This window comes from Pseudomonas cichorii, from assembly GCF_003700275.1.
GTDB lineage: Bacteria > Pseudomonadota > Gammaproteobacteria > Pseudomonadales > Pseudomonadaceae > Aquipseudomonas > Aquipseudomonas cichorii_B.
In genome coordinates, this window is record NZ_RBRE01000060.1 from 57,672 (window position 1) to 112,394 (window position 54,723).

General features: G+C 58.8%; 50 protein-coding genes, 1 pseudogene and 1 riboswitch (1 of these 52 cut by a window edge). Of the genes and pseudogenes, 34 read left to right on the top strand and 17 right to left on the bottom strand.

Features of this window, described 5'->3' with window-relative positions:
* Positions 1 to 1,140, top strand: partial view of an MFS transporter gene (locus tag ALQ04_RS16690; protein WP_122316860.1) — the 3' portion only. It extends 135 nt beyond the left edge of the window; only the last 1,140 of its 1,275 coding nucleotides appear in the window; the start codon falls outside the window, past its left edge; its stop codon occupies positions 1,138 to 1,140.
* Positions 1,141 to 1,149: 9 nt separating this feature from the next.
* On the opposite strand, the gene mrdA is transcribed toward ALQ04_RS16690, so the two are convergent.
* Together mrdA and ALQ04_RS16700 are read right to left on the bottom strand one after the other, a co-directional pair.
* Positions 1,150 to 3,039, bottom strand: coding sequence for a penicillin-binding protein 2 (gene mrdA, locus ALQ04_RS16695; protein WP_122316861.1), 1,890 nt, complete (start codon positions 3,037 to 3,039; stop codon positions 1,150 to 1,152).
* 135 nt (positions 3,040 to 3,174) lie between these two features.
* Positions 3,175 to 3,588: a helix-turn-helix domain-containing protein gene (locus ALQ04_RS16700; RefSeq protein WP_183142202.1), complete on the bottom strand. Its 414-nt coding sequence runs from the start codon at positions 3,586 to 3,588 to the stop codon at positions 3,175 to 3,177.
* 90 nt (positions 3,589 to 3,678) lie between these two features.
* Between ALQ04_RS16700 and ALQ04_RS16705 the strand changes: the two genes are divergently transcribed.
* The 3 genes from ALQ04_RS16705 to ALQ04_RS16715 all read left to right on the top strand — a co-directional run bounded on the left by ALQ04_RS16705 (position 3,679) and on the right by ALQ04_RS16715 (position 5,312).
* On the top strand, positions 3,679 to 4,536 hold the full coding sequence (locus ALQ04_RS16705; RefSeq protein ID WP_122316863.1) for an SDR family oxidoreductase: 858 nt from the start codon (positions 3,679 to 3,681) through the stop codon (positions 4,534 to 4,536).
* Positions 4,537 to 4,635: 99 nt separating this feature from the next.
* Complete coding sequence (locus tag ALQ04_RS16710) at positions 4,636 to 4,938, top strand: RcnB family protein (protein ID WP_122316864.1); 303 nt, start codon at positions 4,636 to 4,638, stop codon at positions 4,936 to 4,938.
* Positions 4,939 to 5,009: 71 nt separating this feature from the next.
* A complete protein-coding gene (locus ALQ04_RS16715; RefSeq protein WP_122316865.1) occupies positions 5,010 to 5,312 on the top strand; it encodes an RcnB family protein in 303 nt (100 codons plus the stop codon).
* 17 nt (positions 5,313 to 5,329) lie between these two features.
* Here ALQ04_RS16715 and ALQ04_RS16720 read toward each other — a convergent pair whose 3' ends face one another.
* The gene (locus ALQ04_RS16720) at positions 5,330 to 5,812 is read right to left on the bottom strand and encodes an Lrp/AsnC family transcriptional regulator (RefSeq protein WP_122316866.1); all 483 of its coding nucleotides are present in this window, start codon (positions 5,810 to 5,812) and stop codon (positions 5,330 to 5,332) included.
* A 127-nt stretch (positions 5,813 to 5,939) separates the two neighbouring features.
* Between ALQ04_RS16720 and ALQ04_RS16725 the strand changes: the two genes are divergently transcribed.
* Positions 5,940 to 6,560: a LysE family translocator gene (locus ALQ04_RS16725; protein ID WP_122316867.1), complete on the top strand. Its 621-nt coding sequence runs from the start codon at positions 5,940 to 5,942 to the stop codon at positions 6,558 to 6,560.
* A 6-nt stretch (positions 6,561 to 6,566) separates the two neighbouring features.
* Here the strand turns inward: ALQ04_RS16725 and ALQ04_RS16730 are convergent, their stop codons facing one another.
* A complete protein-coding gene (locus tag ALQ04_RS16730; RefSeq protein ID WP_122316868.1) occupies positions 6,567 to 7,427 on the bottom strand; it encodes an AraC family transcriptional regulator in 861 nt (286 codons plus the stop codon).
* Positions 7,428 to 7,527: 100 nt separating this feature from the next.
* Between ALQ04_RS16730 and ALQ04_RS16735 the strand changes: the two genes are divergently transcribed.
* The 9 genes from ALQ04_RS16735 (at position 7,528) to ALQ04_RS16775 (ending at position 13,433) form a co-directional block, all read left to right on the top strand.
* The gene (locus ALQ04_RS16735; protein WP_122316869.1) at positions 7,528 to 8,247 is read left to right on the top strand and encodes a serine O-acetyltransferase; all 720 of its coding nucleotides are present in this window, start codon (positions 7,528 to 7,530) and stop codon (positions 8,245 to 8,247) included.
* A gap of 103 nt (positions 8,248 to 8,350) precedes the next feature.
* Positions 8,351 to 9,196, top strand: a complete 846-nt coding sequence (locus ALQ04_RS16740; protein ID WP_122316870.1) for a class I SAM-dependent methyltransferase — start codon at positions 8,351 to 8,353, stop codon at positions 9,194 to 9,196.
* Positions 9,197 to 9,206: 10 nt separating this feature from the next.
* Positions 9,207 to 9,941 (top strand): AzlC family ABC transporter permease, encoded by a 735-nt coding sequence (locus ALQ04_RS16745; protein ID WP_122316871.1) that lies wholly within the window; start codon positions 9,207 to 9,209, stop codon positions 9,939 to 9,941.
* Complete coding sequence (locus ALQ04_RS16750) at positions 9,941 to 10,255, top strand: AzlD domain-containing protein (protein WP_183142203.1); 315 nt, start codon at positions 9,941 to 9,943, stop codon at positions 10,253 to 10,255. Before ALQ04_RS16745 ends, ALQ04_RS16750 begins: the two co-directional genes overlap by 1 nt.
* Positions 10,256 to 10,293: 38 nt before the next feature.
* Complete coding sequence (locus ALQ04_RS16755; protein ID WP_122316873.1) at positions 10,294 to 11,079, top strand: alanyl-tRNA editing protein; 786 nt, start codon at positions 10,294 to 10,296, stop codon at positions 11,077 to 11,079.
* A 200-nt stretch (positions 11,080 to 11,279) separates the two neighbouring features.
* Complete coding sequence (locus ALQ04_RS16760; RefSeq protein WP_122316874.1) at positions 11,280 to 12,182, top strand: PLP-dependent cysteine synthase family protein; 903 nt, start codon at positions 11,280 to 11,282, stop codon at positions 12,180 to 12,182.
* Positions 12,183 to 12,334: 152 nt separating this feature from the next.
* Positions 12,335 to 12,808 carry a DUF3828 domain-containing protein gene (locus ALQ04_RS16765; RefSeq protein WP_122316910.1) on the top strand — a complete coding sequence of 158 codons (474 nt, stop codon included), beginning with the start codon at positions 12,335 to 12,337 and terminating at the stop codon, positions 12,806 to 12,808.
* A 69-nt stretch (positions 12,809 to 12,877) separates the two neighbouring features.
* Positions 12,878 to 13,072 carry a hypothetical protein gene (locus ALQ04_RS16770; RefSeq protein WP_122316875.1) on the top strand — a complete coding sequence of 65 codons (195 nt, stop codon included), beginning with the start codon at positions 12,878 to 12,880 and terminating at the stop codon, positions 13,070 to 13,072.
* 130 nt (positions 13,073 to 13,202) lie between these two features.
* Entirely contained in the window at positions 13,203 to 13,433 is a 231-nt protein-coding gene (locus tag ALQ04_RS16775; protein ID WP_122316876.1) for a hypothetical protein, read from the top strand.
* Here the strand turns inward: ALQ04_RS16775 and ALQ04_RS16780 are convergent.
* From ALQ04_RS16780 to norR, 3 genes are all read right to left on the bottom strand, one after another.
* Positions 13,416 to 14,870, bottom strand: coding sequence for an MFS transporter (locus tag ALQ04_RS16780; RefSeq protein ID WP_122316877.1), 1,455 nt, complete (start codon positions 14,868 to 14,870; stop codon positions 13,416 to 13,418). The two genes, ALQ04_RS16775 and ALQ04_RS16780, sit on opposite strands and share 18 nt — an antisense overlap.
* Positions 14,871 to 14,963: 93 nt before the next feature.
* On the bottom strand, positions 14,964 to 15,188 hold the full coding sequence (locus ALQ04_RS16785; RefSeq protein WP_122316878.1) for a DUF6555 family protein: 225 nt from the start codon (positions 15,186 to 15,188) through the stop codon (positions 14,964 to 14,966).
* A gap of 124 nt (positions 15,189 to 15,312) precedes the next feature.
* On the bottom strand, positions 15,313 to 16,863 hold the full coding sequence (norR, locus tag ALQ04_RS16790; RefSeq protein ID WP_122316879.1) for a nitric oxide reductase transcriptional regulator NorR: 1,551 nt from the start codon (positions 16,861 to 16,863) through the stop codon (positions 15,313 to 15,315).
* Positions 16,864 to 17,184: 321 nt separating this feature from the next.
* Between norR and ALQ04_RS16795 the strand changes: the two genes are divergently transcribed.
* The 5 genes from ALQ04_RS16795 to ALQ04_RS16815 all read left to right on the top strand — a co-directional run bounded on the left by ALQ04_RS16795 (position 17,185) and on the right by ALQ04_RS16815 (position 23,371).
* The gene (locus tag ALQ04_RS16795; protein ID WP_122316880.1) at positions 17,185 to 18,633 is read left to right on the top strand and encodes a UbiA family prenyltransferase; all 1,449 of its coding nucleotides are present in this window, start codon (positions 17,185 to 17,187) and stop codon (positions 18,631 to 18,633) included.
* A complete protein-coding gene (locus tag ALQ04_RS16800) occupies positions 18,630 to 19,946 on the top strand; it encodes an FAD-binding oxidoreductase (RefSeq protein ID WP_122316881.1) in 1,317 nt (438 codons plus the stop codon). Before ALQ04_RS16795 ends, ALQ04_RS16800 begins: the two co-directional genes overlap by 4 nt.
* On the top strand, positions 19,943 to 20,683 hold the full coding sequence (locus ALQ04_RS16805; RefSeq protein WP_122316882.1) for an SDR family oxidoreductase: 741 nt from the start codon (positions 19,943 to 19,945) through the stop codon (positions 20,681 to 20,683). The genes ALQ04_RS16800 and ALQ04_RS16805 overlap by 4 nt, the downstream gene beginning before the upstream one ends.
* Positions 20,684 to 20,765: 82 nt before the next feature.
* Complete coding sequence (locus tag ALQ04_RS16810; protein WP_122316883.1) at positions 20,766 to 22,208, top strand: glycosyltransferase family 39 protein; 1,443 nt, start codon at positions 20,766 to 20,768, stop codon at positions 22,206 to 22,208.
* Between the two features lie 125 nt (positions 22,209 to 22,333).
* Positions 22,334 to 23,371 carry an LLM class flavin-dependent oxidoreductase gene (locus tag ALQ04_RS16815; RefSeq protein WP_122316884.1) on the top strand — a complete coding sequence of 346 codons (1,038 nt, stop codon included), beginning with the start codon at positions 22,334 to 22,336 and terminating at the stop codon, positions 23,369 to 23,371.
* A gap of 152 nt (positions 23,372 to 23,523) precedes the next feature.
* Here the strand turns inward: ALQ04_RS16815 and ALQ04_RS16820 are convergent, their stop codons facing one another.
* The 5 genes from ALQ04_RS16820 to glnT all read right to left on the bottom strand — a co-directional run bounded on the left by ALQ04_RS16820 (position 23,524) and on the right by glnT (position 29,423).
* On the bottom strand, positions 23,524 to 24,849 hold the full coding sequence (locus ALQ04_RS16820; RefSeq protein ID WP_122316885.1) for an ammonium transporter: 1,326 nt from the start codon (positions 24,847 to 24,849) through the stop codon (positions 23,524 to 23,526).
* A 165-nt stretch (positions 24,850 to 25,014) separates the two neighbouring features.
* Positions 25,015 to 26,337, bottom strand: a complete 1,323-nt coding sequence (locus ALQ04_RS16825; RefSeq protein WP_115294359.1) for an FMN-binding glutamate synthase family protein — start codon at positions 26,335 to 26,337, stop codon at positions 25,015 to 25,017.
* 15 nt (positions 26,338 to 26,352) lie between these two features.
* Positions 26,353 to 27,036 (bottom strand): protein glxC, encoded by a 684-nt coding sequence (locus ALQ04_RS16830; protein ID WP_122316886.1) that lies wholly within the window; start codon positions 27,034 to 27,036, stop codon positions 26,353 to 26,355.
* Complete coding sequence (locus ALQ04_RS16835) at positions 27,033 to 27,953, bottom strand: glutamine amidotransferase family protein (RefSeq protein ID WP_122316887.1); 921 nt, start codon at positions 27,951 to 27,953, stop codon at positions 27,033 to 27,035. Before ALQ04_RS16835 ends, ALQ04_RS16830 begins: the two co-directional genes overlap by 4 nt.
* A gap of 135 nt (positions 27,954 to 28,088) precedes the next feature.
* Complete coding sequence (gene glnT / locus ALQ04_RS16840) at positions 28,089 to 29,423, bottom strand: type III glutamate--ammonia ligase (RefSeq protein ID WP_122316888.1); 1,335 nt, start codon at positions 29,421 to 29,423, stop codon at positions 28,089 to 28,091.
* Positions 29,424 to 29,712: 289 nt separating this feature from the next.
* Between glnT and ALQ04_RS16845 the strand changes: the two genes are divergently transcribed.
* The 10 genes and pseudogenes from ALQ04_RS16845 to ALQ04_RS27705 all read left to right on the top strand — a co-directional run bounded on the left by ALQ04_RS16845 (position 29,713) and on the right by ALQ04_RS27705 (position 40,449).
* A complete protein-coding gene (locus ALQ04_RS16845) occupies positions 29,713 to 30,318 on the top strand; it encodes a helix-turn-helix domain-containing protein (protein WP_122316889.1) in 606 nt (201 codons plus the stop codon).
* 322 nt (positions 30,319 to 30,640) lie between these two features.
* On the top strand, positions 30,641 to 31,507 hold the full coding sequence (gene purU, locus ALQ04_RS16850) for a formyltetrahydrofolate deformylase (RefSeq protein ID WP_122316890.1): 867 nt from the start codon (positions 30,641 to 30,643) through the stop codon (positions 31,505 to 31,507).
* Entirely contained in the window at positions 31,504 to 32,409 is a 906-nt protein-coding gene (gene folD / locus ALQ04_RS16855; protein WP_122316891.1) for a bifunctional methylenetetrahydrofolate dehydrogenase/methenyltetrahydrofolate cyclohydrolase FolD, read from the top strand. Before purU ends, folD begins: the two co-directional genes overlap by 4 nt.
* Positions 32,391 to 33,632: an FAD-dependent oxidoreductase gene (locus tag ALQ04_RS16860; protein ID WP_122316892.1), complete on the top strand. Its 1,242-nt coding sequence runs from the start codon at positions 32,391 to 32,393 to the stop codon at positions 33,630 to 33,632. Before folD ends, ALQ04_RS16860 begins: the two co-directional genes overlap by 19 nt.
* Before the next feature lie 13 nt (positions 33,633 to 33,645).
* Entirely contained in the window at positions 33,646 to 33,951 is a 306-nt protein-coding gene (locus tag ALQ04_RS16865; RefSeq protein WP_122316893.1) for a sarcosine oxidase subunit delta, read from the top strand.
* Positions 33,948 to 36,854 carry a 2Fe-2S iron-sulfur cluster-binding protein gene (locus ALQ04_RS16870; protein ID WP_122316894.1) on the top strand — a complete coding sequence of 969 codons (2,907 nt, stop codon included), beginning with the start codon at positions 33,948 to 33,950 and terminating at the stop codon, positions 36,852 to 36,854. Before ALQ04_RS16865 ends, ALQ04_RS16870 begins: the two co-directional genes overlap by 4 nt.
* Positions 36,855 to 36,857: 3 nt before the next feature.
* Positions 36,858 to 37,424 carry a sarcosine oxidase subunit gamma gene (locus tag ALQ04_RS16875; RefSeq protein ID WP_122316895.1) on the top strand — a complete coding sequence of 189 codons (567 nt, stop codon included), beginning with the start codon at positions 36,858 to 36,860 and terminating at the stop codon, positions 37,422 to 37,424.
* Between the two features lie 139 nt (positions 37,425 to 37,563).
* The gene (locus ALQ04_RS16880; RefSeq protein ID WP_122316896.1) at positions 37,564 to 38,349 is read left to right on the top strand and encodes an IclR family transcriptional regulator; all 786 of its coding nucleotides are present in this window, start codon (positions 37,564 to 37,566) and stop codon (positions 38,347 to 38,349) included.
* Positions 38,350 to 38,664: 315 nt separating this feature from the next.
* Positions 38,665 to 39,591 (top strand): annotated as a pseudogene (locus ALQ04_RS27700) (cache domain-containing protein); the annotation flags it as partial.
* Between the two features lie 129 nt (positions 39,592 to 39,720).
* Positions 39,721 to 40,449 (top strand): methyl-accepting chemotaxis protein, encoded by a 729-nt coding sequence (locus ALQ04_RS27705; protein WP_409077268.1) that lies wholly within the window; start codon positions 39,721 to 39,723, stop codon positions 40,447 to 40,449.
* 52 nt (positions 40,450 to 40,501) lie between these two features.
* Here the strand turns inward: ALQ04_RS27705 and ALQ04_RS16890 are convergent, their stop codons facing one another.
* The 5 genes from ALQ04_RS16890 to ALQ04_RS16910 are packed head-to-tail and all read right to left on the bottom strand — an operon-like array spanning position 40,502 to position 48,965.
* Positions 40,502 to 41,020, bottom strand: coding sequence for a hypothetical protein (locus ALQ04_RS16890; RefSeq protein ID WP_122316898.1), 519 nt, complete (start codon positions 41,018 to 41,020; stop codon positions 40,502 to 40,504).
* Between the two features lie 11 nt (positions 41,021 to 41,031).
* Positions 41,032 to 42,186, bottom strand: coding sequence for a hypothetical protein (locus ALQ04_RS16895; RefSeq protein WP_122316899.1), 1,155 nt, complete (start codon positions 42,184 to 42,186; stop codon positions 41,032 to 41,034).
* The gene (locus ALQ04_RS16900) at positions 42,183 to 42,977 is read right to left on the bottom strand and encodes a hypothetical protein (protein ID WP_122316900.1); all 795 of its coding nucleotides are present in this window, start codon (positions 42,975 to 42,977) and stop codon (positions 42,183 to 42,185) included. Before ALQ04_RS16900 ends, ALQ04_RS16895 begins: the two co-directional genes overlap by 4 nt.
* Positions 42,977 to 47,002: an AAA domain-containing protein gene (locus ALQ04_RS16905; protein ID WP_122316901.1), complete on the bottom strand. Its 4,026-nt coding sequence runs from the start codon at positions 47,000 to 47,002 to the stop codon at positions 42,977 to 42,979. The genes ALQ04_RS16900 and ALQ04_RS16905 overlap by 1 nt, the downstream gene beginning before the upstream one ends.
* Entirely contained in the window at positions 46,995 to 48,965 is a 1,971-nt protein-coding gene (locus tag ALQ04_RS16910) for a hypothetical protein (RefSeq protein ID WP_122316902.1), read from the bottom strand. Before ALQ04_RS16910 ends, ALQ04_RS16905 begins: the two co-directional genes overlap by 8 nt.
* A gap of 192 nt (positions 48,966 to 49,157) precedes the next feature.
* Between ALQ04_RS16910 and ALQ04_RS16915 the strand changes: the two genes are divergently transcribed.
* The 5 genes from ALQ04_RS16915 to ALQ04_RS16935 all read left to right on the top strand — a co-directional run.
* Positions 49,158 to 49,556, top strand: a complete 399-nt coding sequence (locus tag ALQ04_RS16915; protein ID WP_122316911.1) for a hypothetical protein — start codon at positions 49,158 to 49,160, stop codon at positions 49,554 to 49,556.
* A gap of 73 nt (positions 49,557 to 49,629) precedes the next feature.
* Complete coding sequence (locus ALQ04_RS16920; RefSeq protein ID WP_122316903.1) at positions 49,630 to 50,160, top strand: sigma-70 family RNA polymerase sigma factor; 531 nt, start codon at positions 49,630 to 49,632, stop codon at positions 50,158 to 50,160.
* Positions 50,157 to 51,095 (top strand): FecR domain-containing protein, encoded by a 939-nt coding sequence (locus tag ALQ04_RS16925; RefSeq protein WP_122316904.1) that lies wholly within the window; start codon positions 50,157 to 50,159, stop codon positions 51,093 to 51,095. The genes ALQ04_RS16920 and ALQ04_RS16925 overlap by 4 nt, the downstream gene beginning before the upstream one ends.
* Before the next feature lie 81 nt (positions 51,096 to 51,176).
* Entirely contained in the window at positions 51,177 to 53,582 is a 2,406-nt protein-coding gene (locus ALQ04_RS16930; RefSeq protein WP_122316905.1) for a TonB-dependent siderophore receptor, read from the top strand.
* 103 nt (positions 53,583 to 53,685) lie between these two features.
* Positions 53,686 to 53,892: riboswitch (cobalamin riboswitch) on the top strand.
* A gap of 107 nt (positions 53,893 to 53,999) precedes the next feature.
* The coding region (locus ALQ04_RS16935; protein WP_183142204.1) for a TonB-dependent siderophore receptor at positions 54,000 to 54,723 on the top strand (724 nt) is incomplete at its 3' end.

Genomic DNA, 54,723 nt, shown 5'->3' on the forward strand with positions numbered 1-54,723 from the left:
CCGGAGCTGACCCAGGCATTCGGCAAGGATGTCGTGGCGATCGGCGCCCTGATCGGGCTCTATTACTACACCTACTCCATCTTTTCGATTGTCGCGGGCGCGGCACTGGATCGGCTGGGTGCCAAGTATGTGATTCCGCTCGGCATCCTGATGGTCGCAATGGGTGCGGCCTTGTTCGGCCTGGGTGAGTTGCAGGCAGCTCAACTCGGGCGCTTGCTGCAAGGGGCCGGTTCGGCGTGTTCCTTTACCGGCGCGGTATACCTGGCCACCCATGGGTTTCCATCGCGCTATCTGGCAACCGCAGTCGGTTTCACCCAGTGCTTCGGCATGCTGGGCGGCTTTGCCGGGCAGTTCGGCGTCGGGCCACTGATCCATGGCACGATTCTCTGGGAACAGTTCTGGTTTATGGCCGCCGCCTGCCTGTTCGTCGTCGCGATTCTGGTACTGATCGCCACCCCGAAAGGCCATGATCCTCTGCCAGTTGGCAGCAGCAACTCGGTGGGTTCGATATTCGCCCCGTACAAACAGGTGCTGAGCAACCCGCAGTCCTACATCTGTGGCTTCAGCGCAGGCCTGCTGTTTCTGCCCACCACCATCGGCGACATGATCTGGGGCGTTCCTTTCCTGCGCGAAGGTTTGTCTATCGACTATGCCGAAGCGGTGAATCGCAGCAGCATGGTGCCGTTGGGCTGGGTCATCGGCTGTCCGCTGCTGGGCTACATTTCCGACCGGATCGGACGCCGCAAGCCGGTGCTGATTGGCGGCGCCTTGCTGATCCTGGTGTCCTGCGCGGCGATTCTCTACCTGCCGGCCGGTATCGCCCCGCCTTACCTGTTCGGCCTGTTAATGGGCATTGGTTCGGGCGCCGCCATGATCCCCTACTCCATCATCAAAGAGGTCAATCCGGACAACGTGAAGGGCAGCGCCACAGGCGCCATCAACTTTCTGGTCTTTACCTTCAGCGCCTTGCTGACTCCGGTATTCGGCCATTTGCTGACCCGGATCGCCGCAGATGGCAACCTCAACCTGTCGGTATTCCAGCAGGCCGGAGATTACCTGCTGGCGGGAATCGTGGTCGCTATCGTCCTGGCGGTTTTCTTGCGCGAAACCGGCCCGCGCGCCAAAGGCAACTCGATTTAATAAACGCCATCACGCATGCGGAGCGCCATCCGCCTTGGCCGGCGCTGCGTATTGCGGCTTGAGTTTGCCCTCGCTATCGAGCAACCAGGCATCGAGGACTTCCCTGACCACCGGCCCGGCAACCCGACCGCCCGCCTCGCCGTTTTCAATCATCACCGAAACGACGATTTTCGGATGCTCGGCCGGTGCAAAACCGACGAACAAGGCGTTATCGCGGTTGCGCTCCTGGGTCTTGAGCCGGTCGTAACGTTCGCCCTGCTTGATCGCGACCACTTGCGCGGTGCCGCTCTTGCCAGCGATGTGATACTGCACGCCCTTGGCCGAGTCCCGGGCGATCCCGCGCGGGTCGTGCATGACCATCTGCATGCCCTGGTTGACCTGATTCCACTCATTCGGGTCGCGTAGCACAATGTTGGGCATCGGATGCTCATCCACCGGCGCCACATTACCCACCTCAACCGCCAGATGCGGACGATGCCAGACACCCTTGCTGGCAATCAGCGAGGTCGCCTGGGCCAATTGCAACGGCGTGACCTGCATGTAGCCCTGACCGATACCCAGAATCACCGTTTCGCCGGGGAACCAGGCCTGACGCCGGGTCGCTCGCTTCCACTCGCGGGACGGCATCAAGCCAGCCGACTCCTCGAACATGTCCAGCGAGACTTTCTGGCCCAGGCCGAACATGGCCATGTAGTCATGCAGGCGGTCGATCCCCAGCTTGTGGGCCAGGGTGTAGAAATAGGTGTCGTTGGACCGCATGATCGCGGTGTCCATGTCCACCCAGCCATCGCCGTTGTGGTTCCAGTTGCGGTACTTGTGGTCAAAGTCTGGCAACTGGAAATAACCGGGGTCGAACACCCGCGTCGAGGCATTGACCACGCCGCTGTCGAGCCCGGCAATAGCGACCTCCGGCTTGACCGTCGAGCCCGGTGCGTACAAGCCGCGCAGCACCCGGTTGAACAGTGGCCGGTCGATGGAGTCGCGTAACGCTGCGTACTGCTTGAAGCTGATGCCGGTCACGAACAGATTGGGATCAAAGCTCGGTTTGCTGACCATCGCCAGCACTTCGCCTGTGGCCGGGTCCAGGGCCACCACCGAACCGCGCCGGTCACCCAGGGCGTTCTCGGCCGCTTCCTGCAAGTGCACATCCAGGCTCAGGGTGATGTTCTTGCCGGGCGTCGGATCGGTATGTTTCAACACCCGCAACACGCGGCCCTGAGCATTGGTTTCAACTTCTTCATAGCCCACATGGCCATGTAGCTCGGACTCGTAGAAACGCTCGATGCCGGTCTTGCCTATCGACTGGGTGCCACGGTAATCGGTGTCCAGTTGCCTGGACTCCTTTTCGTTGATCCGCCCGACATAGCCGATGGAATGGGCAAAGTGTGCGCCCAGTGGATAGTGGCGAATGAACTGTGGAGCGACATCCACGCCCGGCAAGCGATACTGATTGACCGCCAGCAAGGCGATCTGCTCTTCGGTCAGTTCGTAGAGCAAGGTCGCGGGTTCAAACGGATGGCGTACCTGCTTGAGCTCCTTCTCGAACAGGATGCGGTCCTCATCGGGCAACGACAGGATGCTCATCAACTCGTCGATCACCCTGTGCCAGTCATTGGCGCGCTCACGGGTCAGCGTCAGGTTGAAACTGGGGCGGTTATCGGCCAGTACCACGCCATTGCGGTCGTAGATCAAACCGCGCTCGGGCGGGATCGGCAGTACATGCACACGATTGTTTTCGGAAATGGTCGAGTGGTAGTCGAACTCGATGACTTGCAGGAAATACATGCGGGCGATCAGGCAACCGCTCAGTAACGTGACCAGCAGAGCACAGGCAAGCACACGCAGATTGACCAGCCGGCTCTCTTTTTCATGGTCCTTCAGAGGAATGGGATTGGGCATTTCTACAGCTTCTCGGTAATGACAAACGACGCGGACGATATATGTAAGTAAATATTTCGGCGCGCACGATACCAAGAAGTGAGGGTTTGCAGGGGATTGTCTGCCGGGAGGACGCCTGACAATCCGTGCAGAAAGCTATTCCAGCAGCGGTTCTGCCAGCGTTTCACGGGCGTGCATGATGCGTGGCATGTTCATTTCTATCCAGCGCGCCAGCGCCTCGACCTGATGGGCGACTTCTTCACCCATGGGCGTAAGGCGATATTCGACATGCGGCGGGACCACCGGCAGCGACTTGCGATCCACGAAACCATCGTGTTCCAGATTCTGCAGAGTCTGGGCCAGCATCTTTTCACTCACCCCGCCGATCTTGCGGCGAATCTCACTGAAACGATGGGTGCCATCACGCAGCACCACCAGCACCAGGACGCCCCAGCGACTGCAGATATGGCTGAGCACACTGCGCGAAGGGCATTCGGCGGCCATCAATTCCCCCTGGCGACCGCCAGAGGGCTGCGAAGGTGATGCGGGGCTGGACAAAAGATGGCTCATCATACTTACCTTTTAGTTAGTACTTACGAAAGGTTAGCCATGTCTTTATGCTGGCCTTTCACTTCAATTCAATGAACCCAAGGAACACTCATGATCGTCGTCACAGGTGCTACCGGCCAGCTTGGCCGCCTCGTCATTGAACAACTGCTCAAGCGTATCCCGTCTTCACAGATCATTGCAGCCGTGCGCAGCCCGGAAAAAGCGGCCGACCTCGCTGCCCTGGGCGTTGAAGTCCGACATGCAGACTATTCGCAACCCGCCACACTCGACAGCGCCCTGGCCGGTGCGCAAAAAGTGCTGCTGATTTCTTCCAGCGAACTGGGTCAGCGTCTGTCACAGCACAAGGCGGTGATCGATGCCGCCAAACGCGCTGGTATCAAACTGCTAGCCTACACCAGCGTTCTGCACGCTGATACCTCAGTATTGGGTCTGGCTCGCGAACACGTCGAAACCGAAGCGGCGCTACGTGAAAGCGGTGTGCCAGCGGTCATTCTGCGCAATGGCTGGTATCACGAAAACTACACCGCAGGCATTCCGGCCGCCTTGAGCCTTGGCTCGGTCTATGGTTGCGCGGGCGAGGGTCGTATCAGTTCGGCAACCCGCAACGACTATGCCGAAGCTGCCGCCGTGGTGCTGGCCTCGGACGAGCAGCAGGCAGGCCGCGTCTATGAACTGGCCGGGGACGAGTCCTACACTCTTACCGACTTCGTCGCACACCTGTCTCAACACAGTGCCAAGACCATTCCTTACGTCAATCTGCCACAAGCCGACTATCAAGGCGCGCTGGAGCAGGCTGGCTTGCCACAGCCCATTGCGGCGCTGCTGGCAGACTCCGATACGGGCGCATCGAAAGGCGCACTTTTCGATGACAGCCACCAGTTGAGCGCACTCATCGGTCGCGCCACGACTCCGGTGTCGGTGAGCATTGCGACGGCTGTAGCGGGATAATTGCAGGCACCGTATTCGATCGAATGATTTACAACTGACAAGGTCCCAGTCTAGGTAATCGGCATAAAGCCACTGCTCTACAGACTGGGAGTCCTTGAAATGAACAGTAAATCGTTGATCGCCTGCATGGCCCTGCTGGGCTGTTTCTCTGTCACCAGCCTGCCTGTTCAGGCGCAGACAGAACCGAAGATCGAAGAGTCCGCAGACAATATGCACGATCTGGAACTCGGCTCACGGGTTCCGCAGCAATTTCAGCGTACCGAAGCCGCCATCACCGACTGGAAAAGCAAAGGCCTCGCCGAACCGGCCAAAGAGAGCCAATGGGTGCGGATCAGTGACAAGTACGTCCGCGTGCAAATTACCAATGGCAAAATCGTCGATATCGTTCCGGTGACAAAATAAGCCATCGAATGATTTGCAATGCTCAGGCTCCCGGTGCATAAAACCACCATTCAATGCATCGGGAAGCTGACATGAACAACAAATCCTTGATTGCCGGCCTGGCCCTGCTGGGCTGTGTCTCTGCAACCACCCTGCCCGCTCAGGCCGCACAGACCGTCCAGGGACCGGGCAATATCACTCCCCTTCAGGAGCTGGAAGTCGGCTCGCAGGTGCCGCAGAGGTTCCAGAGTGCCAAGGCCGCCATGAGCGACTGGAAAAACAAAGGGCTCGCGACACCGGGCACCAACAGCCAGTGGGTACGCATCCAGGATAAATATGCCCGGGTACAGATCAGCACCGGCAAGGTCGTGGAGATCGTTGACGCGCCGAAATGAACCCGTGAGGCATGCCCTCAGGCATAAGTGCCTTTGACCGGAAAGGATACGAAAGGCTTGATTTCCTTGAGCACGAACATGCTCTGCATTTCCTTGATGCCGGGCAGGCGGCGAATGGTGGTCATGGCAAAGTCGGCAAACGAATCCAGATCACGGGCCACCACCTGCAACAGAAAGTCCGCATCACCGCCAATGCTGTAGCACGCCACCACATCCTCCAGTTGCATGACTTCCTGCTCGAACTTCTTCGCTTGCGCCTCGCTGTGGCTGTCGATGCTGATCCGTATGAACACCATCACGCCCAGGCCGATCTTGCGTCGGTCCAGCACTGCCCGGTAACTCAGGACATAGCGGTGCTCCTCCAGTTGCCTTACCCGGCGCCAGCAGGGAGAGGCAGACATGCCGATATGGTCGGCCAGAGTCTGATTGGTGATCCTGCCATCCTGCTGCAAGGCCGCAAGAATTTTGACATCCGTCAAAGACAGCGCCTGATCGGTCATAAATTCCACCCAATAATATCAAGCGGGTAGTTTTTACCCTTTCAGGCTGTATTGGCAACCAAAACAGACCGACTTTACCTGACTGAACGGCGTAGCATTTTTCCGCCAATCACTTCAGGAGAGCGACATGCTGGATATGACACAAGTACTGACCTATTCGGCGGCTCTGGGCATTGCCGCCGCCATACCCGGCCCCGGAATGGCGGCACTGGTCGCGCGCAGCGTCAGTGGCGGTACGCTTTCGGGCTTTTGCGTACTGTCGGGATTGATCCTCGGCGATTTGACCTACCTGTCCTTTGCAGTCTTTGGCCTGGCACTCATCGCCGAGTACTTCAACGCGCTGTTTCAGGTAGTACGCTGGGGCGCAGCACTGTACCTCTGCTATCTGGCCTGGCAGTTCTGGTTCGCCGATCACCAGACTATCGCACCCGGCCAGGCCGCCCAGAGGAAAGAGCTGTTTTCAGCAGCCGTTTCCGGGCTGACCATCACCCTGAGCAACCCCAAGACCATCGCTTTCTATCTGGCGCTCTTGCCACTGGCAATCAACCTGGAAGCTGTCTCGCTACAGACCTGGGCGCTGGTTCTGGTACCGCTGACCGTTCTGGTGTTGCTGGCTGTCGGCGCACTGTTCATTGTTGCCGCGGTGCGCATCCGCCACCTGTTGTCGGGCCAGCGCGCTCAACAGCGGCTGTTTCGTGGCGCGGCAGCGATCATGGTGATGGCAGCGGCATCGATGCTGGTGCGCTGAATACGATCAGCGGCACGCTTCGGCATAGCGCTTGGGTGTCACGCCAAAGTTTCCGCGGAAACGGTTGGTGAAGTGGCTCTGGTCGAAAAAACCGACGTTGATGGCAGTCTGCGCCGGAGTCACGCCTTGCGCGAGAAGGTCCTTTGCTGCCCGCAGGCGGGTCTGAGTGATGTAGGCATGTACGGTCATCCCGGTCTTTTTCCGGAAGGAGCGCATGAAGTGGTATTCACTCAGGCCGACAGCCTCCGCAACCTGGGAAATGGTCAGCCGCTCGCCAAAGCAGGACTGGATCAAGTCCTGCGCACGACGCACATCGGCGGGTGGCTGTTCGCGCAACACCGTACCGTTTATCGACTGGCCATAGCGCTTTATCAGCAGTGCCAGCATGTCGATGAATGCGGCCTGACGCTCCAGCGGATCGGGCGATGTTTCGATGATGCTGTGCGCCCGGGTCAACTGTCGCGCCAGAGTGAGGTTTTCCCGGAGCGCCTCGCGCCCGAAGTCGAGTTCGCTGACCGGCGCGCCAAAAACATCTTCGGCAACCTGGCCCATGATCTGCGCACTGGGATAGAACGCCCGGTAGGCCCACAACCCGGCTTCTTCTGCCGCTTCTCCGGTATGAACTTCACCGGGATGGATGATCATGACCGTTCCAGGCACCGCGACACCGTTGTGCCGCGCAATGCAGTGACGCTGTGCGCCTCGCTCGAAAGCCGCAATCACGAACTCGTCGTGGGAGTGCGCCGAATAGCGGTGTGAACAGCAGACTGCGCGAAGCATTTCCATGCCATCACCCAGGTCGCTGTCGCGCCACAGCAGGATCTCTTCCGAGACCGGCTTGGCATGATCATGCGATGACGGATTCATTGATGTGCACATGCGCAGGATTATCCAATACGAGAGTTGTCGGCCTGCGTAGCTTACCTAAAACTCATCGGGTAAGCGGAGGACAAGGCGCTTGAATATCATGGAACCAGATAAACGCCTTACATTATTCCATCAGGAAGATTCCGGCTACAGGGCACAACTTCTCAAGCTTGCGTCGATTGCCGTGCAATTGTGCGAACTTGAACTTTCCGATACGGAGCGAGAGGCGCTTGCGGCATCCATCATTGAACAGGCCAACGAAGACCTGATCGCACAATGCACACGTGATCCGGCCTCACGTTTCAAACCGCTGGAGTGCCATCTGTCCATGCACTCGGCCTTTTTTGCAGTGCTCTGTTATCGCGTCGCCCACTCGCTCATTGCTGCCGGAAATGCACCGATGGCCCAGGTGATTGCCGCCATGAAACTCAGCTTTGTGGCACGCAGCATGACCGGTATCGATATTCATCCCGAAGCGCGGCTGGGCGAGCGCTTTGTGATCGACCATGGCTACGGCACCGTGATCGGCCAGACCGTAGAGATCGGCGACGATGCCTATCTGCTCAACGGCATCATCCTTGGTGGCCGCAGCATAGGTGACGCTCCGGACGGCAAGCGCCATCCGACCATCGGCCACCGGGTACAGATCGCTGCCAACGCCAAGATCCTTGGACCGGTCCATATTGGTGACGATGTGATCATTGGCTCGGACGTGACAATCACCGAAGACATAGCAGCCCAGCGGCACGTTTATCTGCGGCGTGAGCGCCCGAATATAAAGAGTCGTGCCGAAACGTTGCTGGGGGTCGGCAGAGCGTGATTCACGCTCGTCTGAAAACCCTGCGGCCAACGCATCCTGTTGCCCGCTCAACAGGCAATGAATGAAGCTTGCCGTAAAGAAATCCGCACCTCGGGAATACTGAATGAACTCCAAGATCACCGGTAATGAAACAAGAACGGCCTTCGAGCAGTTTGAATACGATGGCTGGGAAAAAGTCGCCGACACCTATCACCAGGCCTGGGGCCATACCACCAGCCCCTTCGCTGTGCCGCTGCTGGATATCGCCTGTCTGTTTCCCGGCGCCAGGGCACTGGATGTCGCTACCGGGCCCGGCTATGCGGCAGCCCTTGCGGCCAACGCTGGCGCATCCGTGGTGGGCGTGGATTTCTCGGAGTCGATGCTGGAGCATGCGCGCCAGTTGCATCCGTCCATTCATTTTGAATTTGGCGATGTTCATGCCCTGCCCTTTGAGCAAGGTTACTTCGACAGCGTCTTTTCCAACTTTGGCGTACAGCACTTCTCCAACCCTGAACGGGCATTCTCGGAAGTTGCACGGGTACTGCGCAAGAACGGCACCTGGGCTTTCACACTCTGGGCGCCCGATCAGCTCAATAAAGCCGGCGAAGTGCTCAACCAGGCACTGGATCAGCATGCTGGCGGCGTGTCGCCCGTCCCGGCCGGGCCGGCCTATCACGAACTCGACGATTTCGACTCTCTGGCAAGACTGCTGGAACGCGCTGGTTTTGAAGCCACTTCCGTCTCACGGCAACTGACCCAGTACACATGGCTGATGAAAAGCCCCAGCGAGCTGTTCCAGTCGGAATTGATTGGTTCGGTACGTTCTGGTGCGCGTTTGCGCGAGCAGCCGGAAGCGGTTTTGCAGGAGATCGACCGGAGCATGACGGACAGCATCCGCTCAAACTGGTCGACGCCCGATGGCTTCGCACTGCCCATGGCCGCCTATGTCATATCAGCCGTGAAAAGCTAGAGGCCCATCCATGTCCATGTCAGAGACTCTCGCATTCAAACGCTCAGCCTTTGTCGAGGGCGCCATTGCCTGTGGTCCGACGATCCTCGGCTACTGGAGCATCGGTTTTGCCGCTGGCGCCATAGGCTCGATCTCGGGGTTTTCATTGACCGATGTAGCGCTGCTTTCGATGCTGCTCTACGCAGGCTCCGCACAGTTTCTTTTCTATTCGCTGTGGATCAGCGGGGCCGGTCCGATTGCCATCGTCCTCGCCGTGCTGCTGGTGAATATCCGCTACCTGCTGATGAGTTCGTATCTGGCGCGCTACTTCTCTGCACTGACGGGCATGCAGAAATTCATCAGTGGCATGTTGTTGACCGACGAGACATTCGGCATCGCCGCCCAGCAGGCAAACCGTCAGGGAAAAATCCCTTACTGGTGGATGCTCGGTCTGAACAGTGTCGCCTACGTGAACTGGATCATTGCCAACCTGCTGGGAGCCATTTTCGCCAAGTCGATTCCGGCCGACATTTCACACCGGCTGGTATTCAGCCTGACCGCGATGTTCATTGGCCTGGTGGTTCTGAACTACTTCGGCAGCAATCAGAAGCGCCTTGAAATCGTCGCCATCGTGGCCTCGGCAGCGGTGGTACTGGCAACCCTGGGGATGTTCGACGTCAACGTTTCACTGCTGGTCGCAACCGCTGTCGCTGCGACCCTGTGCACGACCCTGATGCGCTTTCACCCCGCCACGGGAGGTAAATGATGGGTTCCTCGATTCTGCTGACGGTGATTGCCTGCGCAATCATCACCGTGGCTGTGCGGGCATTGCCCATCGTCTTTCTGGCCGGTGTGAACCTGCCGCGTGTGGTGCTGGACTGGCTCGGGTTTGTGCCTTCCGCAATCATGGTTGCGATCATCACTCTGGAACTCGCCAACCACTCCAGCCAGGACGGCGGCGTCATGGCCCCACTTGCCGCCGCGCTGGCGGCAACCGTGATTGCCGCTGCCACCAAAAGCCTGTTTGCCACGGTGCTTGGCGGAGTGGGTTTCTACCTCATGTGGTTCGCCATCAATTAGTCATGGATCGACAGGTTTTATCTTACGGAGTGAATGGCATGAGTACGGTCGACGAAGTGCTGCGTAATACCGAAAAGCTGTATTACAAGGATCAGCACCTGATGGCCACCAACGCAAAGGTGGTTCGCGTACACCCGGAAGCCATCGAACTGGACAGTACGGTGGCGTATCCGGAAGGCGGTGGCCAGGAAGCCGACCAGGGCACGATAGAACTGCCCATCGGCACCTTGCGTTTCGCCTGGACCAAGAAGCTCTATGGCACGCCTATCCAGCTGGAAGGTTTCAAGGGCGGCAAGCTGGGCGGCATCATTCTGCACATGGTCCATCCAGAAGACTTCTACATGCTGGAGCACATCAGAGCCGGAATGGACGCCAGAATCACGATTGACATCAAGCGGCGTGAACAGCTGACCCTCTCACACAGCGCCAGCCATTTCCTGTATGCCGCCGCGACCGGTCTGCGTGAGGAATTGAAGCAGTGGACCATCGGCTGCCACATCAAGGAAGAGTCCGCCCGTTTCGACTTTCTGGTCGAGGAAGCCTTCAGTACCGATGAAGTCATCGAGATAGAGCGCCGGGCAAATGCATTGATTGCTCTGGATGAAGTCATCGCCCACCACTCGGTCGAGGGGCTCGAAGATGCCCGCATGTGGAGCTATCAGGGCATAGAGATCCCCTGCGGCGGTACCCATTTGCATCGGCCTTCGCGGATAGGCCGCCTGAATGTGCGGCGCAAGCGCCTGGGCAAAGGCAAGGAAAGGCTGATCTGCGAATTCCCCGAGGCACGGATCGACCTCTCGCCCTACCACCAACCCGGCGCATGAGCCGCTCATGAGCCTGAAAGAAATATCGGCACATCCCTGCGCAACGGACCGGCTGACCACAGCAGTCCTGGTTGCAAAGGTGTGCTGTCTGTTTGAGTGAAAGCAAGACCATCTGTATGTGGCTTTCAATAGTTAGCGATAACTGCCGGTTTACTGAGCGGACAACCGATTCAGAAGTACCCCATGGAGGAAGCCAGAAAGTGAGCAAACTCATCAAGAGCGGTGAACGGTTCTTCACCAAGATGGAAATGAACAACCCCGCTGGCAGCCACAAATACAGGGCGGCCAGCTTCATCATCGATGCTGCGCTGCGCAGCGGTGAAATCATTCCTGGCGTGACCACTGTCATCGAGAAGACCGGCGGCAACTTCGGCTTCGGTCTGGTCGCCGCCTGTCACAGGCATGGCATTCCCATAGAACTGGCCGTAGGCCTTGGTTTCAGCCAGACCAAGAGAAGCCTGCTGGAATGCTTCGGCGCCAAGCTAATCGGCAAGGATATGCTGCGCGATGGCATGACGCCCAAAGAGGTAGTCAACTTTCATCTGGAAAACCAGAAAATCCTCGGCAAGTCCTACTACTACACGGACCAGTTCAATAACCCGGTGGGCGTCGAGGCCCACCGGCAGCAGACCGCCCCCGAACTGGCCCGGCAACTGGAAGAAGCCGGCTCTGCAAGGAAACTGCTGTTCATTGGTTGCGCCGGCACCGGCGCCAGCTTCACCGGTGTCACGCTCGGTCTGAAAGACCATGGATTCGATGTCTCGACGATCATGGTCGATCCCCAGGGCTGTGACTCCCGGGAAGGCGTATTCGCCGATCACCGGCTCGAAGGCATGGCTGTCGGAGTCTGCCCGCCCTTTCTCGACTGGTCACTGGTCGATCGCCGCGTCAATGTCGAGCATGCCGAGATGCTCGCCGCACAGCGCTGGTTCTTCATGCAGAACGGCGCCTTCGTCGGCAACACCGCCGCGGCGTGCATTGCCGTGGCACGCCAGATGATGACGCAAAAGGAATATGCCGACTCGACGATCGTCACCCTCGCTTACGATGCGGGGCTCTGGTATCAGGATTTGCAGGAGTCGATGATGAGCAAGGTTGCCTGACACTGGGTGAAACAGGTGCGAATCGGTGTACCAGACACCGCTTCGCCACTTTTCCATAGCCAGACCCATTGCTTTTTCCTGCGCTTGGCCTCCAAATGTTGTGTCATCAGCGTTACATTTTTATCGATCACTCATTTGCCGAGTCTCGCTCCATGTCCAAATCTCTTGCGATCATGCTTATCTGTCTGTTTTCAACCGCTGCCCAGGCCGCCTCCTGCCCCGCTGGTACGCCGGTTGATACGGCTCGCTGGATCTACACCAATCACCATGATTTCTATGTCAGTGGCAAAGGTGGACCGGAATATCTGTCCAAGACGTTGCTTGGCTTGCTGAAAAAGGACTGGAGCTGTCAGGAGCCAGGCGATCAGTGTGCAATCAGCGCCGATCCCTGGACCGGCACTCAGGCCGGTGAAGTGATCAAGCCGAGCGACTGGAAACTGGTGTCCACCTCCGACAAGCTGGCAGTGGTGGAAATGACTTATCCGCTGGCCAGCAGCACCCAGAGCACACGCCTGCTGCTGACCAGGAACCCTGGCAACCAGTGCTGGGTACTGGACAATCTCCAGGGCCCGGACGACGTATCCCTGGCCCAGACCCTGCAGGACTTCCCCTACGAAGGCGACTGAGCAAGCCGTGACTTGAAATCACGGCCCGCTATCGTTATCAAAGACATCTGCCCTCAACGAGCGACAACCATGAACACCTTTGAGCAATCGATTATTGAAGCAGCGCAGGCCGCCACGCCCAATAACACCGATGCCGAACGCGCCAAGGCAAAGGCGGACGCGCTGGAAGCGGTTTCGCGGATTGTGTCCAGCACCCGCGGGCTGGAACGCACCCGGGCCCTGGCTGAACTGCTGGACTCGTACTCGGAATCCGACGAGCAGTGAACAACGTGGAAAACTTTTCGACGAAATGACTTAAAGCATAATGCCATTACTGCCGACACAGGAGTATGTTGAAACTCACGGAGCTGAGCTCAATCCAACCATTGGTGCGCAATTGCCGGAGTAGAAGCTGGTGCAAATAGAGCCACTGAAAGATATTCAGGAGTATTTGCAACGGACAGCGGATGACCTCGAGCGTGTGTCAATGAACCTGGCAGGCCATGTCATGTATCTGCAACACACTTTTCGTCCAACCGAAATGCAGGAAGTCAGCGACAAGATCGAAGGCTTGCAGGCGTCGGTACAGGACCTGCGTGGCGTGGTCCGGCTGATGGACCAGGCGCCCTCAATCTCCGACCTGTGACAAGGGTCGGGCGACCTGCTCCAGAGACTTGCGCTCCGCTGCAGCGCCCCAGATGGCCTGCACCAGTGCGGCAAATATCATCAGGCCGGCACCGATCAGATAGCCGATCAGCACATTGTCGCGCTCCTGGGTTTCGATCAGTTGCCCGAACAGGGTTGGCCCGATGATGCCGCCCAACCCGGTGCCAAAGGCATAGAACACGGCAATCGCCAGGGCACGAATTTCCAGGGGAAAGGTTTCCGATACCGTCAGGTAGGCGGAACTGGCGGCTGCCGAGGCGAAAAAGAAAATCACCATCCAGGCAATCGCCTGCTGCCTGACATCCAGCACTCCTTCAGCGAACAGATAACCGCTGATGGTCAGCAGTACACCGGAAACTGCATAGGTCAGGCTGATCATGATTCGCCGCCCTACTACGTCGAACAGGCGTCCCAGCAGTAACGGCCCGCAGAAATTGCCCAGCGCCAGAGGCAATACATACCAGCCGACCTGTGCGGCAGGAACAGCATAAAACTCGGTGAGTACCAGAGCGTAGGTGAAAAAGATCGCGTTGTAGAAAAAGGCCTGGGCCGTCAACAGCGTCAGCCCTACCAGTGACCGCTGACGAAAGGTCACCAACAGGGTGCGGGCTATTTCGCCCAATGGCGTGTGATCACGGGCATGCAAGCGCAATGGACGGCCTTCGGGCTCGACCAGCACATGCCCCTGCCGGCGCAGATCGGCTTCGATGCGTTCGACAATTCGCCGCGCCTCATCGGGCCGGTCATGAATCAACAGCCAGCGCGGGCTTTCCGGCAGCCATAGCCGCATCAGCAGGATAAACAGGCCCAGTACGGCACCAATCCCGAAGCACAACCGCCAGCCCAGCTCGCCACCCAGCCATTGCGGATCCAGCAACAGGATCGAACCGCCAGCGCCCAGGGCTGCGCCCAGCCAGAAGGTGCCGTTGATGCTCAGGTCCACCCAGCCGCGATAGCGCGCGGGCGTGAATTCCTGGATCGTCGAGTTGATCGCTGTGTATTCGCCGCCGATGCCCATGCCGGTCAGAAAGCGAAACAGCAGAAAACTCCACAGATTGAAAGAGAATGCCGTGGCGGCAGTGGCACCGACATATAGCAACAAGGTAATGAAGAACAGCTTGCGACGCCCGAGACGGTCGGTCAGCCAACCGAAGAACAACGCCCCCAGCACGGCTCCTGCGATGTACACCGCGCCTGCCAGGCCGATATCGCTGTTGCTGAGGTTCAGCACAGGACTGTCTTTCAAAGCCCCGGCCACCGAGCCCGCGAGGGTCACTTCCAGGCCATCGAGCAGCCAGGTAATTCCCAGGGCCACAACCAGCAGCGTATGAAAACGCCCCCACGGCAGCCGATCCAGACGTGCAGGCAAATCCGTTTCAAAGACCTTGCCCTGCTGAATCGGCTGAATCGTGGTCATGGCCAGACGCTCTCAGGAAATATCAGAATTCCGATAGGGCCCGGGCGGGAATACAGCCCGCCCAAGGCATCAATAACGACCGATAACCAGTCTTCAGGTTTTTACCCATTCAACATTGGTAATACCAAAATGTTCAGCATGGGGTTTGGTGACACGAGGTACTTTCTCCAGACGATACTTGGGAATACGCGCCAATCCGGCGTCGACACTAGCGTAGTGCCAGGCCTCGGCGTTATCCATATGGTCGGAACGAATATAAAAGCTTTTGAACGTCCCGTTTAATAAATAATCAATGCGGAAGTGCTTGGGCAGTGCCATTAGAGGCGATACCTCTTAAGTAGTGACTAAGGACTATAGAGGACATGGCTACGTGCAAAAAAATTCAGTCTTTTTTAATAACAGGCGACCAATGAGCAAGTAGAGCCTGTAAACACTACAGTATTCAGCGAATTCCCAGACGCCTGGCCAGGCGACTCAAGTTGGCGCGATCCACCGCCAACTCCCGCGCGACCTCGACCCATTTGCCCTGATGCCGTTCCAGCGCCTCTACGATCAATGCGCGCTGATAGGCATCCACCGACTCCTTGAGCCCCTGCCCGGTGCCGATAACCGGATGGCTGCCCGCCACGCTGATCGAAGGCGTTGCCGCAGACAGATCATCCAGGCCGAGTGCAGGTGCTTCGATGGTCAGGATACGCGGCCTTTCAGGATGGGCCGACATGGCCTTGAGCACCGCACGACTGATCAAGTGTTCCAGTTCTCGCACATTGCCTGGCCACCCATGACCGAGCAGCAGCTTCTGGGCCTCGGCATTCAGGCGCAGGCTGCGCAAGCCCATGCGCAGGCGGTTTTCCTCCAGAAAGTAGCCTGCCAGCAGCAATACATCACGCCCTCTCTCGCGCAGCGGCGGGACATTCAGCGGGTAAACGCTCAACCGATGGTAAAGATCGGCGCGGAACCTCCCCGAACGCACTTCCTCGGCCAGATCGCGGTTGGTGGCGGCGATGATGCGCACATCGACATGATGCTCCTGGTCCGAACCGACCCGCTGCAACTGGCCGCTCTGCAGCACCCGCAACAGTTTTGACTGCACCGGCAGCGGCAATTCGCCAACTTCATCCAGAAACAGCGTGCCGCCGTCAGCCAGCTCGAACTTGCCGCTACGGCCATTGACCGCCCCGGAAAAGGCGCCCTTGACGTGTCCGAACAGTTCACTCTCCACCAGGGTTTCGGGCAAGGCCGCACAATTGAGGCTGATCAACGGCTTGTTCGCCCTCGCAGAATGCAGATGGATCGACTCGGCGACCAGTTCCTTGCCGACACCGGTTTCACCAGTGACCAGAACGGTCAGCGGGCTGCTGCCCACCAACTGGATTTCCTGCTGCATACGCTTGAGCACGGCACTCTGGCCGATCAGTTCACGGGGTGCCCGTCCGCCAGCCACGCGCTTGTAGACCTCGGCCAGTTGCCGCTGGTCCTCGAAGCTGCGGGCCAACTGGCTGATCCGGTCACTGGCCATCACCGTCGCCGCAGCCAGCCCGGCGAAGGCCTGCAGGTTATCCAGGTCGACACTGCCGAAACTGGACGGATCCAGTGAATCAAGGGTTATCAGCCCCCACGGCTTGTCCTGGAAATACAATGCGCAGCCCAGGCAATCATGCACTTCCAGATGACCGTGCCCGTCCACCAGGCCGTCATAGGGGTCCGGCAGGTCGCAATCCATGGAGAAGCGCACCGGCCCCTCGCTTTCCAGCAGAATCCTCAGGCGGGGATGCTCCTGCACCCGGAAGCGGCGCCCCAGCGTGTCGGGACTCAGGCCATCGACCGCCAGCGGAACCAGCACATCATCTTCCAGTTTGAGCAAAGCCACGGCATCGCAAGGCAGCATCTGCCGCAACGCCAGCAGCAAACGCCGGTAGCGCTCTTCCTGCGGCAGCTCACGGGAAAGGTCGGCCACCAGAGGAACCAGTGCGTGCAGCAATGGATGAGGCATTACGACTCCTGAACGATGCGGCTGGACGGGTGCAAAGCGGGTCATTATGACTCCATCGCATGCTCCAGCAAAACAGCCTTTTGAGCCGATGACCGGTAGAAAATCGCGGCACGGATAATCCTTGTATTTACAACTCACCTGATTGAAAGCCGTCATGTGTAAATTCAATGAAACAGTTCAACTATGTTCATGTTGGTATTCAGCCGTCGACTTTTCTGACGCCAGCACGATGACGATATAACTCCTACCCTTTAACTTTATTGAAGTGGCAATTGTCCACTTTCGCTCCATAGTGCGCGCAACGATGAATGGAGGCGATCAATGCCCGGAATTCAGGGACGAGTTCCAGAGAGCCACCTTCCTTTAGTTGTGGACCTTAATGGCACTTTAATACGATCGGATGTGCTATTTGAAACCGGCATGGCGTTTATCCGTCATCATCCGCTGCAATTGTTCAGGTTGCTGGGTTGGTTGCTGCAGGGTAAATCCGTTATCAAACAAGGCCTGGCGCTGGCGACACGAATCGATGTTTCCGTCTTGCCCTATGACCCGGCCGTCATTCACTACATAACGACTGAACGCAGCAGCGGGCGCCTCGTCATTCTGGCGACAGCCACTCATGACAGTCTGGCCCGACGCATCGCCCAGCATCTGCAACTGTTCGATCTGGTCTGGGCGTCTCATGACAGGCTGAACCTTTCGGCCCGACGCAAGCGCGATGCCCTGATCAGAAACTATGGCAAAGGCGGCTTCGATTACATCGGCAACTCACGGGACGACCTGTGCATCTGGCAAGCCTCACGCAAAGCCATCCTGGTCAATCCGCTGCCCGACGTTGAAAACAGCGCCCAGGCCCTGGGCAATGTCGAACAGGTCATCCACTCCAACAGCACCAGCCTGAAGGACTGGAGCAAGGCGCTGCGCCTTTACCAGTGGGTGAAGAATGTCCTGATATTCGTCCCGCTGCTGGCGGCTCATCAGCTTCAACAACCGTTTCTGCTGCTCGACGGCCTGTTGGCGTTTGTCTGCTTTGGCCTCTGCGCGTCCAGCATCTATGTGTTCAATGACTTGCTGGATCTGGATGACGACCGGCGGCATCGAAGCAAATGCCAGCGCCCCTTCGCCAGCGGTCGCCTGTCGATCAAGGCCGGGCTGGCGGTAATGCCAGTGCTGCTGATCGCCGCCTTCAGCGGCGCCCTGCTGTTGCCCGGCCAGTTCACGCTGGTACTGGCCGCCTACTGCCTGCTGACCCAGGCCTACTCGTTACGCCTGAAACACTACATGGTCATCGACGTCATCGTACTCGCCATGCTCTATACCGCACGCATCCTGGCGGGCGCCGCCGTATTCGGCCTGCCGCTGACCTTCTGGATCCTGGCATTCTCGATGTTTCTGTTCCTCAGCCTGGCGCTGGTCAAGCGGTATGCCGAATTGCGCGAAATACAGGGCCGGGAACAGCAGGACAGGCTTCATGTACGCGGTTACTTCACCGACGACCTGCAGATGATCGCATCGCTGGGTGCTTCGTCCGGGCACCTGGCAGTCATGGTGCTGGCGCTGTATATCCACGAAGGTGCGACCATTGTGCTTTACCAGCGCCCGCATCTGATCTGGCTGGCCTGCCCATTGCTGCTGTTCTGGATCACCCGGATCTGGATGCTCACTCACCGCGGGCTGATGAACCAGGATCCGCTGGTCTTCGCCATTCACGACCGGATCAGCCAGGGGGTCGGTTTTCTGTTCCTGCTGGTGTTCTGGGCTGCGGCATGAGTGCGCCGCTCTACTCGTGGGGAGGCTATCCCCCGTTCGCCCAGCACGGCCACGACTGTGCCTGGAGCGACGAGTTGCCCGGGCTTCTGGACAGAATCGTCATGACCCATGGCAGCAGCCTGGCCTTCGGCAATGGCCGCAGCTATGGCGACAGCTGCCTGGCAAGCAGCGACCATGTGCTGCACATGCGCTCGCTGGATCGTTTCATCCACGCCGACTGGCAGACGGGCTTCATCCGGGTCGAGGCCGGCATCAGCCTGGCCGAGATACTTGCAGCGGCGATCCCTCACGGCTGGTTTCTGCCGGTAACGCCGGGCACCCGCTTCGTCACGGTCGGCGGCGCCATCGCCAACGATGTGCATGGCAAGAACCATCATTTGCGCGGCACCTTTGGCAATCATGTCCTGCGCCTTGGCCTGGTACGTCACGGCGAACAGGCCATGACCTGCTCGGCCGTGGAAAACCCGCTCTTGTTCGCCGCCAGCATCGGCGGGCTGGGACTGACCGGCATCATTCATTGGGCCGATCTGCAGTTGATGCCGATCCGCAACAGCCAGATCGCCAGCCGAATCATCCGTTTCGCCAACATTGCCGAGTTTTTCGCGCTCTCGGATGAGCTGGACCACAAACACGAATACAGCGTGGCCTGGATCGACTGCCTGGCCAGCGGCAAACAGCTTGGGCGCGGGGTTTATCTGTTTGGCGATCACGCCCGCTACGGCTCGTTGCAGGTGGAAACGCCAGGCAGCCTGAACCTGCCACTGACGCCTCCGGTTTCATTGATCGGCAGCCTCGCAGTACGAGTCTTCAATTCGCTGTACTGGCATGCTCACGGCACAGACCCTGCGCCACGCCGCAGCAGTTATCAGCGGTTTTTCTACCCGCTGGATCATATCGCTCACTGGAACCGTGCCTATGGCCGCCAGGGCTTCCAGCAATACCAATGTGTGATTCCCGAAACCAATGCCCGGTCCGCCGTGCCCGAACTGCTCGAAACAGTGGCGGCATACGGCAAGGGTTCGTTTCTGGCGGTACTCAAGCGCTGCGGGGACATTGCCTCGCCGGGCCTGCTGTCGTTTCCGATGCCCGGCACCTCCCTGGCCCTGGACCTTGCCCATGACCACGAACTGGCCGGCTCGCTGTTGCCGCGCCTGGACGCCATCGTCCACAGCGCTGGCGGACGACTGTACCCGGCCAAGGACGCCCACATGAGCGGCAGCGACTTCCGCCGGGCCTATCCGGCCTGGGAGCGACTGGAAGCGTTGCGCGATCCCTTTCTGATGTCCCGCTTCTGGAAACGAGTGACGCTATGAAACGAATCCTGATCATTGGTGCTACATCTGCCATCGCCACAGCCTGCGCCAGGCTGTGGGCAGTACAAGGCTGTGATTTCTTCCTGGTTGCGCGCAATAGCGGAAAACTGCACAGCACCGCGGCTGACCTCAAGGCCAGGGGCGCGAAAGCCATTACGCTGCATGAGATGGACGCCACGCATTTTGCCGAGCACCCGAAAATGCTCCTCGACTGCCTGACCGCGCTGGGCCAGATCGATGTCGCGCTGATCGCCCACGGCACCCTGCCCGACCAACAGGCCTGCGAGCAGAATGTCGGCCTGATGCTTCAGGAGTTCATCACCAATGCCGCTTCGACCATTGCCCTGCTGACCTTGCTGGCCAGGCAGTTTGAAGTGCAGCGCTGCGGCAGTCTGGCGGTGATTTCCTCGGTAGCCGGCGACCGTGGTCGGCCTTCCAACTATCTGTATGGTTCGGCCAAGGCCGCCGTCTCGACCTTCAGCGAAGGTTTGCAGGCCCGCCTGTTCAAGGCTGGCGTGCATGTCATGACCATCAAGCCCGGCTTCGTCGATACCCCCATGACGCGCGGCCTGTCGTTGCCTGCCGCACTGGTGGCGCAACCGGCGCAGGTTGCCGAGCGAATCGTCAGCGGCATCGAGCGCAAATCAACGACCCTCTACGTGCCGGGTTTCTGGGCGCTGCTCATGCTGCTGATTCGTGCGATTCCCCAGCCCTTGTTCAAAAGGCTCGATCTTTGATCGGCGATGCACATCACCTGCTTCTCAACTGTCAGCAGTAACCTCTTCCCGGAGCAGTCCGGCACCACTCAGAGAGCTTTCCATGAATCCGGAAAAAGCCCAGCGCGCCGCCTCGTTTTTCCCGCTCGCTCCCCTGCTGCTGTTATGTGCCGTTATCGCCGCAAGCTTTATCGCCTCAAGCGGGCCGATCCAGTGGCGGGACAACGGCATGTTTCTGTTCGATGCCAGCCAGGGCCAGTATTTCAGTCAGTCTCTCGCAGCCGTGGAGCATCCTTTCTATAAATTCTTCACCAGCATTTTCTTCCAGTTGTTCGGCCAGCAGGCACTGAGCCTGCTCAATTCGATGCTGTTGCTGCCACTGGCCTGGATCATCCATCGCCTGGCCACAAGCGTTGGGGCCACATCGCGGCAGGCCGTACTGGCTGCGCTGGTCAGCGTGCTGGCCCACTGCGTGTTCTGGATCTCGACCAAGGCGGATGTCTACCTGCTGCATGCCATGTTCGTGCTGCTGGCCTATTGGCTGCAGTTCAGTACAGAACAACGCCTTGGCGAACTGAAAAAGCTGTTGCTTATCGGCCTGCTGAGCGGGCTTGGCGCCGCCACTCACCAGTTGACCTTTGTGGTGCTGCTGCCGCTGTATATCCAGCTGCTGTCTCACCACCGGCTACGAACGCTGATGATCCTGCCTGGTTTCATCGTCGGATTCGCAACCGCCTTGCCCGCCATCGCCCATGACTTGCAAGGTTCAATGAGCCTGCTGGAAATCGGCCGTCGCTACTTCACCGGGGCGTCCGCCATCGCCACCGAGATCAACCGGGAAGGCAGCCTGCTGCGCTTCGACCTCATGTGGTACGAGAAAAAAACCGTGGGCCTGCTGTTGCTTTCATTGCTGGGTCCGCAACTGTTCGGGTTGTTGATCTTTCCCCGGGACAAACGGCAGCGCCTGCTGTGGAGCGCAGCATTTCTCAACCTGTTGTTTGCTGCTTCCTACAATGTCACCGACCGCTTTGCCTTCTTTGTTCCGGGCGTGGCGATCTTCAGCATTCTCGGGGTAATCCGGCTCCAGGCATTGTTGGCCAGAATCCGACCGGGCAATGCCTTGCTGACGCTGTCGGCATTGACTTCGCCCATCGCAATCCTGTTCGTTCATGCGCTCTACAGCAATGGCCTGCTTCGCTTGCCGGCCCATATCGAAGCACTGCCGTTTCGCGACGATATCCATTACTTCATGACGCCCTATCTGCCGGATCGCTCGGCCGAGCGTTTCGTGCACGCCTATCAAGCATCCGTACCCGAAGGTGCATTGCTGATCGCCGACCCGGAACCCATGGGCGCCCTGCGTTCGGCCCAGGCATTGGGCATGTTGCGCGGTCGCAAGCTGGCAATGTGCAGCGAGCCGGCGCGCATTCACGACTACCTCGACAGTGCCGGTGCGTACCTGGCGCGCCTGAGCTACTGCACGCTGATCGCCGAGCAGTATCGACTGGAAAGCTGGACGCCGGGATATGCGCTGCATATCAAGTGATACGCCCTTGTCGCCGGAGGTCTCTTGGCAAAAAACACTTGCACAGAAAGTATTACGGTATACCATCAGACAAAAATACCGGCTCTGCCTTTCTGGAGCGCCACGATTGAACCGAGGTGAGTGTCATGAAATTTTCGTTGTTCGTGCACATGGAACGCTGGGATGAACAAGTCAGTCATCGTCAGTTGTTCGAGGACCTGACCGAGCTGACGCTGATGGCCGAAAAAGGCGGATTCAGCACTGTCTGGATCGGCGAACACCATGCGATGGAATACACCATTTCGCCAAGCCCGATGCCGCTGCTGGCCTACCTCGCGGCCAGGACCAGCACCATTCACCTGGGCGCAGGCACCATCATTGCGCCGTTCTGGCATCCGCTGCGAGTGGCAGGCGAATGTGCACTGCTGGATGTGATCAGCAACGGGCGCATGGAAGTGGGTCTGGCCCGTGGCGCCTATCAGGTCGAGTTCGATCGCATGGCCGGTGGCATGCCTGCTTCCGAAGGCGGCAAGGCCCTGCGCGAGATGGTTCCGGTGGTCAAGGCGCTGTGGCAAGGCGACTACGCACATGATGGCGATATCTGGAAATTCCCGACTTCCACCTGCGTGCCCAAACCGATCAAGACCCCGCCGATGTGGATTGCGGCCCGCGACCCGGATTCGCACAACTTCGCGGTGCAGAATGGCTGCAACGTGATGGTTACACCGTTGATGAAAGGCGACGGAGAAGTCGTCGACCTGAAGAACAAGTTTCAGGCTGCGCTGGATAACAATCCTGAAGTCCCGCGCCCGCAATTGATGGTCCTGCGCCATACCCACGTGCACAGCGCAGACGATCCCGATGGCTGGAAAGTCGGTGCTACGGCGATCTCGAAGTTCTATCGCACCTTCGATGCCTGGTTCGGCAACAAGCAGGCGCCGGTCAATGGCTTTCTCGCGCCAAGCCCGGAAGAGAAGTTCAAGGAGCGTCCCGAGTTCGAGCTGGCGAACATCCGCAAGAACACCATGATCGGCACGCCGGAAGAAATCATCCCGCGCATCCGCTATTACCAGGAACTGGGCGTCGACGAGTTCAGCTTCTGGTGTGACAACAGCCTGTCACATGCCGAGAAAAAGAAATCGCTGGAACTGTTCATCAAGCATGTAGTGCCAGCGTTTCGTTAAGCATTCGCTCTGTCTGCATTAACAGCTTGCTGACGACATTTACCGTTGTCGCCAGCAAGCTGTCTCCCTTTTAATTACCAGCGCTGTACCAGAGACACCACAACACTTGACGAGGACAGAACCAGTGAATTCGCTCTTCCTGCAGGAGCGGTTTAATGGTTATAGGCACTCTCGTTGTGCTCGGCCAGATCCAGCCCCATCTCTTCCACCGACTCATGGGCCCGCAAGCCGATCAGTGCATTGACGACCTTGAGAATCCCCCAACTGACCACGAAGCAGTAAACCGTGGTGAACAGTACGCCCTTGATCTGCGCAATCACTTGAGCGCCCATGCTCACATCCGGCACCAGGCCGCCCAGCGCCGGGACGCAGAACACGCCGGTCAGAACCGCACCGATCATCCCGCCCACGCCATGCAGGCCGAAGACATCGAGGCTGTCGTCATAACCCAGGCGCTTCTTCAGTACCGTCACGCTCAGGTAGCAGAAAACACCGCACAGCAAGCCGATGGCCAGCGCGCCGCCGACGCCGACATAGGCACAGGCCGGTGTGATGCCCACCAGACCGGCTAAGGCACCGCTGGCCAACCCCAGCGCACTGGGCTTGCCGACCTTGAACCACTCGGTGAACATCCAGCCGAGAATGCCGGCGCAGGCACCCACCTGGGTATTGAGCATGACAATCCCCGAGGTGCCGCTCAGGCCGCCGCCGGAACCGATGTTGAAGCCGAACCAGCCAACCCAGAGCATCGCTGCACCGGCCATGGTCAGACTCAGGTTGTGCGCGGGCATCGGTGTATTCTGATAACCCTTGCGCTTGCCCAGCACCAGACAAGCCGCCAGCGCGGCAACACCGGCATTGATATGCACCGCAGTGCCACCAGCGAAATCCAGCACGCCCCAGTTATGCATCAGCGCACCGGCCCCGCCCCAGACCATATGCGCTACAGGCGCATAGACCAGCGTGAACCAGATCGCCATGAACAGCAGCGCTGCCGAGAACTTCATGCGCTCGGCAAAGGCTCCGGCGATCAGCGCCGGAGTGATGATGGCGAAGGTCATCTGAAAGGTCACGAACACGCCTTCCGGAATCTCGCCCACCAGACTGTCCGGCGTCATGCCTGCCAGAAACACCCGGCTGAAGCCACCGACAAAGCTGTTGAAGGTCACTTCGCCTGCAACCATGTTGCTGGTATCGATCACCATGCTGTAGCCGTAGACGATCCACAGTACGCCGACCAGACCGGCGATACCGAAACACTGGGTAAACAGTGACAGCATGTTCTTGGCGCGCACCAGACCGCCATAGAACAGCGCCAGACCGGGCAGGCACATGAACAACACCAGCACCGCTGCGGTGATCATCCAGGCGGTGCTGCCGGTATTCAAGGTGGGAGTTTCTGCCGCCTGCGCCAGAGGCATGCATGCTGCGAGCGTCAGTAAAGCCAGAAGGGATTTGCCGGGTAGACGATTAACCATGTTCAAAGCTCCTGCAAATGAATGGAAAGTGCCGGGCAGAAAGCAGAATGGTTCGGGACTGCGGGCCTTTGCGGCCTCTTTATGGATATGCATCTGTGCAATTGGTGGGAACGGCTTCAGCCGCGAAAATCTTCGCGGTTAAAACCGCTCCCACAGGGAGGTGAATCAGTACTGCGAACCGGGAATCCAGCTGGTGCCAGCCAATGGCACACGGGCCATGGCGGCAGACTCAACGGTCAGCGCCACAAGATCCTCGGGATCGAGGTTGTGCAGGTGCGACTTGCCACAGGCGCGGGCCATGGTCTGGGCTTCCAGTACCAGTACACGCAAGTAGTTCGCCAGGCGCCGGCCACCTTCTATCGGGTCCAGCCGCTTGGACAATTCCGGGTCTTGGGTGGTGATGCCCGCCGGATCACGGCCGTTCTGCCAGTCATCATAGAAACCGGCCGCCGAACCGATTTTCTTCAGTTCCTCGTCCAGACGCGGATGGTTGTCACCCAGGGCAATCAGCGCCGCCGTGCCGATGGCCACGGCATCGGCGCCGAGGGCCATGGCCTTGGCAACGTCGGCACCGTTACGGATGCCACCGGAAACGATCAATTGCACCTTGCGATGCATGCCCATTTCCTGCAACGCCTGAACGGCCTGGGGAATGGCCGGCAGAATCGGGATGCCCACGTGCTCGATGAACACTTCCTGAGTCGCCGCCGTGCCACCCTGCATGCCGTCGAGCACGATCACATCGGCCCCGGCCTTGACCGCCAGCTTGACGTCGTAATACGGGCGACTGGCGCCGATCTTGACGTAGATCGGCTTTTCCCAGTCGGTGATTTCCCGGATCTCGGCAATCTTGATCGCCAGATCGTCCGGGCCGGTCCAGTCCGGATGGCGACAGGCCGAACGCTGATCGACACCGATCGGTAGGGTACGCATGCCGGCCACCCGCTCGGTGACTTTCATGCCCAGCAGCATACCGCCGCCACCCGGCTTGGCGCCCTGCCCCAGGACGATTTCAATGGCATCCGCCTTGCGCAAGTCATCCGGGTTCATGCCGTAGCGCGACGGCAGGTACTGATAGACCAGATGCTGCGACTGACCGCGCTCTTCCGGAGTCATGCCGCCGTCGCCGGTGGTGGTGCTGGTACCGGCGATGGTCGCGCCGCGCCCCAGCGCTTCCTTGGCATTGGCCGACAAGGCACCAAAACTCATGCCGGCGATGGTCACCGGAATCTTCAGATGAATCGGCTTCTTGGCGAAACGATTGCCGAGGATCACATCGGTCCCGCACTTCTCGCGGTAGCCTTCCAGCGGATAGCGGGAAACGCTGGCACCGAGCAGCAGCAGATCGTCGAAATGCGGCAGCTTGCGCTTGGTGCCGCCGCCGCGAATATCGTAGATGCCGGTTTCTGCGGCACGCTGGATTTCCTGAATGGTCAGGCGGTCGAACGTGGCTGACTCGCGCAGGACTGGAGTAGTTTTTTCACTCATGATGATGCTCCTGAATCAGTACGCGGAAGCGTTATCGACTTTGAAGTTGTAGAGCTGGCGGGCCGAGCCGTAGCGTTTGAAGTCCGCCGCCTTTTCGTTGAAACCGGCGCGATTGAGCAGTTCCTGCAGCTCTTCCAGATGCTCGGCGCGCATCTCTTTTTCGATGCAGTCCGAGCCCAGCGACTCAACGCTGCCCTTGACGAAAATTCTGGTCTCATAAAGCGAATCGCCCAGCGCATCACCGGCGTCACCGCAGACCACCAGACGTCCGGCCTGACCCATGAAGCAGCTCATGTGACCGATGCTGCCACCGACCACGATGTCGATACCTTTCATGGAAATGCCGCAACGGGCGCCTGCGTCACCCTCGATCACCAACAGCCCGCCATGGGCCGTGGCTCCGGCCGCCTGGGAAGCGCTGCCCTTGACCCGGACATAGCCGGACATCATGTTCTCGGCGCAGCCCACACCCACGTTGCCGTGCACGGTGATCGACGCTTTCTGGTTCATGCCCGCACAGTAGTAACCGGCGTGTCCCTGGATATCCACGGACACTGCTTCATTGACGCCCACCGCCAGGTTGTGCGCGCCATTGGGATGAGTCACGACCCACTCGCGCTCTTCGACGGATAGGGCCTGATCATGCAAGGCCTGATTCAGCTCACGCACCGTGGCGCTGGACAGATCGATGGTCTTCATGGGCGTGCTCCTTGAGTCGACTCGCGTTCCCAGATGTACATGGTGGCGGGAACGGGTTCCCAGACTTTGGCCTTCTCGATACCCGGCAGGCTGGACAGCGCCTGGTATTCGGAAGCCATGGCGACGTAATCATCGGTTTCCGCGAGGATCGCGGGTTTGCAGGCAATCGGATCGCGAATCACCGCAAAGCCATTGCGCGTACCGATGGCAAAGGTAAAGAAGCCGTCGAGGTCTTCCAGGGATTTGTCCAGAGCCTGCTTGAGGGTGTCGCCCTGTTGCAGGCGCCAGGTCAGGTAACCGGCCGCCACTTCGGTGTCGTTCTCGGTCTCGAAAGTGATGCCTTCACGGCGCAGGTTCTGGCGCAGCCGCGAGTGATTGGACAGCGAGCCGTTATGCACCAGGCACAGGTCCGCGCCGGTGGAAAACGGGTGACTGCCTTCCATGGTCACCGCACTTTCGGTAGCCATGCGGGTGTGGCCAATGATGTGGCTGCCTTTCATCGAGCCCAGACCGAAGCGCCGGGAAATCTCTCTTGGCAAGCCCATGCCCTTGAGAATCTCGATGCTCTGCCCGGCACTCATGATCCGCACGGAAGGCGCAAGCTCGGCAAGCGCGGCACGTACAGGCGCTTCTTCGGCCTTGATCTTCAGCACGATGGCGCTGGCGTTCTGAAACCAGTCCAGAGACGCGCCCAGCTTGCCTTCCAGCGCGGCAACCAGCGCCTTGAAGTCATAATCTTCGGTAGTGGCCTGCAGGGTCAGCTTGAGCCAGCCATCAGCCACTTCATCGCCATAGATGGCAAAACCGGCGCTATCGGGACCACGATCGGTCATCGCTTCGAGCATCGGCTCGAACAGCTTCCCGAGCTGGGATTCCAGCGCCGGATTTTTCAGATACAAACCAACAATTCCGCACATGGGGAGGCCTCACTTTGTTCGGCAGCGGCAAGTTGCAAGCTTCAAGCTGCAAGATGGCTGCGTTGGTACTGATTTTTGTGGACGCCACGAGCTGCTTTCTCTTGCAGCTTGCAGCCAGAAACCTGCAGCTGGGTTTTAAAAAAACTCCGTATACCGCTTCACTTCCCAGTCACTCACATGGCGACTGTATTCCACCCACTCCATGCGCTTGAGCTTGATGAACTCGCTGACGATTTCGGGGCCAAGCACTTCGCTGAACAGCGGGTCGGCTTCCAGTGCGTCACAGGCTTCCTTGAGGGACTGCGGCAAAGTCTTGATGCCGCGTGCAGCGATTTCTTCAAGGCTCAGCTTGTAGAGGTTTTCGTTGCAGACGGTGTCGATTTCCAGTTTGCGGTCGATGCCGTCCAGCCCCGCCGCGATGATCGCAGCGCTGACCAGGTACGGATTGCAACCGGCGTCCGGCAGGCGGAATTCGAGGCGGCCATAAGGCACCCGAACCATGGCCGAGCGGTTGTTGGCGCCGAACGCGATAAAGGCGGGAGCCCAGGTCGCGCCGGAAAGTGAATTGCCCACTACCAGGCGCTTGTAGGAGTTGACTGTTGGTGCCGCGAAGGCACACAGCGCCGGACCATGGGCCAGCAGCCCGGCGGCAAAGTGATAAGCCATTTTCGACAGGCCCATGCCGCTCGGATCGCTGGCGTCATGGAACATGTTCTTGTTGGTCGCGCTGCTGATCGACAGGTGGAAATGCATGCCGTTGCCGGCGCGCTTGGGATCGGGCTTGGGCATGAACGAGCAGATCATGCCCATATCATTGGCGATCTCACCGGCAGCCATGCGGAAGAAGGTAAAACGATCCGCCGACTCCATGGCATCGCTGTAGGTGTAATTGATCTCGAACTGACCGTTGGCGTCTTCATGATCGATCTGATAGATATCGAACCCCACCGGTTGCAACGCTTCGGTCAAACGCTCCAGAAACTCGCGGGAACGTGACAGGCCCTTGTAGTCGTAGCACGGCTTGTCGAGGCTATCGCTGGTGTCCACCAGTTGCAGGCTGCCCATCGCGTCGCGCTTGAACAGGCTGAACTCGGGTTCCAGACCGGTATTGAGGGTCCAGCCCCGGTCACTCAGACGCTCGACCTGCTTCTGCAACACATAACGACTGTCATAAGGCCAGGGTTTACCCTCGACATGACCGATGCACACCACCCGGCCATAGCCCGGCTGCCAGGGCACCGGCGTCAGGGAAGAGAGATCACCCTTGGCCATGAAGTCCGGACCATGGGGCTCCATGCCCATGCCACAGATGGCGAAACCGGCAAAACCGGCGCCCTCTTCCGCCACCATTTGCAGGCCCGAGACCGGCACCGACTTGGTCTTGGAAGAGCCATGGATGTCGACGAACTGAGCCAGCACGTACTTGATGCCATGCTCCTCGATCAGACGCTGTGTTTCTGTTGGCAACATGAGACTTGTCTCCTGGCGAAAGCAAAACGTTGAGGTTGAGAACCGTTGTTTCACTGCCTGCCGGAATACTTATTCCAAGCAGGAAACTTACTTTCCCTACAGGAATGCAAAGCCCTTGCCAGTCTGGTATGCCAAAAGTCGAATTCATCCAGAGGCGGAATTTCCTCTGTATATATGGGAAACTCGTTTTCCTTGAGGGAATAATCCGCCGCAGGACGTTGTGCGGAGGCTGACATCGCACATTCATGGTGCGAAATAAAAATTATTGAGCGGAAACCGTGCAAAGCCGATGAATATGCCGAACGAACTACAGCCCAAGCTGAAGCTGGAGCAATATCTGGGCATCCAGATCAAGCGCCAGCGTCAGGCCCAGGAGTTGAAACTGGCCGATGTGGCGCGCATCGCGGGCATCAGCCAGGGAATGCTGAGCAAGATCGAAAACGCCCAGGTGTCCACCAGCCTGGAAAACCTCAGCCGTCTTTGCGACGTGCTGGGCATGCCGATGTCCAAGCTGTTCAGCCAGTACGACCAGCAAGGCAGCAGCGCGCTGCTGGTCAAGGCCGACGAAGGGCTGGAAGTGGTCAGGCGCGGGACCGAGAAAGGCCACACCTATCACCTGCTCAACCATACCCGCGGGCCCAAGAAAAGTTTCGAGGCCTATATGGTGTCGATGGACGATGCCAGCGAAGAATTCCCAACCTTTTCCCATCCCGGCACCGAGTTCCTGCACCTGCTGGAAGGTGAGCTGATCTACCGGCATGGCAACCAGCTCTATCGTCTGGAAGCCGGTGACAGCCTGACCTTCGACGGCGAAATTCCCCATGGCCCGGAGCAACTGGTGCAAGTGCCGATCCGCATGCTGTCGATCATGAATTATGGGGCGCAGGGCGAGTGATCCTGTAAGTCTTGCGTTTTTTCGCGAATGAATTGGCTCCTACCGACTCCTGATAGTCATGGGTTGGTGGTTGCAGGGCCGCAACGGCCCGCGCAGGAGCGAATTCATTCGCGAAGCCGTTCTCTTCATTCCCCCTCAAAAATTTCCCTCCAGTAAAAAAAGTTTCCAGAAACCGCTGGACGCTGCCCCCTTCTTTCACCTATAAAACGCAAATTGTGAATATTTAATTCCTGATAGGAATTTTTATTCACCCATAAAAATGTGTTTTACCCCCGAATCTTTCGCCCTGCGCTGAGCTGCCGCCATTTCCAGAGGACAAGCCATGCAACACGAAAAGAACCATTTCATCCTGAAGATCAGCTGCCCGGCGACCTCCGGCATTGTTGCGGCGGTGACTTCCTATCTGGCCGACAACCAGTGCTACATCGGGGAAATGGCCCAGTTCGATGATGAGTTCAGCGGCAAATTCTTCATGCGCGCGGTATTTCGTTTCAATGCTGGTCATGACGGCGATATCCAGCAGCTCAAGGATGGTTTCGATGCCGTCGCCAGCGACTTTTCCATGCAGTGGGAGCTGCACGACACTCGCCAGCCCATGCGGGTGCTGCTGATGGTCAGCAAGTTCGACCACTGCCTGACCGACCTTCTGTACCGCTATCACAAAGGCGAGATGGAGATGACCATCACCGCCATCGTCTCCAATCACCTGGACCTGCGGCCGATGGCCGAACGCGAGGGCATTCGTTTCATCTACCTGCCGGTCACGAAGGAAACCAAGGCCCAGCAGGAAGCCGCGCTGATGAAGGTGGTCGATGAAACCGGCACCGAACTGGTAGTGCTCGCCCGCTACATGCAGATTCTCTCCGATGACCTGTGCCAGCAACTTTCGGGCCGGGCGATCAATATTCACCATTCCTTTCTGCCCGGTTTCAAGGGCGCCAAGCCTTATCACCAGGCTTACGAACGTGGCGTGAAGCTGATCGGCGCCACTGCGCATTACGTCACCAGCGACCTGGACGAAGGCCCGATCATCGAGCAGGAAGTGCAGCGCGTCGATCACGTCTACCTGCCCGAGGACCTGGTGGCCGCAGGCCGTAATAACGAAACCATTGCGTTGTCCAGGGCGGTGAAATACCACCTTGAGCATCGCGTGTTCCTCAACACCGACAGAACGGTGATCTTCCGGTGAACACTTCAAAAGTGATTGATGGCAAGGCGGCAGCCGGGCGTGTGCTGCAGCAGGTCAAAGCCGATGTGCAGCGCCTCAAAAGCGAAGGCATCGAGCCTGCGCTGGCGGTGATTCTGGTGGGTGAAGACCCGGCCAGTCAGGTCTATGTGCGCAACAAGATCCTGCGCGCCGAGGAAGCCGGAATCCATTCGCTGGAATACCGTTTGCCCGCCGACAGTTCCCAGGCCCGCTTGCTGGCTCTGATCGCCGAGCTCAATGCCGAGCCGAAGGTCAACGGCATTCTGTTGCAACTGCCGCTGCCGGCGCATATCGAAGAAACCCGCGCCTTGCAGGCCATCGATCCCGCCAAGGATGTGGACGGTTTTCACAGTGAAAACGTCGGCGGCCTGAGTCAGGGTCGCGATGTCCTGACGCCTTGCACGCCCAGTGGCTGCATGCAGTTGCTGGAGGAAGCCTGCGGCGATCTGACCGGCAAGCATGCGGTGGTGATCGGCCGTTCCAATATCGTTGGCAAACCCATGGCTGCCCTGCTGCTCAAGGCTCATTGCTCGGTGACCGTGGTGCATTCGCGCAGCGTCGACGCCAAGGCCTTGTGCCAGTTGGCCGATATCGTGGTCGCCGCAGTCGGTCGTCCACGCATGATCGATGCCGGCTGGCTCAAGCCTGGCGCCGTGGTGATCGACGTTGGCATCAATCGTATTCAGGACAACGACCGCAGCCGCCTGGTCGGCGATGTGGATTTCGACAGTGCCTTGCCTCAGGTATCGGCCATTACCCCGGTGCCCGGCGGCGTCGGCCCAATGACCATTGCCTTTCTGATGAAAAACACCGTGACCGCTGCCCGGCAGCAGGCCCAAGCGCAACGTAGCCAATCGGAGGCCGTATGCCTTTCAATCTATTGAAGTACGGGCTTAGCTCGGAGTATCCGGTCGAGGTGGATCTGCCCGCCCCCAAGGAACTCAAATCGTCCTATGACGTGGTCATTATCGGTGGCGGCGGCCACGCGCTGTCCACGGCCTACTACCTGTCCCGATACCACGGCATCACCAATATCGCCGTACTGGAAAAAGGCTATCTGGGCGGGGGCAATACCGCGCGCAACACGGCGGTGATCCGCTCCAACTACCTCACCAGCGAAGGCGTCCGGTTCTATGCCGAGTCGGTGAAGATGTTCCAGAGCCTGTCCAACGAATTCGACTTCAACATCATGTATTCCGAACGCGGTCAGTTGACGCTGGCGCACACCGACGCAACGGTGCGCTCGTTTCGCCAGCGGGCCGAGGTCAACAAGCACTTCGGTGGCCGCACCGAAATGATCGACCGCCAGCAGATTCGCGAACTGGTGCCGTCGCTCAACCTGGACCCCGGCCACCTGCCAGTGCTCGCCGGTTTGTGGCATATCGACGGCGGCACCGCCCGGCATGATGCCGTGGCCTGGGGCTATGCCAAGCAGGCTGCCAAACGCGGTGTGGAAATTCATCAGCTCACCGAGGTTCAGGAGCTGATCATCGATAACGGCACCATCACTGCAGTGAAGACCAATCGCGGCACCATCAAGTGTGGCTGCGCGGTACAGGCGGTTGCGGGCATGAGTTCGCAACTGATGAAAAAGGCCGGGATTCGCTCGCCGATCCAGACCTTCCCGCTGCAAGCCATGGTTACCCAGCCGTTCAAGCCGTTTCTCGATCCGCTGGTGAGCTCGTCGGCCCTGCATTGCTATGTACAGCAGACCAGCCGCGGCGAAGTGGTATTTGGCGGCGGCTCTGATCCGTACCCGCTGTTCAATACCCGCTCCACGCTGGATTTGAAGGAAAGCCTGCTGGCTCACGCCATCGAAATGTTCCCGTTTCTGGCCAACGCCAAACTAATGCGTCAATGGGCCGGGATCACCGACATGACGCCGGACTACAGCCCGATCATGGGGCTGTCGCCGGTGAAGAATTACTACCTCGACGCTGGCTGGGGCACCTGGGGCTTCAAGGCCACGCCCATCTGCGGCAAGACCATGGCCGAACTGGTGGCCAGCGGCGGCAAGGTGCCGGACCTGATCAAACCCTTTGCTCTGGAACGTTTCTCGACCTTCCGGCAAGTCAACGAAATGGGCGCCACAGCAGCCAGCCACTGACGGAGAGCGAAACATGAAAGTCATGACATGCCCGCTCAACGGGCCGCGCAATATCAGCGAATTCACCTACGGCGGCGAGTTCAAGCACATGCCCGACCCGCAGACCTGCAGCGATGCCGAGTGGGCCGATTACGTCTTCAACAGTGAGGACACCCTTGGCGTGGTGCGCGAGTGGTGGATGCACAACCCGTCCAGCTACTGGTTTCTGGTCGAACGGCATACCGCCAGCGACGAAATCATCCGCACTTTCGATCCACGGGAAATCTTTACCGTCCGTATCGACTTCAGCCCTGCCCCGTCCAAGGAGATCGCAGGATGAGCACCCTGACCCGCCTGCCGGCCCCCATGGGCCTGTTGATCGATCGTAACCAGCCGCTGACTTTCAGTTTTGACGGCAAGTCCTATCAAGGCCTGCAAGGCGACAGCATCGCCAGCGCCCTGCTCGCCAATGGCCGTTTCCTGCTGTCGCGCTCGTTCAAATATCACCGTCCGCGCGGCCCGCTGACCATGGCCGGACAGGACGCCAACACCCTGGTCCAGTTGCCCAGCGAACCCAACGTGCTGGCCGATACCCATGTACTGGAAAACGGTCTTCAGGTGACCGGGCAGAACTTCAACGGCTCGCTGGATAACGACAAGGATGCCTACCTGGGCAAGTTCTCGAAGTTCATGCCGGTGGGCTTCTATTACCGTTCGTTCTACAAGCCCAAGGGCATGTGGAAAGTCTGGGAACCGATCATTCGCAAGAAAGCCGGCCTTGGCGTGCTGGATCTGCAATTCCAGCCGGAATATTACGACAAGGCTTATCTGTTCACCGATCTGGCAATCATCGGTGCCGGGCCTGCCGGCTTGCAGGCAGCCCTGACCGCCGCCAACGCCGGGGCCAAGGTGTTGCTGATCGAGCAGCAACCGATTCTTGGTGGCTCGCTGACCTATGCGCGCTTCGATATCGAAGGCCAGAGTGCGGAAAAGCTGCGTCGCAATCTGATCGATGCCGTGGAAGGTCACGCCAATATTCGCGTACTCAAACAGGCCACCTGCAACGCCTGGTTCACCGACAACTATCTGCCGGTAATTCAGGGCAAGCGCATGTACAAGGTGCGTGCGACTCATTGCCTGGTGTGCAGCGGCTCGTTCGACCAGCCAGTGATTTTCCGCAACAACGACTTGCCCGGCGTGATGCTGACCAGCGCCGCCCAGCGCCTGATGAAGCTGTATGCGGTCAAGCCCGGCAAACGCGCCGTGGTGCTGACCGGCAATGACGATGGCTATCTGGCCGCGCTGGACCTGCACGATCAGGGTGTGGAAGTGGTTGCCGTGGCCGACATGCGCGCCAATCCTGCGGACGGCGCGTTGCTTGCAGCCCTGGAAAAACGCGGCATTCCCTGCCACTCAAGTACCACGGTCTATGAAGCGCTGCATGAAAAAGGCCTGCGCCATGTCAGTGGCGCAGAGCTGCGCCGGATTACCGGCCAGGGTCAGGTTGCCAATAGTGGCCTGACGGTCGAGTGCGACCTGCTGTGCATGTCCGGCGGCTATATGCCGGTCTATCAGTTGCTGTGTCAGGCGGGCGGCAAGTTGAGCTACGACGATCAACTGTCGGAGTTCACCTTGAGCGGCCTGCCGAAGAACCTCAGCGTGGCCGGTTCGGTGCATGGCTACCATGCGCTGGACAACGTACTGGCCGATGCGGTCCAGGCCAGTGCCGACGTCTTGGCTGCGCTGGGCCTGGAGCCCAATCCCCATGCGCAGCCACTGCACAGCGAACCGCGTGTCAACTTTGCCTGGCCGATCTTTCCTCATCCCAAGGGCAAGGATTTCGTCGACTTCGATGAAGACCTGCAAGTACGCGACATCGTCAACGCTACGCGCATCGGCTATCGCGACGTGCAACTGGTCAAGCGCTATTCCACGGTCGGCATGGGCCCCTCACAAGGCCGTCATTCGGCATTGCCGACTGCACGCCTGGTGGCCTCTTCGACCCAGCGTACCGTCAGTGAAACCGGTGTCACCACTGCCCGTCCACCGTTCGAGGCCGAGAAGCTGGCGCATGTTGCCGGGCGTGCCTTCGATCCTTATCGGCAGACACCCATGCACAGTCGGCATGTGCAGGCCGGCGCGAAGATGATGCCTGCCGGTATCTGGCAGCGCCCGGCCTTTTACGGCAAGCCGTCGCAACGTGACGCCTGCATGCAGGCCGAAGCGCATCATGTTCGCAACAAGGTCGGAATCATCGATGTCTCGACTCTGGGCGGTCTGGATGTACGCGGCCCGGACGCCGCCGAACTGCTCAACCGCATGTACACCTTCGCCTTTCTCAAGCAGCCGGTGGGTCGTTCGCGCTACGCCTTGATGACCAACGAACAGGGCGTAGTGATCGATGATGGCGTCTGCGCCCGCTTCGCCGAGAATCATTTCTACGTGACCGCTACCACCAGTGGTGTCGATCGTATCTACCAGCAGATGCTCAAGTGGAACGCCCAGTGGCGCCTGAACGTGGACATCGCCAACGTTACTGCAGCCATTTCGGCGGTCAACGTGGCCGGACCGGACTCGCGCAAGGTGCTGGAGAAGGTCTGTTCCGATCTGGACCTGTCGGCTGAAGGCTTCCCGTACCTGGCGGTACGTCAAGGCAGCGTGGCCGGGATCAAGGCCCGCCTGCTGCGCGTCGGTTTCGTCGGCGAACTGGGTTACGAAATCCACGTTCCGGCCCGTCATGCCCTGCAACTCTGGGACGCACTGGTCGAAGCCGGAAAAGACTATGACATGCGCCCGTTCGGGGTCGAAACCCAGCGCCTGCTGCGTCTGGAAAAAGGCCACGTGATCATCAGCCAGGATACCGACGGCATGACTCATCCAGCCGAGATCGACATGGGCTGGGCAGTGAGTCGCAGCAAGCCGTTCTTTGTCGGCCGACGTTCGGTGGACATCCTTGAAGCGCAACCGCAGATACGCAAGCTGGTGGGTTTCACCCTGCCCAAGGCCAGCCCGCAGCCGCTGGAAGGTCATCTGGTGCTCAAGGGGCCGGATATCAGCGGCAACGTGACGTCCTGCGAGTACTCGCAAACCCTGGGCAGGATCATTGGTCTGGCGTATGCCGCCTTTGATCAGAGCACGCCCGGCCAGCAGATTCCGATTCGTGTCGAAGACGGTGTCGTGGTCCAGGCCACGGTGGTGAAACTGCCCTTCTTCGATCCTGAAAACCAGCGCCAGGAGCTTTGACACATGTCCAGCCTCAATGCCGAAAATCCCATCGGGCTCAGCCCTGTTCAGTTATGCACGCTGCTGGACCTGACCGATACCCCGCGCGTGGGCTTTCGCGGCCCGCAAAGTGCCGAGTACCTGCAGGGCCGCGGCTTCAGCCTGCCGGATACCCCGAACCGGGCCGTGACCCAGGCCGACGGCAGCCATGTCGCGCGGCTGTCGCAGACTGAATATCTGATCCTCGGTAGCCCGGACGACGGCGGCGAGCGCATCGCCGACGAGGAAGCGCGCTGGGAACTGGACCACAGCGCCAATTACCTGCTGCCGCGTCAGGACAGCCATGCCTGGCTGCAACTGAGTGGCGTGTGTATCGCCGGGGTAATGGCCAAACTGTGTGGCGTGGATCTGCGCACCGAGGCGTTTGTTCCCGGTGCCGTGGCCCAGACTTCAGCGGCGCGAATCAATGTGATCGTGATCAATGCCGGCGTCGACAGTACGCCCTGCTTCCAGATCCTCTGCGACCGCGCTTCGCTGGAGTACTTCAAGGGGGCAGTGCTGGATGCCATGGCGGAATTCAACGCGGGTTAGGTGCAAACTCATTCGCGAGACGGGTTTTCAGCAGATGCATCTGCTTTGCAGGCACTGGTCTCTCGCGAATGAATTTGCTTCTACGGATGGCCCGTTTATTTGTTGCCTGTAATACCGGCCTGCCACGGGATGAACACCCATGAACACGATCGAAACACCCGACAAGGACAGCGACTACAGCGTCCCGGCCCTGGCCCGTGGCCTGAGCGTGCTGGGAATGTTCAACGCCCGGACCCGCTCGCTGAGCATCCATGAAATCGCCGAGCGCCTGGGGGTAAGCACTTCGGCGGTCTACCGGATTCTGTTCACCCTCACCAGCATGGGTTACCTGAACAAGATCAATACCCAGTACGAACTGGGTGCCAGGGTCATCAGCGATGGTTTCAGCTATCTGGCCAGCCGCGATATCGTCGAAGTCGCCATGCCGCACCTCAACGAACTGCGCGACCGCACTTCGCTGTCGTGCCACCTGAGCATTCGCGAACAGACCGACAGCCTGTACCTGTGTCGTGCTTTTGCCGCACAGCGCCTGTCGGTGAATATCCCGGTGGGCACCCGGATTGCCTGCCACTGCACCGCCATGGGGCGGATGCTGCTGACGGCCTTGAGCGAGGTCGAACTTGGTGCGCTCTATCAGCACATCCGCCTGGATGATTACCCGTCACCGGCACCACGTACCCTGCCCGAGCTGCAAGCCCTGATCCAGAGCGATCGGCAACGCGGCTGGGTGCTGCATCGCTCCGACTATTCGACGGCGATTGCCACCTCGATCAAGGACCATACCGGTCAGGTCAGCGCCGCCATCAACCTGTCAGGCCCGGATGCGGTCATGGATCCGGAAGGTGCCAGGGAGCGTTTTCAGGCCTTGTTGCTGGAATGCAGTGCGGCCATCAGCCATGAGCTCGGCCACAAAAATGTCACCTGACATTCATAAGTGATGAGTGGCATTTTGTTTGCTAAAGATTCCATAAGCGCTGCCGAAATTCTCGGTATGCCATAAGACGAAGCTGCCAGGCTCAATCCCGGTCTTCTGCTTATACCTGCTGTCGTCAGATAACGATTTATAAAAAAGTCTGGAGCATGGATGAACATCAAACAGAAACTGACATGGGCCTTTGCAGTCATTGCGTGCCTGCCCATAGTCGTCGTTGCCACTATCGTTATCGTGAACCTGCGCAACAATGCGACCGATAGCTTTGTGAACAGCAGCAGTCGTGAGATCCGTCAGGTCGATAACGCCATGCAGCTGTTCTTCGAGAGCATCAGTCAGAACGTCAACTATATCGCCTCGCATCCACTGATCGCCGGGGCCGGTGACGACCTGAGAAACTACACCGGCGCCACTCCGACGCCCCAGTCGGAAAACGACAAGCTGACCACCGCATTCTTTGTCAGCATGGCCAAGAGTCACCCTGCCTATTCCTACGTTTCCTACGGTCTGATCAACGGCAGCTACGTGATGACGCCCGAAGATCCGAAGATGAGCAACTACGATCCGCGTGTGCGCCCCTGGTTCAAGACCGCCATGGCCAACCCGGGCAAGACCGTGCGCAGCGATGCCTACTACTGGGCAAATGATGACGCTGTACTGGTCAGCACCGTGCGGGCGATCCCCAACACGCTGGGCAATCCGGGCGGCGTGGTGAACATCGACGTATCGCTCAAGCAACTGACCAGCATCGTCAAAGAGATCAAGCTGGGCGAAAGCGGTTACCTGATCCTGCTGGAAAAGAACGGCAATGTGCTGGTCGACCCCAAGCAACCGGAGCACAACTTCAAGAAACTCGGCGACCTGGGCGATGGTTTTGCGCAACTGGCCAAGACCGACAAGGGTCTGGTCGAAGTGCAGCTCAACGGCGAGCGCTACATGGCCAACATCTATCCGTCCGATGAGTTGGGCTGGAGCTTCATCGGCCTGATCAAACAGGATGAAGTCATGGCTTCTGCCACTCGCCTGACCTGGCTGATCGGTATCATTGCTGCCGTCCTGGCGGTCGTCTTCGCTATCGTCGGTGCCAGCTTTGCCCGCGTGATCGTGCGTCCGATCCACAGCGTTTCCAGCGGTCTTGAAGGCATCGCTCAGGGCGAAGGCGACCTGACCCAGAACCTGACCGTGCGCGGCAAGGATGAAACCGCGCAACTGGCGGGCTGGTTCAACCAGTTCCTGACTGCGATCCGCAGCCTGATCCAGCATATCGGCCAGGCCGCACACAAGATTCTCGACACCTCACAAAGCTCTACCCGCGTTTCCAATGACATGGCTGAAGCCGCTGGTCGCCAGCGTGAAGCGGTGGATATGGTGTCTACGGCGTTCCATGAAATGGTCGCCACCGCCAACGAAGTCGCACGTTCCTGCAGCCAGGCAGCGGAATCGGCCGACAATGGTCAGCAGCAGGCACGTGAAGGTCAGCGGCAGATCGACGACGCGGTCAGCAGCGTTGATCGCTTGAGCACGGAAATCGCACGCTCGGCCAAGGACATGTCGGACCTGGAAAAAGACAGCAACGATATCCAGTCAATCCTCGACACTATCCGTTCCATCGCCGAACAGACCAACCTGCTGGCGCTCAACGCGGCCATCGAAGCTGCTCGTGCAGGCGAACAGGGCCGAGGCTTTGCGGTAGTAGCCGACGAAGTTCGCGCCCTGGCCAAGCGTACCGCCGACTCGACGGCAGAGATCGACACCTTGCTGGGCAATCTGGCCAGACGCACCGCTTCCGTGGCGCAACAGATGCACGCCAGCCTGGATGTTTCGCAGCAATCGGTGAGCAAGATCGGCCAGGCGCGCAGCAGCTTCGGGCAGATCCGCGAATCGGTGGACGTGATCCGCGACATGAACACCCAGATCGCAACGGCAGCCGAAGAACAACACCAGGTTGCCGAAGACATCAACCGCCACATCAGCCAGATCCATGGCGACGCGCAACTGATCGCCGAACTCTCCGACTCGGCCCGCAACGACTCGCACAGCCTGGCAACCCTCTCAAACGAGCTGGATGCATTGGTGCGCAAGTTCAAGACCTGATCCTTTCGCCAGTCAACTCGTTCCAAGGCAGGCACGAGTTGACTGGCGATTGTCAGAGCCTGATTTCTCCCAACAAGCGGAGCAAGCCGCCCTGGAACAGGAATCTTTCGCTCCACGCCACATTCATCGGCATGAAGTGATCCCCAAGCCCCGGCAGTACCCGTTTGCGTGACCAGTTATTGACGATATAGCCCGGCTCGCCCTCTCCCCCCACCGCCATGCCTCGCTCCAGCGTGAGCATTTCTCCACCCACCTCCTGGACCGGCGCAGAAAGACGGCTGGATGTGCCCTGCCCGGAAGGTTTGCGAAAATCACGCAGGGCTGGCGCGAACCAGTCGAGAAAGCGCTGTGGAAAATCACTCTGCTCATAGAGATAACCACCACTTGGCCGCTCGCAGGCATGAAGGATGGAAAGGCCGCCCTCATTGGCAAAAAACAGATAATGCTCGCCAGAAGGTACTTGCGTGTCCTGAATCCGGCTCAACAGACGCACGCCCGCAGGCAGGTTCTGTGGATCGTTGATCTGCGCCAGAGGCGGTTTGAGGGGATAACGTTCAGCTCTTTTCCACATGATCCACCGCCTTACACAATGTGAATCGCACCGGCGCTCAGATAAGCGTCGAGTTCGATTTTCTTTTTGTCGAAGCTGAACAACTCAACCACTCCGTACTGTTGCTGACTGCCCTCAATCAGGTTCGCAGTCATACCGTCTCCACGGAAATACTCGTTATTGCCCAGTTGCTTGTGCATGCGCAGACGTTCCAGAAGAAGAACGGCCTTCTCGGGCTCGACTTTCTGCATCTGGAGAAACTCGTGAAACTGAATATCAGTCAGATTCCATATACCTCCCCAGTGGACCCTGGCCTCTGCATACAGTGTGCGATATTCAGCCTGAAAAGCCGCTGTCAGAATTTCACGAGTCAACTCCTGCGGGTAGAGCTCGGGCAACTCATGATTGGCAAACGCACCCAGTTTTTCAAACGTTGCGCTGATGCTGCTGGACTCACATACCGCCTGGGCCTTTTGCGAATCGATGACCAGCAGCATGTACTCGCAACCCTCCTTGTACTCCAGCCCCAGTTTGTTGGCGACCAATCGATAATCGCTGTCAGCATCCTCGATCTGGCCGAAGCTGGTGTTCCAGTATTTGACTCCGGGCCCGGATGCTCCTGTGAAGTCCATCCCCATGAAGCCATTTTTACCGCGATCTCCAAAGTACTTGCGCTCCATGAAGCGTACTTTGTAACGAGCCTGGGCGACGATATCGGTTTGTGCCAGCGCAAGAATTTCCTCATCGCTGAACAATGGCTGGTAACCCTTTTCGTCGATACGCTGCCGGGCATTCTCGATGCGGCTTTGCACGCCCACCACGGTCAGCGGTTCCTGATCGCGCCTGGCTTCCCACGGGCAATGCTCGATCAGGCAGCGGTCCATGTCCTGCATGATCATCTGCAATTTCTGCTCGGCGCGCCGGTCGGCTGCATTATTGGCATCACGCCTTGCAAGCTGCTGGAGCTCCAGCTCCCGGCTTTTCTGCGCCAGTAGCCCCAGATAGCGAATTCGCAAGTGTTCGGGTAGCCGGTCCCAGCCGATCAAACCAATCAATGCCAGGATACCTTCGAGGTTTTCCATACTCAGGGATTGCTCGATCTGAACAATCAGCGTCTCAAGGTGTTCCAGGTCACGCCTGAAGCGATCGCTGCCATCAGTACGCGGATAACTGATCACACCACTCAAGACTCATCTCCCGCACGTTGCCGGATCAACCCTTGCAATGGAGCTTGAGGTGCCTCGTCGAGCGGCTCGTAGAACGACTCGATATCGTCCCAGATGTCCTCAGTGAGCGAAGTGCTATCGAAGTGCGGCAGCAGATCGGGCAGCAGTTCGGCCAGTGCCGATGCGGCGCTGAGTTCATCACGTTCAAGCTTTTGCTGCAGCAGAGCCAGGCGCGCCGAGAAGTTTTTGTTCGCCATGGCCGGATAGCGCTGCTGCATATCGTGCAGGACCTTATACGCCGTTGCGGTCAAACGAACCTCGTCGCCATCGATAACCAGCATGCGGCCCGTTTCCATGTCCTCAAGGGTTTGGCCAAGAGTCGAGGGGCGGCCGATCCGAAACTGGTCAAGGTTGTCTATCAGCTGGCCAAAGCTCAAATGCTCTGGTTCGGGCAGACGAAAATCAAGCTCGAAATCCGACTCTTTCAGCGCCCTCAGCAACGCCTGATATTCGCCAAGCTCCAGACAATGCGCAGCTTCATGTGGCAAGTGCTCGAGCCAGCCTTCCAGCTCGACTGTCTGCACCTCGAACTCGACCGAAACCGGGTTTGAGAAATGCTTCAAGCGCAGGGTGATAACCTGAAACCGGGGATCCTCATGCCCGGCTGCATCGCCGATACGTGCAATCAGCTTCAACAATCGACCGGCATCGCCGTGCTGTCCCACCGCACAATTGTTCAGCCTTTGTTGATAGAGAGCGATCTGTTGTGAGTCGATGGTCAGTCGAATATCGTCGTGTGCACTGTTCCCCATCAGAAGCTTCCTTCATAGAGTTTCTGCAGCAGTAGCATGGTGATCAAGGGCTTGATATCCAGGGTCGTCTGCGCCAGCTTGAGAATGTCCAGCGTGGAACCGCTCGGCGCAGAGCGCGAAGTACTACGGGCCGCAGGTTCGGACGCGACCCAGCGGGTCGACTCGCCAGCTATCGAGTTGCTTTGTGTGCTTTTCATCTTCTTCAGCAATTGACCTCTGAAAGCAGCAAGACTTTCAACGGAGTCTCCTGCAATGCGCCCGCTGAACTGTTTGCCGGCAACACTCAGGTGAGCGCTCAAATGCTCATCCTGCATCGCCTGGAAGCGTCGTTTCACCGACTCGGCCAGCACATCGAGGATGCCCATGCGTACGCGGCCCAGGGCCGCACAGGATAGCGAATCACCGCCTTTGACCAACAGTTGCGAGTCGAGTAGCTGCTCAAGCTCGGCAGGCACCACATGCGCGCTTGGAGAATCGGCCTGGCACTGAATACGCACCAATACGTCCACCAGCTCCCGAAACAACTCGGCCCGTACTCTTGAGGTGTCGATGCCTGCGCGCTGCTTGCGCCAGGCGGCACGTTCCTCTGCCAGTTTCTCGGCGACATCAGCCTTGCGCCCGTTTTTCAATAGTTTGAGGCGACTCTCATGTTCCTTGAGTCCGGCCATCTGAAAACCTTCTTCGATGGCCTCGCGGGTAATGGCCGTGAGGCGCACACGAGTCAGGCGTTCCTGGACCAAGGGATCATGGCGCAATTGCATGCTCAGGTGCCAGGCAATGGTTTCACCGACATAATCGTCATCCGTGGCCAGAATGATCTCTTCAAACAGAGGCGCCTGTTGACGGATCTGCTCGACCAGAGCCTGAGCCCCGGGTTTGAGCTGATAGCGTAACTTGAAGCCTGACGCGATCAGCCTGTGCAAATCGAAACAGGCAGCATCGACCTCGGTGATGCCGCCATCCGTCACCCAGACCTCATAGTCGGACCCCAGATACTCGGACAGCGCTTGCTGCTTGCCCCCCGCCTCGATAATCACCAGCCGTTTCGGGAACAGGCGCTCACAGCGGCGCATGGCGGTACTGCCTGCATGACACGCCTGTCCGAGGTAGTACCCCATGTAGCGAGCCGAGTTCTTGCGCAATTCCTGCAGATCCACCTGACGATGATCCGCATTGACGCCATAGGTGTGCTCGCAGATAAACGCGACAAAGCAGTCCTGCGCCCGGGAAATGGCCACGTTGAGCAGATAAGGCTGATCCTGGAAGTACGGTTGCCCCTGGCTTTTTGAACCATGTACACCACTGAAAATCACTATGGGCTTTTCCGCGCCCTGCAGTGAGTCGACAGTGCCGATGGTGATTCGCTCGATATCCTGCTGGGTAAAGCCTGGCGGCCCGGCGATTTTGCGTGATGCATCGCGCAAGGCCTGGCGCAACGGTTCTATCTGCGGCTTGAAAGGCGTCACCACGGCAATCAGCTCGCCAGCCCCGCGCAGGGGCTTGTTTCTAGCCTCGTCCTTGGCGCGATAAAAGTCGAAGATTTCTGCCCAGCGATCCGACAGGAAACCTGCGATCAGGCTTGCCTCGCCCCGGCTCAGTCGAGATTTGTCGGATGATTCGTTGGCAAAATCCGAGTGCACCCAACTGAATGACGGCAATGGCCCACGCTCGACGCCATCATGGGCCATGAACATCAGCTTGTTGTCGTAGACCATTTCGTTGCAGCACTGAATGATATTGGTCTGGCATCGATAATGCCCGCGCAGCATCAAACCAAGCCCTTGGTGGGAGTAGCGTGAAGCCTCGCGAATCAAGGCCAGCATGCTGCCGTTGCGCGTTGTAAACCGGCGCACCCGGGCATTGATGTATTCCTGAGAGTTATAGCCAAAAGCGTGATAGGCATGGACTTCATCGACCACGCTGATATCCGTGATGACCGGCTGCAACTGATCGACATCGCCCACCACCAGCGCCTTGCGAGTCAGGCTCAGCAGCGGCAACCCCAGTCGTTGCTGCGCCTGGCCACTCTCATCCATGATCAGCAGATCGGCCTTGGCCAATAGAAAGCGCTTGCCCGAATGCGCGCTGCCTTCGAGGCCGAACAACTGCGGCAACTTGTGCAGCGTCGAAACCAGACAAGGCGTTAGCATGCATAAACGCCTCAAGCCCTTTTCGACATTCTTTGCCGTCCGGGTGACCAGCAGTTCTTCGGAACACTCCAGCAGGTAGCACCCTTCCCAATAACGCGCGGCCATATGGAAAGCTTGTGGGCGCAAGGTCAGGTCCAGCAGACGGTCGATCAACAAGACTTTCGCATCACTGGCCAACTGCTCGAAAAACGCATCGCTCACCTCATCGAGATTGAGCGCCTGATCGGCAATCCGCTCGCGCAGCACTTGTTGCAACACTGCCTTGCGTTTGTCGCGGGAACTGTCAAACAGCTCCAGCAACTGTGCAGCGGTACTGCATGACTGTCCCCGCTCATGCTCCGGGGCAATCGGGTAGCCTGGCACCAGCTCGGCCAGCAGCACATGCAGATTGTCGGATTGGCGCGCCCGGGCCAGCGTGTCTTGCATGGTGCGGGTAATGCTGGCGATGCTCTGCCGGCAGCGCTCGATGGCGTGTTCAAGTGACAGGCCGGGCTGACCAAAAAACCGTCCGGCATGTTCCACATACTGCTTGATATGAGCCTGCATTTGCGTGATATCGCAGGCTGCCTTGTCCTGGCCATTACTCCATGCAAAAACCGTCAGGTCGTTGGGCGCGCTGATCTTGCCGAGAACGAAATCCTCCAGTTGATTCTTCTCCTCAAGCTTTTTGTAAGCGTCAGCGGAGGGGAAGTAAGTGCCATAACTTGATGGCGCCGAAAACCAGCGTTTGAAATACAAGAGGTGCGCAGGCGGATCGACTTCGGCGCGATACAGCACAGCGGGAAAGGCATTGATAACATTGGTTACGGACTGGTTGGTCGAGCCCACCGCCACGCTGATCGGGCAAGGCTGACCATCCAGTGCCGCCTGTACCCATTGGTGGGCAACCACGGCCTTGAGCATCGCAGTCTTGCCTGAGCCCGGAGGTCCATTGACTGCCAGGACATCGGCCGTATCACAGCGGGCCAGCTTTTCCAGAACCATGCGCTGGCTGTTATCCAGCGCGAACATTTCCCGGTGCGACAAGAGTTCCAGGCTGACAGCCTTCTGCTCGTCCATGTGCCCGAGCAGATAGCCAGCATTGCTTTCGATATCGCTGGCCAGATTGTCCTTGTCACTCGCCGCAACGCCTGGCACTCCGTCATGTATGGCCATGACCTGCAGCAGTGGTGTCTCGGCGAGCAGATCATCAGGCTGCTCGGCCAGCGCCTCGTAAAGATCAAGAATCCCGCTGATCGCCTGGGTGCCCGCTTCGTTGTAAGTCGCCAGTTGCGCACTCAGGGTAAAGGCGCAGCCATAGCGGGCCTGCAGCCGGGCAGGCAACTCATCCAGCCCGCATCCGGTAGTGGCATGGCACAGTTCAAGGGCGTACTCATGCCACACCGACCAGGCATCGGTAATCGGTGGCAGATTATGCAGTTTGAAATCGAGGCAGTCCTGCTCCTGTCCCAACACGATATCGGGTTCGACCTTGCTGTCGTGTTCGAGCAATTGGGTATTGAACAGCACTGGCCATTCCAGCACCGGCCTGAGGGTATAGAACTCCGAATCCGCGGCAACAGGCCCGCTGCCGATGATCCCTGGCACAGCCAGAAAAGGCAGTGACGGCTGCCCGGCAGTTTCCAGTTGATAAATCAGATACACCGGCTGGAAAACCATGTTCCCGGAATCTGCTTTCTTGCTTTTCCTGGTGACGGCCTTGAGGAACCGGTCATAAAGATCGGGCTCGGCGGGAATCTCGAAAATGGCTTCCGACAACTGCCCGGAACGCTCTATATCGCGGATACGGGTACCGCCGAGCGGCACAATCCTGTCAAAACCGGGCAATGCACACAGGTACTTCAGCAGATTCAGATACCGCCGCGAATCAGACATCGACACTTAACTCCACATTCAAGACCTTGCTGACCTGATAGGTACCGTTGAAGCGTTTGAGGCGCACCACGAGCACGGCTGTTTCAAGGTTTGGGACCTTTTTCAACAAGTGTTGCCTGGGGTATTCCTGGTAGCTGATGAGTTCCCCAGGCACAAGGCCGTACGGTGCAGGTTTCAAAAGCTCCAGTTCATGTTTACCTTCGCTTTTCTGGCGTACGTAGCGGGCTCGACACTCTTCATGCTGTCGCCCCGCAGGCCGCTCAGCCAATGCTGTACACACCAGCGCGAAACCTGCCGGATCGTCCGTATGACGTGCGACGTAGTCGAGTGTCAGGCTATCGCCCTCACTGATGCCCAGATAGCCAGCCTTGCTCAGCAAGCCTGGCGACAGGAACAACGCCAGGGCAACCTCCGAGTCGGGCTGGACCACGACAATCGCGCCTTGACGGTAGAAGTCCGGCAAGGCATCGGCATAGAAAGAAGTCTCAAAACAGGACCAGCCCCAGAGTGCTTCAAGCTTTACCTCCAGAGCCTGCCGCATGATGATTCGGGGCCTGAGATCGGTTTTGATTTCCAGCAGCTTCCAATAGGTAAACGCCGTCTTGCCCGTGCGTCGCTGCTGATTTTCGATGATGCACTCCAGAATGAAACCTTCGCGCAAACCGACAATGCCAAAACGCAGCCACTCCTTGAGTTCAACGCGGTAATACAAATCACTGACCGCCTTGCCGCCCTCGAGGCGTTGAAGATACAACGCCAGGGGATCATCTCCGACACACACCTTGAAAGCGCCTTCCAGCCTCGCACCTTCCTTGTCCACGGCATATTCAAAACCACATACCTTGGTACTGAATACCAATGGCACATGCCGGGACTCTGTACTTTCGAGGGCGACGTGGTAAATGAACGGCACCTTGAGGCTCTGTTCGAGGATCAGCTTTCCAGCACCGGGCTCTGCGAGTTCGATACGCACCTCTTGCTCCTGAGCGCCTGATCCATCACCCGAAGACAGATCACCGATCAACGACACATCGGCCCAGAACGGAGCGGTGCTCGCAGACTCGAATGCCTTGGCCTTGAACTGCATCTCTCCACCGCCCAGGCTGACCTCGACCTTGACCACCAAGGGTCTTTGCAGCGAAGGCTCGAACTCGATGACGTTCAGCCAGGTCAGGCAACTGAACACCAGCCCCTGACAAGCCGGTAACGGGCTTTGCAACAACAGAAAGGGTTTCGCTTCGGGACGAGGCTTCAATGCCACCAGTTGCAAGCGCTGCTCGCCTTCGGCCAGCAACGGTTCAATACCCGTCACCTCGTAACGCTGCTGCCTGGAAGACCATTGCGCGGTTACCGGCAAGTTGACATGCGCAGGCTCTGAGAAATGATCGATACGCTGGGGCCATAGCTGCTTGCGAGGTAACAGACAAGGCAATGAATAGCTGCGCCCGCTAGCGGTATCGATGTATTTGAGGCAACCCTGATAATTCTGCTCGTCTTCACTCAAGTCACTGAGTATGCCGCAAAGCTTTAAATGGATAGGGTCGCCAGGCTTGACCTCGAATTCGCTCTTGCCTTCGCTCACACTCACGGTGTGCAGCAGTCCTTGTTCCAGTGCCCAGCCAAAACGAGTGGCAAAGGACGAATCCGTGAGGATCTGCACAGAGCACTGCTGCCCGTCAAAAGCGAGTTTCAGCAGCCAGTAAGGCTCTGCAAGCGTGCAACCGATCACACGTAAAGGCTTGTCCAGCGCTAAACCGGCAGGCAACAGATCGGTGACTTTATAGTGTTCACCCTGACGATTGCGCAATGCCACCAATGGCTTCTGATAATCGTCTTCGACCAGCTTGGCTCCACGCAGGATCTGCGGGTCGATTTTCTCGCTGGACAGCCTGTCTTTGTAACGCCATTTGAATACTGTTCCCGTCGCCTCGACATGCAAGCGGGCGTCATCCTTAATCAGCATAATTTTCCTGTGGATACCCGCCGAGGCATGAGTGGATTTCACTGGCGGGACAAGCAATATCAATCAGCCATGCAGGATAAAGCCTTTGCCAGGCAAACACGAATTCATACCGTTCGAGCAAGACAGATAACAGTCGTCAGGAAAGCGTCTCGCCTATGGTCAGAAGCACGTTTGAATCGCTATGCTGCACCCATGAACGCCTCACTTCCGATCCGCAACCCCTGCCCGCCCGGCGCTTGTATCTGCGAGCGTGAACGGCTGGATTCTCCCGATGCCGATCGGCGCATTCTGCTTCTTACTCGCGAAGAGGAAAAACGCCTGCTCGAAAGGCTGGAACGCATCGAAACCCTCAGCGAGCTTGAGCGCCTGCAAGGCAGGATTCATGAGCAACTGGGCGTGCGTGTGGAGATTGCACCGGGTTTCAATGAGGTGCGGACCATGCGCGGTATCAGCATCTTTATTCCCGAGAAGATTGGCCTGTGTCGCAAGACCCGTCAGTCGATCCCCGCTGCCATTCGCCGTGGCCTGGAAAAGCGTCCGGAAATTGCCTGGGAACTGCTCAACGCCCACGACCTGTTGCGCGACGCCTGAGCCCTGACAGCCAGTTGCAATCAATGCAGCTAATCGGCATCATTTGATAATAATTTTCATTAACTTTAATGACATGCCCTCTTCCTCTCCCGATATCCGGCACCCGAGCGTGCGCAATCGTGTTCTGCACCAGTTGTTCGGCGATCACCATGGCTGGTTGCAGGAACGCTTGCGGGCGCGCCTGGGGTGTCATCACGATGCGGCGGACATGGCGGCTGAAACCTTTGCGCAAGTGGTCGCCCTGCCCGAACCGCAGGCCATTCGTGAGCCTCGGGCACTGCTGACCACGATTGCCAAGCGGCTGATTTTCGCCTCATGGCGGCGCCGTGATCTGGAGCGGGCGTATCTGGAGGTTCTGGCGCAGCAGCCTCAGGGCTATGCGCCTTCCGCCGAGGAACAGGTTCAGGCACTGGAAGCACTGAGTGCCCTGGACCGGATACTCGATGGCCTGTCGCCCATGGGCCGCAGCGCTTTTCTGTATAGCCAGCTCGATGGCATGACCTATGCCGAAATCGGCCGTACTCTGGGCATCTCCGCGCCACGGGTTCATCAATATGTCGTCAAGGCCCTGGGCCTTTGCTATCTGGCGCTGGAGCAGCGATGAGCAGCCAGCGACTGTCACCAGCGATCACCGAAGCCATCGAATGGCTGGCCCTGCAACGCTCCGGCAGCATCAGCAATACGCAACGCCAGCGTTTTCAGCAGTGGCTGCTGAGCAGTCAGGACAATCGCGAGGCCTGGGTACAGCTTGAGCAGCGTCTCGGGCAGGCATTCGCCGAATTGCCGCCCATGTCGCGTCAGGTCTTGAGCAAATCCGGGCAGACTCGCCGTCAATGGCTGCGCGGGGCGCTCGGCCTGAGCGGGCTGGGCATCGGTAGCTGGTGGCTGCAACGCAACGGGCTGTTGCCCTGGAATCGCGGGGATCTGTATACCGGGCTGGCAGAGCGGCGGCCCTTCTCTCTGGAAGATGGCAGCCAGGTTTTGCTCAACGCTCGCAGCCGTGTCGATATGGCTTTCGATGTGCGACAACGCACCCTCATGCTGCATGAAGGCGCGCTGAGCATTCAGGTCGCGACAGATCCACAGCGCCCGCTGGTAGTCCGCACGGCCTTTGGTGAAGCCAGGGCATTGGGTACACGTTTCACGGTCAGCCTGCATGAACAGGCTGCGCATGTCTGGGTACAGGAATCCCGCGTGCTACTCACAGCAACAAGCGGCGCGACTCTGGAGCTTGGCCCCGGCCAGGGCGCACGGCTACATGGCCGCCGCATTCACATGCTCGACCCGCATCTGGCCAGTGAAAACGCCTGGAAGGATGGTTTGCTGGAGGTTCACGACCAATCCCTGGGCGAGGTGATCGAAGCCTTGCGCGACTATCACTCCGGCATCCTGCGTATTGCACCGGATGCCGCTGCGCTGCGGATAACCGGCGTGTTCACTCTGGATGACACCAGGCAGACCTTGCGTTCCCTGCAGGAAGTGCTGCCCGTAAAAGTCGAGCAGCCTTTGGGCTGGTGGACGCAAATCAGTCTGCGCTGAAAAAAATTTCCAGCCCCCCTTAATTTCAGAGCCACTCGCGTCACATAGCTGGCATCGACTACCCAAACGGGAAATGCCCGCATGCACCGACCACCACGCCTGATTCTCAAACCCATGGCACTCGCCCTGCTGCTGACCAGCCTGGACAGCGTGGCCGATGGCGTAACCCAGTCTGCGAGCGCTCGCCAGCAACTCATGGACCTTGATCTGGCGGCCGGCCCTCTGGATACCACACTGACCGCTATCGCCCGCCAGAGCGGGCGCAGCATTGCCTTCAATGCCACGCTGACGCGCGGCCTGAATGCTGCGCCACTACGAGGTCGCTACAGCGTCGAACAGGCCGTGAGCGAGGTGCTGCGAGGTTTGCCGCTGCAATTGAGCATCACCCCCGGTGGCACCTTGAGCATTGAGCCGCGCCCGGAAACTACGGCCATGGAGCTTGCGGATATCAACGTGAGTGCCGCCAGCCATCAGCAGGACGCCTGGGGGCCAGCGCACAGTTGGGTCGCACAACGCAGTGCAACGGTAAGCAAAACCGACATATCGCTGCTGGAAATCCCCCAGTCGGTGTCGGTCATCACCCGCGAGGAAATGCAATCACGCAAACACGACAGCCTGGCCGATGCCCTCAACTACAACACCAGTGTGATCAGCCAGCCGAACGGTTACAGCCGTGTGGCGGACGACTATCGCATGCGGGGTTTCGATATCGGCCCGCGCACCGGCGGCGTGCTGCGCGATGGCATGAAAATGCAAAGCACCCAGTTCGAGGGTGGCCAGGAACCGTATGGCCTGGAACGTGTGGAAGTGCTCAAGGGCGCATCGTCGGTGCTGTATGGGCAACTGGCGCCGGGTGGCCTGATCAACGCCATCAGCAAGCGGCCCACGCTTGAGTCCTTGCATGAGATCAATCTGGAATACGGCAACCATGACCGGCAGCAGCTCTCTACCGACCATAGCGGAGCTCTCGATGACGAGGGGCGTTTCAGCTATCGCCTGACAGCACTGGTACGCGACAGCGGCACCCAGTACGACGCCATCGACGATGACAAGCACTACATCGCCCCGGCGCTGACCTGGCAGATCGACGATGACCGGCGCCTGACCCTGCTCGCCAGCCAGCAGCGCACCCGGACCAGCCTGACGCCGCCAATGCGCTATGACCTGACCACGTTCAGCGCGACGCCCGGTTACAAGGTGCCGTATGACCTGTTCCCCGGCGAGCCGGACTTCGACGATTACGACGGCACCTTGCAGACCTTCGGCTATCTGTACGAGCAGCGCCTGAACGACAACCTGCAACTGCGTCACGCTGCGCGTTATTTCGAGTCCCGTTCCGACTACGATTACATCACCCTGAACAACAGCCGGATCAGCGGAGCCAATCTGTCCAGTCTGTCGCGCACCTACAACTCGCGCGAAGACATTGCTACCGGCTGGACCAGCGACAGCAGTCTGCAACTGGACCTGCACAGCGGGCGCTGGCAACACACCCTGCTGGGCGGCGTGGATTACTATCGCAAGACCTACGACAGCCACCGCTTCAGTGGCAGCGCACCGGCACTGGATCTTGCCAACCCGGTGTCTGGCAACCTGCCGCGCGTCAACCGTAATGTCGACAGCGGTTCGGACCTGCACAGCCATCAGCTCGGCATTTACCTGCATGAACAACTCAAGCTCGATGATCGCTGGCTGATGCTGCTCGGCATGCGTCAGGACTGGGCCGACAACACCACCCGCAACTACCGCAACGGCTCGCGCAGCAGTACCGAAGACAGCAAGACCACCGGGCGCATCGGTTTTGTCTATCTGGCCGAGAATGGCCTGGCGCCCTATATCAGCTACAGCCAGTCGTTCCTGCCGGCATCCGGCACCGATGCCAATGGCGATGCGTTCCTGCCGACCGAGGGCGAGCAATATGAAATCGGCATTCGCTACCAGCCGCCTGGCCGCGAACTGATGATCAGCGCGGCGGTTTACCGGTTGACCCAGAGCAACGTCATCACCTCGATTGCCGGCTCGGATTTCGACGAGCAGACCGGCAAGGAGCGCAGCACCGGCTTCGAGCTGGAAGCCAAGGCCCAACTGACTCCGCAACTGGCCATGAACGCAGCCTATGCCTACACCGACGCCCATATCATCAAGGACAACGACGAAGTGCTGCAAGGCTCGCGCATCGAGGGCACGCCTTACCACAATGCCTCGCTGTGGCTGGATTACCGTTTCGACTCGGCGGGCCTGCATGGCCTGTCAATCGGCAGCGGCGTGCGCTATGTCGGCACCACCCATACCTCGCCGGACGTCACTGACCGCAAGATCCCGGCCTATGCCCTGCTCGATGCACGCATCAGCTATGACCTTGACGATAACTGGCAGGTCAGCGCCAAGGCACAGAACCTCAGCAACGAGAAATACCTGTACTGCGCCAATGCCTGCCGTTATGGCGATACTCGCAGTCTGATCGGAGCTGTCAGTTATCGTTGGTGATGATCCTTTCGTGAATGAATTCACTCCTACCCGGGTTTCACCACTCGCCAGACCCTGGGCACTGATCGATATCAGTCATTGACGGCCCGCAACTTCAATGGTCAGATGCGCGCCAGTTTCAGGTGTCCCATGCCGCCGTGCATGGGATTAAACGGGAAGCCGGTGCGTCACTCCCTGTGACCAGTCCGGCGCTGCCCCCGCAACGGTAAGCGAGCGAAGCATTCGACAGACCACTGTGCCAAGGCATGGGAAGGTGAATGCTTCATGATCCTCGCAAGCCCGGAGACCGGCCTGCAACCTTGTTTGGCAAACCCGCGGTGGGCGGGCGCAGGCCGGTCTTCGCGGGCTTTTTGCGTCCGCGATTGCCTATGCGTTATTCCCTCCGGGATTCATTCATTCCTGATTGGCTGGAATCGCATGTCCCGTTCTTTCCTGTTTCACTCCCTGACAAATCGTTCGCTGCTGCTTCCCTGTCTGTTGCTCTCGTCACAGGCACTCGCCGCTGACCCGCAACCGCTGGCGCTGCCTTCCGTGGCCATCACCGGCCGCGCCGACACACCGGTTACCGATCTGGCGACCCCGACACCCAGCGGTTCACGCCTCAAGCTCAGCGCCCTGGAGACTCCGGCAAGTATCAGCAGCCTCGACAGGCAAGCCATTGAGAACCGCAATAACCTGACGGTACAGGATGCAGTCAGCCGCTCACCGGGCATCACCAGTATCGCCACGCCGGGTGATGGCAATACCGCCTTGTCCGCTCGCGGCTTTACCGGGCATTCGTCGGTCATGACCCTGTTCGACGGCTCGCGGCTGTACACCGGTTTCGGCAGCCAGACCTTCCCGGTCGATCCGTTCATGGTCGAGCGCATCGACGTGATCCGTGGCCCGGCTTCGGTGCTGTATGGCGAAGGCGCCACCGGCGCGGTGATCAATGTAGTGCCGAAAAAACCGTTCGAGGGCGAGATTCGCAATCGCCTGCGCCTGGGCTATGGCTCCAATGACCGCCAGCAGTTGGGGCTGGACAGCGGCGGTTCGCTGAGCGACACCCTGAGCTATCGCCTCACACTCAATCAGCAGCAAAGCAATGGCTGGGTCGATAACGGCAACTCCCGCAGCCTGGCCATGAGCGCAGCGCTGCGCT

Coding starts and splice junctions, on each gene's coding strand:
- ALQ04_RS16920 (WP_122316903.1), top strand. CDS start 49,630: ATGCCCTCTTCCTCTCCCGATATCCGGCACCCGAGCGTGCGCAATCGT.
- ALQ04_RS16925 (WP_122316904.1), top strand. CDS start 50,157: ATGAGCAGCCAGCGACTGTCACCAGCGATCACCGAAGCCATCGAATGG.
- ALQ04_RS16705 (WP_122316863.1), top strand. CDS start 3,679: ATGATCGTCGTCACAGGTGCTACCGGCCAGCTTGGCCGCCTCGTCATT.
- ALQ04_RS16875 (WP_122316895.1), top strand. CDS start 36,858: ATGTCCAGCCTCAATGCCGAAAATCCCATCGGGCTCAGCCCTGTTCAG.
- mrdA (WP_122316861.1), bottom strand. CDS start 3,039: ATGCCCAATCCCATTCCTCTGAAGGACCATGAAAAAGAGAGCCGGCTG.
- ALQ04_RS16720 (WP_122316866.1), bottom strand. CDS start 5,812: ATGACCGATCAGGCGCTGTCTTTGACGGATGTCAAAATTCTTGCGGCC.
- ALQ04_RS16710 (WP_122316864.1), top strand. CDS start 4,636: ATGAACAGTAAATCGTTGATCGCCTGCATGGCCCTGCTGGGCTGTTTC.
- purU (WP_122316890.1), top strand. CDS start 30,641: ATGCAACACGAAAAGAACCATTTCATCCTGAAGATCAGCTGCCCGGCG.
- ALQ04_RS16725 (WP_122316867.1), top strand. CDS start 5,940: ATGCTGGATATGACACAAGTACTGACCTATTCGGCGGCTCTGGGCATT.
- glnT (WP_122316888.1), bottom strand. CDS start 29,423: ATGTTGCCAACAGAAACACAGCGTCTGATCGAGGAGCATGGCATCAAG.
- ALQ04_RS16815 (WP_122316884.1), top strand. CDS start 22,334: ATGAAATTTTCGTTGTTCGTGCACATGGAACGCTGGGATGAACAAGTC.
- ALQ04_RS16835 (WP_122316887.1), bottom strand. CDS start 27,953: ATGTGCGGAATTGTTGGTTTGTATCTGAAAAATCCGGCGCTGGAATCC.
- ALQ04_RS27705 (WP_409077268.1), top strand. CDS start 39,721: ATGGTGTCTACGGCGTTCCATGAAATGGTCGCCACCGCCAACGAAGTC.
- ALQ04_RS16915 (WP_122316911.1), top strand. CDS start 49,158: ATGAACGCCTCACTTCCGATCCGCAACCCCTGCCCGCCCGGCGCTTGT.
- ALQ04_RS16735 (WP_122316869.1), top strand. CDS start 7,528: ATGGAACCAGATAAACGCCTTACATTATTCCATCAGGAAGATTCCGGC.
- ALQ04_RS16715 (WP_122316865.1), top strand. CDS start 5,010: ATGAACAACAAATCCTTGATTGCCGGCCTGGCCCTGCTGGGCTGTGTC.
- ALQ04_RS16740 (WP_122316870.1), top strand. CDS start 8,351: ATGAACTCCAAGATCACCGGTAATGAAACAAGAACGGCCTTCGAGCAG.
- ALQ04_RS16865 (WP_122316893.1), top strand. CDS start 33,646: ATGAAAGTCATGACATGCCCGCTCAACGGGCCGCGCAATATCAGCGAA.
- ALQ04_RS16860 (WP_122316892.1), top strand. CDS start 32,391: ATGCCTTTCAATCTATTGAAGTACGGGCTTAGCTCGGAGTATCCGGTC.
- ALQ04_RS16890 (WP_122316898.1), bottom strand. CDS start 41,020: ATGTGGAAAAGAGCTGAACGTTATCCCCTCAAACCGCCTCTGGCGCAG.
- ALQ04_RS16845 (WP_122316889.1), top strand. CDS start 29,713: ATGAATATGCCGAACGAACTACAGCCCAAGCTGAAGCTGGAGCAATAT.
- norR (WP_122316879.1), bottom strand. CDS start 16,863: ATGCCTCATCCATTGCTGCACGCACTGGTTCCTCTGGTGGCCGACCTT.
- ALQ04_RS16810 (WP_122316883.1), top strand. CDS start 20,766: ATGAATCCGGAAAAAGCCCAGCGCGCCGCCTCGTTTTTCCCGCTCGCT.
- ALQ04_RS16730 (WP_122316868.1), bottom strand. CDS start 7,427: ATGAATCCGTCATCGCATGATCATGCCAAGCCGGTCTCGGAAGAGATC.
- ALQ04_RS16905 (WP_122316901.1), bottom strand. CDS start 47,002: ATGTCTGATTCGCGGCGGTATCTGAATCTGCTGAAGTACCTGTGTGCA.
- ALQ04_RS16755 (WP_122316873.1), top strand. CDS start 10,294: ATGAGTACGGTCGACGAAGTGCTGCGTAATACCGAAAAGCTGTATTAC.
- ALQ04_RS16745 (WP_122316871.1), top strand. CDS start 9,207: ATGTCCATGTCAGAGACTCTCGCATTCAAACGCTCAGCCTTTGTCGAG.
- ALQ04_RS16795 (WP_122316880.1), top strand. CDS start 17,185: ATGCCCGGAATTCAGGGACGAGTTCCAGAGAGCCACCTTCCTTTAGTT.
- ALQ04_RS16700 (WP_183142202.1), bottom strand. CDS start 3,588: ATGAGCCATCTTTTGTCCAGCCCCGCATCACCTTCGCAGCCCTCTGGC.
- ALQ04_RS16825 (WP_115294359.1), bottom strand. CDS start 26,337: ATGAGTGAAAAAACTACTCCAGTCCTGCGCGAGTCAGCCACGTTCGAC.
- ALQ04_RS16750 (WP_183142203.1), top strand. CDS start 9,941: ATGGGTTCCTCGATTCTGCTGACGGTGATTGCCTGCGCAATCATCACC.
- ALQ04_RS16820 (WP_122316885.1), bottom strand. CDS start 24,849: ATGGTTAATCGTCTACCCGGCAAATCCCTTCTGGCTTTACTGACGCTC.
- ALQ04_RS16770 (WP_122316875.1), top strand. CDS start 12,878: ATGAACACCTTTGAGCAATCGATTATTGAAGCAGCGCAGGCCGCCACG.
- ALQ04_RS16800 (WP_122316881.1), top strand. CDS start 18,630: ATGAGTGCGCCGCTCTACTCGTGGGGAGGCTATCCCCCGTTCGCCCAG.
- ALQ04_RS16910 (WP_122316902.1), bottom strand. CDS start 48,965: ATGCTGATTAAGGATGACGCCCGCTTGCATGTCGAGGCGACGGGAACA.
- ALQ04_RS16830 (WP_122316886.1), bottom strand. CDS start 27,036: ATGAAGACCATCGATCTGTCCAGCGCCACGGTGCGTGAGCTGAATCAG.
- ALQ04_RS16805 (WP_122316882.1), top strand. CDS start 19,943: ATGAAACGAATCCTGATCATTGGTGCTACATCTGCCATCGCCACAGCC.
- ALQ04_RS16900 (WP_122316900.1), bottom strand. CDS start 42,977: ATGGGGAACAGTGCACACGACGATATTCGACTGACCATCGACTCACAA.
- ALQ04_RS16765 (WP_122316910.1), top strand. CDS start 12,335: ATGTCCAAATCTCTTGCGATCATGCTTATCTGTCTGTTTTCAACCGCT.
- ALQ04_RS16785 (WP_122316878.1), bottom strand. CDS start 15,188: ATGGCACTGCCCAAGCACTTCCGCATTGATTATTTATTAAACGGGACG.
- ALQ04_RS16870 (WP_122316894.1), top strand. CDS start 33,948: ATGAGCACCCTGACCCGCCTGCCGGCCCCCATGGGCCTGTTGATCGAT.
- ALQ04_RS16780 (WP_122316877.1), bottom strand. CDS start 14,870: ATGACCACGATTCAGCCGATTCAGCAGGGCAAGGTCTTTGAAACGGAT.
- ALQ04_RS16930 (WP_122316905.1), top strand. CDS start 51,177: ATGCACCGACCACCACGCCTGATTCTCAAACCCATGGCACTCGCCCTG.
- ALQ04_RS16880 (WP_122316896.1), top strand. CDS start 37,564: ATGAACACGATCGAAACACCCGACAAGGACAGCGACTACAGCGTCCCG.